Here is a 56,315-nt window from a genome sequence, read left to right on the forward strand (position 1 = left end):
TCTCTCACGCCTCGTCAACGGCTGGCCGATGCGCAAAATCGATGAACTCATGCCTTGGGCCTATGCCGCCAGCCAAAACGCTGATCCCATGGTCTGAGAACACCGCTAACGGTCTCGCTGCGTGGTGCCGCGGTTGCTTGCGTTGCCCGTTGCCTCATGGCCTGCGACGGAGCGCGCGCGCGAACTCTTCCCGCGCAACGGGCAACGGCCTGCCGCTTTCGGCAAAGACATGCGTCGCCAGAAAATGGCCGGTGAGTTGCAACCCTGCTTCCACCTCCGCGTCCGGCAGAGCGGTCGCGCTCGCTCCATTCGCAAGAAAGGCAGGCAATGGAAGAAGGCGGTCCGCATAAGGTTCGCCCGCTTCGCGACAGACGGCCTGCCCCGATTTCGGCGAAACGTAGATGAGGTCGTCCGTGCGCCCGGTCGCGGCGCACGTCGCAAGATTGAGGCCGAAGCCGAGTTCGTTCAGAAAGCGCAGTTCGAAGCGGATGAAGGCGGCCGGAAAAGCCGCCTCGGAAGCCTGCGCAAGGCATTCCTGTGCCGCGTCGTACAGAGCCGGGTGCGGATCGCGTTCCGCCAGCACCTGCAAGAGCGCGGCCAGCGCCGTCATGCCCGCGAGCGCGGACGGATTGTCGAGGGCATTCGCCGCCGTGGCCCGCGCGAGTTCGACGGTGTAGACGCCGAGCTGATCGTCGAGACGGGCGCGCCATTCGACGCCGAGCGTATTCCCCGTTTGCAGGAGCGGCCGAAGTCGGCGCGAACGGCCGCCCTTCACAAGCCCCTTGGCGCGGCCATTTGCGCGCGTGAAAATGTCGGCGATAACGCTTGTCTCGCCATGCGGGCGCCCCGCGAGAAAGATGCCGTCGTCAGCCCATCTCATGGTTATGCGCCTCGCCGCTGTCAGTCGTCAAAGCAGAGCAAGCAGCGTTCCAGAGCGGCACCATGCGTCATTTCTTCGGAAAATCGAGGCCCATCTCGCGATAGCGTTCGGGATCGTCGGCCCAATTCTCGCGCACCTTCACGAACAGAAAGAGATGGACCGGCGTCTCGATGGCCTCCTCGATTTCCTTGCGCGCTTCCATGGAGATATGCTTGATCGCCTGCCCCTTGGCGCCGAGCACGATCTTGCGTTGACTTTCCCGCTCCACGAAAATCGTCTGCTCGATGCGCACGGCGCCCTTGCGAACGGTTTTCCAGCTCGTCGTCTCGACGGTGGAAGAATACGGAATTTCCTCGTGCAGGCGGATGAACATCTTCTCGCGCGTGATTTCGGCCGCCCACTGCCGCAGCGGCGCGTCCGCAATCTGGTCCTCGGGGAAGAGCCACGGACCGTAGGGCATGCGCGCGGCGAGGAAGGCGCGCAGATCTTCCACGCCGTCGCCCGATAGCGCCGAGATCATGAACAGACTGTCGAGCTTGAGCCGGTCGGATGCCTCGCCCGCAAGCGCAAGCAACTTCTCCTTGTGGATCTTGTCCACCTTGTTCAGCGCCAGGATGAGCGGGATCTTGAGGTTTGCCGCCTCGTTCACGATGGGATCGACGGTGTCGTCGAAGCCGCGCGCCGCGTCTACCACCAGCACGGCGACATCGGCCTCGCGCGCTTCAGTCCACGCGGTCTCCACCATCGCCCGGTCGAGCCGACGCTTCGGCGCGAAGATGCCCGGCGTGTCGACGAGCACGATCTGTGCTTCGCCATTGAGCGCAATGCCGCGAACGCGCGTGCGCGTCGTCTGCGCCTTGTGCGTGACGATGGACACTTTCGCGCCGACGAGCGCATTGACGAGGGTGGATTTGCCCGCGTTCGGTGCGCCGATCACCGCAGCGAAGCCGCACCGGCTGCCCGCGCCGGGCGCATGTCGCGTTCCGCTCTCTGCCGCCAACGCAGCGGACACTGGTCCGCCATCCTCTTCGGGCAGACGCCTGCGCTCATACTCAGGGATTTGGGTGTGATGCTCTTCCGTGGCGGGTGCGTCTCCGGCCGCTTCGTCGTTCTCGGCGTCCGGGAGCGCGTCGGCCTTGTTCTTCCTTGTCTCAGGCATTTTCCTGTTCCGTTTGCCCGACGCCTTCGCGCTTGAGGAGCGCTTCCGCCGCGGCCTGCTGTGCCTTCTTGAGCGATGAGCCGGTGCCGCGCTCCGGCTTCAATCCCCGCACCTTGACCTCGACCGTAAAGCTCGGCGCGTGATCGGCCCCGGAACGCTCCACCTCCTGATAATCCGGCAAGCCACGCTTCTGGCTCTGTGCGAATTCCTGAAGCGCCGTCTTTGCATCCGGCGCCGGCGGCTCGCTCGAAGCGATGAACGGCTCCCAATGGCGATGCACGACGGTTGCCGCAGCAGCAAAACCGCCGTCGACGGAAATTGCTCCGAGCAGCGCCTCCACGGCATCGGCGAGGATCACGTCCTTCTTCCGCCCGCCGGACCGCGCCTCGCTCGGCGCCATGACGAGATAGGGACCGAGTTCAAGCTTCAGCGCGACCTCGGCGCATGTCGTCCTGCACACGAGCGCATTGAAATGCCGGGCGAGTTCGACTTCGCGCGCCTTGGGGAAGCGCTCGAACAGCAGCGCGGCGATGGAAAGGCCGAGCACGCGGTCGCCGAGAAACTCCAGCCGCTCATTGTCGCGGCCGCCCTTTTCGCTGCGCGCACTCGAATGGGTGAGGGCCTCCGCGAGAAGACCCTTTTCCGTGAATTGATAACCGAGGGAGGCTTCAAGCTCCTCGATGCATGGTTTCCTGACAGGCAATTCAGTGAATCACGGTTCCGATCCGCGACCAGCGGATCTCAAGGGGCCAGCGCCATGGGGCGAACCACGTCGCGGACTCGTCAATGGAGAAGAATAACACACGAGCGCGGCCTACGAGATTTTCCGATGGCACGTAGCCGATGCCGTTTCCGTCGAAAAAGCGGCTGTCGGCGGAATCGTCGCGATTGTCGCCGAGGAAGAAATATTGCTGCGGCGGCACGACGAACACCTCCGTATCGTCAGCCGCGCCGAAGCGGCCGAGACGGCAGGTTTCCGAAAGCTTCTGCGTCAGATAGCTGCGTCCGCTGGGCAGCGTCTCGCGATACTGATGCACCGTCTGGTTCGGCCCGCATTTCGTGTCCATCACCACATCGGGCGCGCGCTCGCGCTTCACGGCCTCGCCATTGATGTAGAGAAGGCCGCCAATCAGCTGAATGCGATCGCCCGGCAGCCCGACGAGGCGCTTGATGTAATCGGTGGAGTTATCGCGCGGCGTCTTGAAGACGATGACGTCGCCACGCTCGGGATCGGATGCAAGAACCCGCCCGCTGAACATCCCGGCGCCGAAGGGGAACGAGTATTTGCTGTAGCCGTAGCTATATTTCGAGACAAACAGATAATCGCCGACGAGCAGCGTCGGAATCATGGAGCCGGAGGGAATATTGAAGGGCTGAAAAAGGAAGATGCGGATCACGATTGCTATGGCGATTGCCTGAAGAAGGACCACCGCGAGATCGAATGCACCGCTCTCCTTCTTTTCCTTTTCCTGGGTCACGTCGGTTTTCACGCTCATCATTCCGGTCCGGTTCAAGTCTGGCGCACCCGCGGCGCATGCGCGAGAACAAAAGGGGATGAGCGCGTTTCAACGCCAGATCGCCGCTGATTATGGGTGAGCCCGCTCAGGGCCTGATATAGCCGATGTCGCGCCGAAAGCAAGAACGGCGCGATGGCTCGATACGCGGCGCGTCCGCCGTATTCGACCGCCGAGTAAACCGCATACCACCACTGGCTGCATTTACTGCCATATTCCGCAGTTACACACGTACGGATTGTTGTATGCGCGCAATGGTGGATAAACTTAACGTGCGCAATCTTGCGTTGAATCGAATTATGGACGGGCTTCTATATCGGCGGCAAAGTCGGCGGCGCCTTCCTCGACAACAACAACAAGAATCGCTGGTACGACGATGACGGTCCTTGGCATAAGGAGCGCGCGATGGCTGGACGAGCGGCTTCGGTGATAATGTGGTGAGCCACACCTACAACGTTCACCGCCGCGACGACGACAAGAACTTCGCGTTGGGTGGTCGGTGGCGGCATCGATTTCAAGCCGGGCACGTTCGGCCTCTTCAACTTCCTCGGCTCGAATGTGAGCTTCGGCGTCCTCGGCCTGTATTACAACTTCGAGAACGCGAACAACCGCACCTGGGACGTTTACAACGACGAGGGTCACTACTGGCGCTACGGCCGGAAGGACGACCTCGACTTCTGGACCGTCACGGCGCGTCTCAACTGGAACTTCGGCGGCGACTACGCTGTCGCCGCTGTGCCCCTGAAGTAGGCTCGGCGAAAAAGATGGTAGGACCGGCGCAAAACGCCGGTCTTTTTTTTAATGTGTTAAGGAAGCGTCTCTCCAAAAAATCCGGCTTGGCCCTGTTGCACGGAATCAACAGGTCGGCCTCTCCACCCGCACGCAACCCTTTGATTTCAAACATCTTCAACCCAAACCGCACCCAACAGGCGCCCGCAAAACGTGTATCACTCGCTATCGCTATCTTGAGTTTAACTGCTGTCCATGTAAACACTCAGAGAGTGTAGCGTAATCATGTCATGCAATCTAGGCGGGATAGGAGTGAGGGTTATGTCTGTTAGTGTTATGCGGGCGAGTGCGTTCGCATTAGGTACGCTTGTGATGATCGGTTCTGCGAACGCGGCGGATATCTATAGCGGCGGCTATGGCGGTTACAAGGATGCGCCCATCATTGTACCGGCGCCCACATGGACCGGGTTTTACGTCGGTGGCCATCTCGGCGCGGCATGGACGAATATCGACACCCGGCGGAATACCTACTGGGACGGCGATGCCGATCTTCCCTTTAATTATGGCACTTTCGGCGGCAACGGACTGAATACAACCGGTGCTTTTGGTGGCGGCCAGTTTGGCTACAACTGGCAGACGGGCGGCAACTTCGTGCTCGGTATCGAAGTGGATATCGGCGGTCTTCAGGGCAACAGCGAGCGCACTTTCGCGGCAACGACTTACAACGCCCTTGATCCCGCCGGCATCGACAATCTGGCGCTCGTGAATGTGAAATCGCAAGGCGGCATGTACGGCGACGTGACCGGTCGCCTCGGCTACGCCTGGGGCAACACGCTTCTGTATCTGAAGGGCGGTTTCGCCTGGCTGGCGACCGATCTCAAGGTGCGCGCCGCCATCACAACGGACGTGGACACGCCTGCCTTTACCAATACGGCGTACTATAACCGGAGCTTTGACAACACCCTCACCGGCTGGACCGCTGGCGGTGGTCTGGAGTACCAGTTCAACCCGAATTGGACGATGAAGGTTGAATACCTCCACTTCGATTTCAGCCTCGACGACAACAACTGGAACTGGAACACCGACAATAACTGGAAGGTGTTCAAGGACAACGTGACAGCCGACACCGTTAAGCTCGGTTTCAACTATCGCTTTGTGTCTTCGCCGGCCGCTTATGTTCCGTTGAAATAGCACCGCACCTGTCTTGGTCGCGGGTGAGCGCAAAGCAGGATGCATCGTCGCTCATCTTTGTTCATGACGCAAAAAAGCGGAGACCGAAGGCCTCCGCTTTTGAAATCATGTCGCCCTCCTTGCCTGAAACGCCGGAAGCGTTTCAGGCGAAGCGGGACGTCAACTGAGAAGGTTCGGCAGGAACATCGCGATCTCCGGGAAGAAGCAGATCAGCACGATGCCGACAGCCATCAGGAACACGAAAGGCAGCGTGCCCCACATCACTGTCGAGAGCGGAATATCCGGGGCGATACTCTTGATTACGAACAGGTTCAGCCCGACCGGCGGATGGATTAGCCCCATTTCCATCACGATTGTCATGATGGCGCCGAACCAGATCAGATCGAAGCCCGCCTCTCTGAGCGGCGGCAGGATGATCGGAGCCGTCATCAGAATGATGGAAACCGGCGGCAGGAAGAACCCGAGAACCACGAGGAACAGGAGGATCGCTGTCAATAGTGCCCACTTCGACAGCCCGAGGGACATCAGCCACATCGCAGCGCTCTGGGAGATGTGCAGATAGCTCATCACGTAGGAGAACAGCAGCGAGAAGCCGATGATCAGGAGCAGCATCGAGCTTTCCCGCATCGTCCCCGAAAGGATCGGCATGACCCGTTTCGGTCGCCACACGCCATACATGATCGCAATCACGAGCAGCGCCAGCACGGCGCCGACCGCCGCTGTCTCCGAGGCTGTGGCGTAGCCCGAATACAGCACGAACATGGTTCCGGAAATGATGAAGATAAAAGGCGCAACCCATCCCAGCATCGCGAACTTTTGTGCGAGGGTATAGTGATGCTCCTGCAGGATAGAGGCGTTATCGATAACTTCGCCCCGCGCCGACGCTGCCCTCGCCCTGCGCTTGTCGAAGCTGTAACGCCACGAGGCGTAGCCGGCGAAAAGCACGATCAGCAGAATGCCTGGCCCGACACCCGCGAGAAACAGCTTGCCGATCGACACTTCCGCGGCGACGGCGTAGAGCAGCATGGTCACCGAAGGCGGGATCAGGATGCCGAGCGTGCCGCCTGCGGCGATGATGCCGGACGCCAGACCGGCGGAATAGCCGCGCTTGCGCATCTCGGGGATGCCAGCCGAGCCGATGGCAGAGCATGTCGCGGGAGAAGAGCCGGACATGGCGGCGAAAATCCCGCAGGCGAGAGTGTTCGCCACGCCGAGACCGCCCGGGATCTTGTGGAGCCAGGCGTGAAGCGCAGAATAGAGATCCCTGCCCGCGTCGGATCGCCCGATCGCGGCGCCTTGAAGAATGAAGAGCGGGATTGCAAGGATGACGACGCTCGCGAGTTCCTCATAAACATTCTGCGCAATGGTGTCGACCGACGCCCTCGGCATGAAAAGGAACATGAAGATCGTCGCGACCACACCCAGCGCGAACGCGATGGGGATGCCTGTGAACATTATGATGAGCGTGGCTGCGCAATAGACGATGCCGATCGTGGCGGGGGAATAGCCCGACAGAAGCGGCATGACCGGGCGTTGCCAGAGGATGAGCGCCAGCAAGCTCGCGACCGCGATCACCAGCATGATGATCGAGCGTTCGCCGACCTGAACCGCGAGTTGCAGCGCCAACACCGCGAAGCCCAGCGTCATCACGGCGTAGGGGATCCACATGGGCGGCCCCCAGGACGAGTGCGATGTGATATCCTCAACCCACGCTTCGTGCAGGAGAATGCCCGACTTCCAGGCGATGAAACCCACGAACAGGAGGGAAACAGAGTCGATAAACACGTCGCGGCGAACCCTCCAGCGCGCCGAAAGGAGCGAGCCGAACAACTCGATGCCGATATGGCCGCGTCGGGCCTGCACCCCCGCAGCCGAGAGGAAAACAGCGCCGCCGATCAGATAGATCTCCATTTCGTCCTGCCAGACGACACTGTTGCCAAGCGCATTCGCGGCGATGATGCAACCGGCGAGCAGGAAAGCGGAAACGGCGAGGGCGATTGCAGAGAGGTTGAAAAGAACGTCGACAAAGCGACGAAAGGCGCCCTTAAGGACGCCTTCGCCGACAAGACGCAAATCCTGGTCGTCACCCAGGATCGCGTCAGAGCTGAATTCACCTGCCGACATCAGGAGATCGATCGTGCACTGGCGAGAAGTTCGGCCGCTTCGGTGGACTTGGACGCGAAGTCCTTCCAAGCCGTTTCCTCCGCAATCTTCCTCCAGGCGGCAAGATCCTCAGGCGCCAGGTCGACCACGGACTTGTTGAGGCTCTGATAAAGCTTTCCAAGCGCCTCGTCGTCCTTCTTCGCTTCGGCGGTGCCGAACCATTCCATTTCCTGACCGACGTCTACGATAATCTTCTGCTGATCGGCAGGCAGCGAGTCGAAGATGTCCTTCGACATCAGAAGCGGCTCCAACATGAACCAGATCGCGCCGGTTCTTGCTGTCGTAACCGTGTTGCACAGTTCTTCGAGGCGGAAAGACATGAGGCTGGTGGACGAGGTCAGCGCCGCATCGAGGGCGCCCGTCTGCATGCCGAGGTAGATTTCGTTCGACGGCATGGTGGAAACCTGCGCGCCCGCCGCCGTCAGCATGCGGTCGAACTCGCGGCTGCCACCACGAATCTTGAGGCCTTTCACGTCCTCCGGAACGCGGATCGGCTTCTTGAGAGCCGCTGCCCCGCCGGCCTGCCACACCCAGGTGATGAACTTGACGCCTTTGGATTCGGCGATCGTGGAAAGGGACTTGCCGATAGGGGCGTCCTTCCACTTCGCGCCCTGCTCGTAGGAGGTGACCAGCAGCGGCATCAGGCCGAGGTTCATGGCGTGAATCTCGCCGCCGGCGTAGGGGGCCGGATAGAGCGAAAAGTCGAGCGCACCTTTGCGCAGCGCAGCAAACTGCGCGAACGTCTTCATGAGAGACGAGCCGGGATAGATTTCGAACTTCAGCGCGCCGTTCGTGCGCTTTTCGACCTCGGCAGCAAAACGCCGCACAAGGCGATCACGGAAATCCCCCTGATCGATGGTTCCGCCCGGGAATTGATGTGAAATCTTGAGCGTGCGGACGCCTTGCGCCCGAAGCAGCCCAGGCGCGGCAATGGAAAGGGCGGCGCCGCCGATGAATGCCCGTCTCGAAATCATGGCGTTCTCCAATTTTTTGTCAGGGAGGGTCGTTCCGTCCGCTTTCTTATAGCATCCGGCCGCCGCGGGAAGGGAATCATTGCCAGCCTAGACTTTTGTCTAAATTGTATGCAATGAAGTTGTTCGAAAATACAAAACATACGAAGTAACGAGCTTTGTTGCTCTTTTTTGCGCGCTTTTGCTGCGTTGCGGCGGCATTGGGGAGGGGGCAGGTCAAGGGGTGTGACGTTTATGCCCAGTGTTAGTTAACCATTTATTAACCAGCAAATCCGCATGCGGGTTGATCCCGGTTTTCCTTAACAATCTAAGGGAGAAAGCGATGTTGAAAACATCGCTTTTGCGCCAGGGCGTCATAATAGCCCGGGCTACGGAAGCCTATCGAGGAGGAAGCGAGGTTGTGCTGAAGAGGCTGCCGGCCTCTCAAGCACCTGCCCATATCGCCGTGCGTCCGGTGTCGGGCGTCGCCGCGAAGGCAAATTGCAACGCTCGCGGCCGCGATATCAGGCAGGGATCAAGCGTCGGCGGCGGCTTGAGCGTTCAGAAAACTATTTTTCTTCGCGGGACGTCCGCCAAGTTCCAGCCCCTCGTCCCAGTAAGGCGCCGGCCCATAGATGGACGCGAGGAAATCCACGAACACGCGAAGGCGCGTCGGGATGTACTGTTTGTCGGGGTAAACGGCATAAACGGCGACGCCTGGCGCTTCGCGGTACTGGGGAAGGACATGAATGAGCTTCTTCGAAAGCAGCTCGTCGCGGATCTGCCACGTCGCCCTGAGAGCGATGCCGCAATTCGTCACGAGCGCCTGATGAACGATCTCGCTCGAATTCGTCTTGATTTCGCCGGAAAGCTTGAGCGAAACATCTCCCTCCGGCCCCTGCACGCGCCATGTTACGTTGTTTTCGACCAGGATCTTGTGCTTCGTCAGATCGGCGAGCGTCTTCGGGGTGCCATGCTCCCTCAGATACTCGGGCGTCGCCACGAACAGCCTGCGGCAAGGCGCCAGCTTTTTCGCCACGAGGCTCGAGTCGTCCAGTTCGGAAATGCGGATGGCCACGTCGATGCCTTCGCGGACGATGTCGAGGAAATGATCGGTGGCGATGATCTCGATGCTGAGGTCGGGATACTGCTTCAGGAACTGGCCAAGATATGGTGCGATATGCAGCCTGCTGAACCCGGTCGGCGCGGTAATCTTGAGCGAGCCGCCCGCGCGCTGATGCCCGGAAGACACGAACTCTTCGGCTTCCTGCACCGTCGCAAGGATTTGAACGACGCGCTCATAGAAACCGCGTCCTGTTTCGGTCAATTGTAGCTGGCGTGTGGTACGATGAAAAAGTCTCGTTCCAAGGCGCGTTTCGAGATGGCTGATGCGCTTGCTGACGACAGCGGGAGAAAGGTCGAGTTCTCGGCCGGCGGCTGACATGCTTCCGGCGGTCACGACTCGAGCAAAAATCTCGAGGTCTGCAATCGAAGTCACAAAACCCCTCCTCTGTCACTTTGTATACAATCTTGTCTATTTGTTACACACATGGGATCGTTATAATTGGCCAGCTTGGGCTCCTGTCAAGTCCTTCAGTGCCGTGCAACAAAAGATAATGTTCAATTGCGTAGATAATCCGGCATTGTCGGGGGAGTGTAGTTATTTTCTGCCCGCAGCGATAGGCGGGTTGGTCGTAAAGGGTTTATGTCATGTCCGTCATCATGCCAAAAGAAGATCTCCGCACCTTGAGCCGAAGGCAAGCGATCATATCGGGGCTGTCCGCGGCCGTGGGAAGCGGAACGCTTGTTAGCGACGACGCGGGGCTTCGCGCCTTCGAAACGGACGCGCTTACCGCATACAGAACCTCGCCAATGGCAGTGGTTCTGCCGAGATCGACGAGCGAGGTTGTTTCTATCGCAAGGTTTTGCTTCGAGAACTGCGTCAAATTGGTCGCACGCGGAGCGGGTACCTCGCTTTCCGGCGGTGCGATACCGACGGGAGACGCCGTGGTGATCGGACTGTCCCGCATGAACCGGGTGCTCGACGTGAATTTCCCCGACCGAACGGCAACCGTTGAAGCGGGTATAACGAACCTTGCCATATCGAATGCCGTGGCTCATGCGCGGTTCTTTTACGCGCCGGACCCGTCGAGCCAGCTTGCATGCACGATCGGCGGCAACATCGCGATGAATTCCGGCGGTGCGCACTGTCTGAAGTATGGCGTCACGACCAACAATATCCTCAAGCTGAAGATGGTCCTGATCGACGGCGAGGTGGTGGAACTGGGCGGCGATTTCCTCGACGGCCAGGGCTACGATTTTCTCGGTCTCGCGACCGGCTCCGAAGGGCAGTTCGGCATCGTGACCGAGGCGACCGTCCGCATCCTTCCACAGGCGGAAGGCGCGCGCCCCATGTTGATCGGCTTCGATTCCGCTGAGTCCGCGGGCGCTTGCGTTGCGGCCATCATCGCCGACGGCCTTATTCCGGTGGCGCTTGAATTCATGGACAAGCCGGCCATTCGCATCTGCGAAGAATTCGCGAAAGCGGGTTACCCTCTCGACGTCGAGGCCATGCTGATCGTGGAAGTGGAAGGCTCGCCCGCCGAGATCGAGGACCAGATCGGGCGCGTCGGGGAGATCGCAAGCCGCTTCAACCCGAAGACACTGCGCGTCAGCCAAGGCGAAGCCCAATCGGCGGCCATCTGGAAAGGGCGCAAGGCAGCCTTCGGAGCGGTCGGACGCGTCGCGGATTATTTGTGCATGGATGGCGTCATCCCGCTTGGAAAGCTCGCCGAGGTGCTGAAACAGGTGGAGTGCATCGGCACCGGGCATGGCCTCCGGGTCGCGAACATCTTCCATGCCGGCGACGGAAATCTCCATCCGATGATCATGTACAACGCGAACGACGAACATGAAAAAGTGATCGCGGAGCAATGCGGGGCCGAAATCCTGAAACTCTGCGTCGACGCGGGCGGCTGTCTCACCGGCGAGCATGGAGTCGGTATCGAAAAGCGGGAGTTGATGCGCTATCAGTATTCCGAAGCCGATCTTCTCCAGCAGATGCGCGTCAAGGCGGCCTTCGATCCTCAATGGCTCCTGAATTACGGCAAGGTCTTCCCTCTCGATCTTCAGGAGCGTTTCGCCGCCGAGGCCCGCTCACATGCCTGACGTCACCATGCCGACTACCGAGGCGGAACTCACCGATTTCATCAAAGCCGCGCGAGCGTCGGCGATGCCGGTCGAGGTGTGCGGCTTTCGCTCCAAGCGCGAGGCGGGCCGCCCGGCGAATTGTGCCGCCGTGGTTTCGACCGCGAAGCTCGGCGGCATCACCTTCTACGAGCCGTCGGAACTTGTCGTTCGCGCTCGGGCCGGTACGCCGCTTCACGAACTCGAAGCCACGCTCGCCCGGAAAAATCAGGAACTTGCCTTCGAACCGGCCGACCTTTCCCGCATCTACGGCCCGGATTTCATGGCGGCGAGCCTGGGCGCGGTCGCGGCCATGAACATTTCCGGACCTCGCCGCATTCTCAGAGGCGCGGCGCGCGATTATCTGCTCGGCCTGCGCGCCATCAATGGAGAGGGCGAGACCATCAACACAGGCGGGCGTGTCATGAAGAACGTGACCGGAGTAGACCTCACGCGGGGCCTGTGCTGCTCGTGGGGGACGCTCGCGGTGATCACCGAACTGACCTTCAAGGTGCTGCCGAAAGCGCCGGAAGCGCGCACGGTGTTTTTTGTCGGGCTCGCCGACGAGGCCGCCGTCGGCGTGATGAGCGCCGCCATGGGCACGCCCTACGAGCTTTCCGGCACGATCCATCTTCACGGTTCGCTGGTCGCGCGGCTCGCCGATCCCGAAATTGCGCCCGCAAAGACCGCTCTCACCGCGCTCAGGCTTGAGGGGAGCCCGCAGAGCCTCGCGCACCGCGTGGAAAGGCTGCGGCGTCTCCTGTCGCCTTTCGGCGAGTCCTACGAACTCGATCACGAGCGGTCGCGTTACTTGTGGGCGGATGTTCGCTCCCTGGCCTTTCTCTCGGCGCAGTTCGACCGGCCGCTCTGGCGGATTTCGGTCGCGCCGTCCAAGGCCGCGCCCGTCGTGCGGGCGCTGTCCGCCTTCCTGGACCTCCGCGCCGCCTATGAATGGTCGGGCGGCCTCCTCTGGCTCGAACTGCCGCCCTCCGCCGACGCGAGCGTGACCGACGTGCGCCGCGTGCTCGCCGAATACAACGCGGATTCGATGCTCATGCGCGCGCCCCGTTCGGTGCGCTCGGGCATCGAGGTTTTCCACCCCCAGCCGGTCGCGAAGATGAACCTTGTGCGCGCGCTGAAGAAGTCGTTCGATCCGGCGGGGATTCTGAACCCCGGTCGGATGTACGCCGGAGTCTGAGCGCATGGAAACGAACTTCACGCTTGCGCAGCTTCGCGACCCCCGCATGAAGGAGGCCGACGCCATCCTGCGCAAATGCGTCCATTGCGGGTTCTGCATCGCGACATGCCCGACATACCTCATGCTTGGCGACGAACGCGACAGCCCTCGCGGGCGCATCTATCTCATCAAGACCATGCTCGAAGGCAAGGCCACCCCGAAACAGATACGCCCGCATATCGATCGCTGCCTGTCCTGCTATTCCTGCATGACGACATGCCCGAGCGGCGTGGACTATCGGCACCTGTCCGACTACGCGCGCCAGATCATCGAGACATCCTCCACCCGAGCGCCGGGAGACGAGGCGATCCGCAAGCTGATCCGCGCGGTGCTGCCTTATCCGAAGCGGTTCCGCGCCGCGCTCGGCGGCGTTTTCCTCGCGCTTCCCTTCCGGCGGCTCCTGATGCGCTCGCGCTTCAAGACCCTCGGGGCGATGCTCAACCTCGCCCCACGCGGCCGCGTCAAGAGCGGCGTCTATACACGCGCCGAGACAGTGAAGACGCAGAAGCCGCGCCGTGGCCGCGTCCTCATGTTGAGGGGCTGCGTGCAGCGCGTGCTGAAACCGAACATCAACGACTCGACCGTGAGGTTCATCAATCACATCGGTTACGACGTGGTGCTTTCCGAGGGCGAGGGCTGTTGCGGCTCGCTCACGCTGCATATGGGCAAGGAAGCCGAGGCGAAGGCGCTGGCCAAGGCCAACATCGACCTGTGGCACGATGCCCGCAAGAACGGACCGATCGACGCGATCGTCATCAACGCGTCCGGCTGCGGCTCGACCGTGAAAGACTACGCGCATCTGTTCGCCGACGATCCGGCCTACGCCGACAAGGCGCGCTATGTTTCGAGCCTCGCGAAGGATGTCTCCGAGTTCGCGGCCTCGCAGAAGATCGACGCGCCCGTCGGCTGGAGCGATATCCGTGTCGCTTATCAGTCATCCTGCTCGCTGCACCATGGTCAGCGCGTGATCGAGGAGCCGCGCCAACTCTTGCGAAATGCGGGCTTCACCGTTGTCGAAATCCCGGAGGGGCACATCTGTTGCGGCTCGGCGGGCACCTACAACATGCTTCAGCCGGACCTTGCCAAGGAACTCAGGGAGCGCAAGCTTCAAGCCATCGCGAGCGTGAAGCCCGATGTCGTCGTGAGCGGCAATGTCGGCTGCATCAGCCAGCTTTCGGGACCGTTCCCCATCGTGCATACCGTAGAACTGCTGGACTGGGCCTATGGCGGGCCGTGCCCCGAGCCGCTGAAGCATCTCGAAAGCCGCGTCCGACCGCTGCCGCGCGAAGGGGAAAGCATCGAAGCGGAAGGCGAGCTTGCGTAGGGCGAACTCAAAAGGAAGCTTGGCCGTCTCGGCGTATCGCCTGCCATAAAACGCAAAACTCGCTTCGAGAGCGGGATCTCATCGCAAAACAGGCGCCTCTTCATTAAGGTCGCTTCAGGTTTTTGTTCAACCGCTTCGGATGATCAGGCATGCACGTCAAGGCGGGGCGCACCCGATGGACTGTCATTCTCGCGGGCGCCTCGGCGGTCGCGCTGCCATGCTTTCTGGCGGTCCCTGTTTCGGCTGTCCCGAGCGGCGCCTTCGAGGCGATAAAGGCGCCAACTTCGATGGTGGTGGACGTGCGCCGCAGACAGCGCATCTACAGGCACAGGCGTTCCCGACATCCGGCGAAAAAGCAGGAGCCGCAAGGAAAAACGCGGGGCGCCGGTGGCACCACTCCGCCCGTGCCGTCCGTCGCCGCGCCACGCGAGCGGCTGCCGCTTCCTGCGTTTCCGCTCGCCCCGTCCGAGGCGACTTCGAGCGCGGCCTCGGAGCCGCTGAAGCCTCCAAAGCCCCCGGCACTGCCCGAGGCCACGGCAGCGGTTACGCCGAAGAGCGCCGTGCCGGTCGTGCAGGTGCCGCCCGCGCCGTCGCTCGCGATCTCCACGCCCGAAGCGCCATCGAAACCCGCCGAAATCCATGGCCCGCCACCCCCGCCGGTCGTCTGGACGCAAGCCGAAATCGAAGCCGCGCGGCGCGATTGCGACTGGCGTCTTCCCACGCTGGGCGTCGTCCATGACCGGCTCGACCCGCTGCGCGAGGGCGCTTGCGGCACGCCGGCTCCCATTCGGCTGAAGGCGCTCGAAGACAAGATCGGCCCGGCTGCCGTCTTCGCACCCGCGCCGACGATCACCTGCAAGCTCGGCGAAGCGATGCGGCGCTGGTTTGCCGAGGTGGTGCAGCCGAAGGCGAAGGAGCATCTGAACGCAACGGTAGTGCGCGTCGGCGCGATGTCCGGCTATGATTGCCGCTCGCGCAATGGCGGCTTCTCGCAGCGGATCAGCCAGCACGCCTATGCGAACGCGCTCGACATCGGCTCATTCGTCACCGCGCGCGGCGAGAAGATCGTGCTGAAGGAGCATTGGGATTCGGGCGACGAGCGCGCAACGTTCCTGCGCGAAATCCACGCGGGCGCATGCCGCATCTTCGGCACCACGCTCGGGCCGGAGGCGAACGAGGCGCACGGCAACCACTTCCATCTGGACATGACGGAGCGACGCACGCCGCTTTGCGATTTCACCGGCGAGCAGGCGCGCGCGAGGGAGGCGCAGCGCAAGGCGGCGGCGCTGGCCGCGAAGCAGGCGGCAACGCCTGTTCCCGTCAGCGTGTCGCCGTCGAAAGAACCGCCGGTCGTATACGGGCCGCCGCTCCCACCGGTTCCGCCAGCCGCGGGCGAGGCGGTAACCCCGAAAACCATTACAGAAAAGACGGGCGAAAAGCCGCGCGCGCGAAAGGCGGTCGAAATCCGGCGCAAACCGATCAGGCGTCGTGCGAGGTTGCCTTTCGGCCTCCGCTTTTAGCGGGAAAAAGCCGCGAAAACGCGAAGTCGCGGCGCAGGCCAGATGGCGAACCTCAGCCGCGCGGCGCGGTCGCCGCGGGCTTCTTCTCGCGGGCGAGCGTTTCAAGCGCCTGCTTGGCGGTCAGCTCGGCGTTTTCCTTCTCGCGCTGAACCCTGTCGAGCGACTCGTGAGCCTGCCGCGCCTCCTGCTGGGCTGCATCGAGCGCGCTCTGAAGCTCCGCCAGCTTTGCCTGGGCGTCTTTGGCGGCGTGCTCGGCGGCGTCCCGCGAGGTCTGTTCTTCCGCGAGCTTCGCCGAGACGGCTTTCGCGTCCTTTTCCACGACCTGCCGCGCGCGTTCTTCCGTCGCGAGCTTGTCCCGCAGGGCTTGCAATTCCTTTTCGGCCTTGTCCCGTGTTTCGATCACGAGCTTCGCCTGTTGGTCGGCCGAGGCGTCAACCTGCTGATATTGATAGGCAAGGCCCGCCAGCCCGATGGCCAAGGCGGCGATGAGAACGTTTCGGACCATGGTTGTCCTCTGATGCCGAACGATAGTCTGGATTCGTGAGATAACGGCTTATACAACACCGCCCGGCACGAGTTTATGTCATTTCGGTACACATAGGATTTTTTACCCTGATGTGTTTTCGATGCACGGTTCCGGCGGATCACGGGAACAGCGGTTGCTGGCCGATGCCCGACGTTTCCTCGAAGCCGAACATGATGTTGAAGTTCTGCACCGCCTGTCCGGCCGACCCCTTGACGAGATTGTCGATGGCGGAGACGACGATGGCCCGGCCGGGAATGCGGTCGGCATAGACGCCCATCATGCAGAAATTCGATCCGCGCACGAACTGCGTGGATGGCAGCGTGCCCTTGGGCGCGAGCTTGACGAAAGGCTCGCCGGCGTAGCGCTCGGCCAGCGCGGCGGCTAGATCGGCTGCGTTATGACCGCTCGCGAGCCGCACATAGCAGGTGACGAGTTCGCCCCGGCTCATCGGCACGAGATGCGGCGTGAAATTCACGAACACGTTCGCGCCCGCCGCCTTCGAGATTTCCTGTTCGATTTCCGGCGCGTGACGGTGGCTCGCGATCGCATAGGGCGAAAGCCCTTCGCCCGCCTCCGAGAACAGGATGTTCTGCTTCAGGGAGCGGCCCGCGCCGGACACGCCCGATTTCGCGTCGACAATGATGTCGGAGGCATCGATCAGCCTCGCGGCGACGAGCGGCAGCAGCGCGAGCAGCGTTGCGGTCGGATAGCAGCCGGGGCACGCAACGAGGCGCGCGGCCCGGATCGCCTCGCGATTGTGCTCGGTCAACCCGTAGGCGGCACCTTCGAGGAGATGCGGCGCGGCGTGCTCGCGGCCGTACCATTGTGCGTAGGTGGACGTGTCCTTCAGCCGGAAGTCGGCGGACATGTCGATCACCTTCACGCTTTCAGGCAGTGTGGCGATGATGTCCTGCGCGGTGCCGTGCGGGAGGCCGCAGAAAACGGCGTCGAGGCTCGACCAGTCGACCTCCTCCGCCTTGACGAGCGGAGGCGCATCCACAAAGCCGAGATGCGGGAAGACATCCGCGAGCGGCTTTCCCGCGTGCGTGTTCGCCGCGAGCGCCGCGATTTCGATGCCCGGATGGCAGGCGGCGAGGCGAATGAGATCCGCGCCCGTGTAGCCGCTCGCGCCGATCACGCCGATTTTGATTTTCTTGCCCGTGGTATTTGGCATATCAAGCCTCTTTGCGGACTCGCTCACCTCCATCGCCCGATGAGGTGCTGCTGGCATCGCAATAAAAAACCCGCCTTTCGGTGTAACACCGGAAGGCGGGTCGATCGACAGGAAATCGATGAGAGCGCCCGAAGCGCTCCCGCCATTTTCTGGAATTGCTGTTAGCGCTTCGAGAACTGGAAGCTGCGGCGGGCCTTCGCCTTGCCGTACTTCTTGCGTTCCACCACGCGGCTGTCGCGGGTGAGGAAGCCTTCCTTCTTGAGGATCGTGCGAAGCTCCGGCTCGTAATAGGTGAGCGCCTTCGACAGGCCGTGACGCACAGCGCCCGCCTGACCCGACAGGCCGCCGCCGGCGACAGTCGCGTAGATGTCGTATTGGCTGAGGCGGTTGGCGGTCACGAGCGGCTGCTTCAGGATCATCTGAAGGACCGGGCGCGCGAAATAAGCCTCATGGTCCTTGTCGTTGACCACGATCTTGCCGACGCCGGGCTTCACCCAGACGCGGGCGACGGCGTTCTTGCGCTTGCCGGTCGCGTAGGCGCGGCCGTGAGCGTCGAGCTTCTGCACGTGAACCGGACGCGAGCGGTCGTCGGCGACGGGAGCGGCCGCGGCAGCGCCCTTGTCGAGACCGGAAAAGGTCTTTGCGCTTGTCTCAGACATCAGCGGGCCCTCGCCACGTTCTTGGAGTTCAGAGCCCGGACATCGAGCGTCTCAGGATTTTGCGCCGCGTGCGGATGCTCCGGACCCGGATAGATGCGCAGGTTCGTCATCTGCTGACGGCCGAGGGGCCCGCGCGGAACCATGCGCTCCACGGCCTTTTCGAGGACGCGGCCGGGAAACTTGCTACCGAGCACTTCGAACGGGCGCCGTTCCTTGATACCGCCGGGATGGTTCGTGTGGCGGTAGTAGATCTTGTCGTGCAGCTTGTTGCCGGTGAAGACGACCTTCGCGGCGTTGATGACGATGATGTTGTCGCCATCGTCCATATGCGGCGTGAAGGTGGGCTTGTGCTTGCCGCGCAGGCGGTTCGCGATGATCGTCGCCAGGCGGCCGACCACGAGGCCCTCGGCATCGATCAGAATCCACTTCTTCTCGATATCGGATGGTTTAGCGGAAAAGGTTGCCATGAGAGAATGTCCGGACGGGCCGGGCTCCAATAAAAAAGGGGCCGCATGGCCCGATTGATGACAACAGATAATCGACGCGACACCCCGTGTCAACAGCACAAACCCACCGCGCCACGGACAATAGTTTAGCAAAAACAGTGGATTGCGCTATTGGTATTATGATACCGCTTCATATGGTGTCATGATACCTCAATGTGGCGGCACGGAATAGGTCGCCGTCGCATGCGCGGCAAGCTCGCTCTCGCCCTCGGAATGGAGCGCGATCTCGCCGACCGCGAGCCGCTTGCCGAGCTTCAGGATGCGCGCCTCGCCGATCATGTCGCGCGGTTCGGGCTTCCGAAGAAAGTTGATCGTGAGGCTCGTCGTCACCGCGAGCGCCACCGGGCCGATTGAGGCGAGCACGGCTGCATACATTGCCACATCCGCAAGCGTGAACATCGCGGGGCCCGAAATCGTGCCGCCCGGCCGCAGCAAGTGGTCGCCGTAAACCATGCGCATGCGCGCGAAGCCGTGCCGGGTTTCCTCGACCTTGTACGAGCGCCCCATGGCGACCTGCGGGAAGACCTGCACGAGAAAGGCGTTCACATCGGCCGCCGTCATCTTCGGCGGGATCAGCTTCGCGCTATCGTGGGCGTCCAAGATGGCATCTCCGTTATTTCACCAAGATTTCGCGGGATCACAAGTGTGTGCGTCAAGCCGGGGGGCGGAAGAACATGGATCTGGGCGTGAACGGTTTTCTGAAATTCGATCTGCAGAAATTGATGGGTGTCATTCTAATGGCACTCGCGGCGACTGTCAGTCCGACAATCGGATCGGCAGCCGCGAAGGATGGCGGACTCACGCGCGAAAGCGTGTCTCGCTTCCTCGATTCCTTCACCGAGATGCGCGCCATCGCGATCGTCGAGGGCGTTCAGGCGAGCGCGGATCAGGACGCCTCGAAAAATCCCATCGGCGCCGTCGTCAAGGCGGTAAGAAAATCCAGGCTCAAGACCGAAGCGAAGGCCATCGCCGGCAGGTACGGCTTCACGGATGTGGCCGATTGGGCAGACACGGGCCGCGCCATCGCTCAGGCTTATCTGCATCTCACGGTTGGGCCATCGCGGGGCGTGGCGCGCGATACGCTCGACAAGCACAAGGAAAAAGCCCTGAAGGAGCTTGAGAAGCTAGGTCTCCTGAACGAGAAGCAGAAAGCGAAGCTCAAGGACAATCTCGACAAGGCGGGCGAGGAACTCGCGAAGGAGCCTCCTCCGCAAAACGTCGCCATCGTGCGTGAGATGAAGCCTCAGATCGAGGCGACAGTGAAGCTCGGCGTGAATTGACCCCGCCGTCGGCGTGCGCGGGGCGCCGACCTTGGTCATCACATCGGTGAGCCAGACGTGACATGCTCGTGATGGACAAGGCGCATGATGGCCGCTCGGCGGAGGACAGACGAGGTCAAGCCCGGCGCGATCCTGCTCGCCGACCGCGCCTATGGCAGCGATGGCTTGCGCCACGCCCTCGAACTTCACGAATGCAGGCTCTAGCAGAAGTTCAGCGTGCGTTCAGCGACTGGCCGACAGCGTTCGAGATGGCCGGTGCAATCTCGCGCAAGCTTTGCTGCGTGCTCGCGTTAGTGCGCGTTTCGTTGGACGGACCGAGCGTGATCTTGAGCCGGTGCGTGTCGGTTCGACCCGCGCCCGCCATGGAGCCGTTGCCTGTGTGGCCCTTGAAGTGGACCAATGTCCAGCTCGGACTGATGTTTGCGCTCTTCACGACGGTGAACTCGATCGAATGCGTGATCGACTTGAGCGGAGCTTCACAGTCCGCCGATGGCACACCTGCCCTTTGACGGCACGTGAAAGCCGGCGGCGCTGCGGGTCGCGTGCTCTGCTTCGGCTGCGGCGACAGCAGGGCACGGTTGCCGCCTTCCAGCGGACCAAGCACCGATTTGATCCATTGCCGAAGCCCGAGATCGCTGTTCAAATCGCGTCCCTTGGGAAGATTGCAGTTGTCGAACGCGTCACGTCGGTGGACCCTGCTCGCAGGGTTGAGTTGCTCGTGCAACTCCGTGAAGTTCATGGAGAAGCTTACGCTCTCGGTCCGCGAGGCGGTCGTGGTTACGCCGCCGCCGAGACCAAGTGAAAATCCCCGGGAGAAGGTGCCGAGCGTGGCGGATCTGAAGGGCGTAAACGGGTCGAGCGCGGCGACCGAAGGTGTGATTGATGACGATTCATTGGCGATCAGGTCGAGGTCGACATTCGCGCCCCAGGTCTGGAACCAGGCGTATTCTTTGGGAATGTCGCGCGTTGCGTCGTAAATTTCGCATTTGACGCGCTTCACGACTTCGTTGATCGGAATACTGCCGTCTTCGCGCGCCTCGGTGCCATTGATCGGGCTGAGAGCAGGCACCGTGGTGCAACCGCCAAGTCCGACAAGCGCGCAAGATGCGCCGATGGAAAAAATGTGCCCAATACGCATGCAGAAATGCCCCGACCCAAGCCCGGGAAAATTTACACACGGCAGCTATCGAGTAACAAGGCGCCGCCTTTGCCGCTCTTGTTGATATCGGTCAAGAGCGTGTCATGAGGAAGCGACTGTTGCTTCTGGAACACCAAATAACAATTAAAGGTAGGTGATGACTTGCCGTAAAACTGCAGATTGTATCGCCTATGGGACGCGCGATTATTTCCGGTTCAGCCGCGCGATCAGGCTCGACGTGTCCCAGCGCCTGCCGCCCATCGCCTGTATCTCGGAGTAAAACTGATCGACAAGCGCGGCAAGCGGCAGCTGCGCGTCATTCTTGCGGGCCTCGTCGAGACAGATGGCGAGATCCTTCCGCATCCAGTCGACCGCGAAGCCGAAGTCGAATTCGCCCTCGTCCATCGTCTTCCAGCGGTTTTCCATCTGCCACGACTGCGCCGCGCCCTTTGAGATCGTGTCGATCACGGCGGCCACGTCGAGCCCCGCCTTTTGTGCGAAGTGAATGCCTTCGGCGAGCCCCTGAACCACGCCCGCGATGCAGATCTGGTTGACCATCTTGGTGAGCTGGCCCGCACCCGCCGGACCCATATGCTTCACGGCGCGGGCATAGGAAGCGATGACCGGTTCCGCGCTGGCGAAGGCATCCGCGTCGCCGCCGACCATCACCGTCAGCGTGCCGTTCTCCGCGCCCGCCTGCCCGCCGGAAACCGGAGCGTCGAGGAAGTGCGCGCCGCGCGCCTTCGCAGCCGCGTAAAGCTCGCGCGCGACATCGGCTGAATCGGTCGTGTTGTCGATGAAGATGGCGCCCGGCTTCAGGGCCCCGAAAGCGCCATCCGCGGCTGTCGTCACCTCGCGCAGGTCGTCGTCGTTACCGACGCAGGAGAAGACAAAATCCGCTTCTCTGGCGGCCGATGCGGGCGTCGGCGCATGGTCGCCGCCGAACTCGGCCACCCATTTTTCCGCCTTCGCCGCCGTGCGGTTGAACACCGTTACGTCGTGGCCGCGCTTCGCGATATGCCCGGCCATGGGATAGCCCATGACGCCAAGTCCGATGAATGCAACCTTGCTCACGAGCGCACTCCTTCTTCAGTCGGTGACGCGAGCTTACACGGGACGGAACGCGAGCACCTTGTCGATTCGCCGGCCGTCGAGGTCGATGACCTCGAACACCCATGAGCGCCAGCGGAATGTCTCGCCCGTCGCCGGGATGTGCCCGAGTTGAGCGAGCACGAAGCCCGCAAGCGTCGTATATTCGGCGTCGTCCACCGCCATGCCGTTGACGTCGAGCAGGCGCTCCACCTCGAAGACGGGCATCTGCGCGTCGAGCAGCCAGGAGCCGTCTTCGCGTTGAACGGCGGAAGGCCCTATGTCGGCCTCTTCTTCCGGCAGTTCGCCCGCGATCCCCGCCAGGATGTCGGCGGGGGTCACGATCCCCTGCACGGTGCCATGTTCGTCGAGCACGATTGCCATGTGAACGAGCGTGTTCTTGAACATCTCAAGCAGCTTCAGCACGTTCGTGCTTTCGTGAACATAGAGCGGTGCCTTGATCGCCGCTTCGAGATCGATCCTGCCGCAGCTGCGACACTGTTCGAGCAGCGTTTTTGTATGGATGACCCCGAACGTCTCGTCGACGTCGCCACGACAAACGGGAAAACGCGAATGACCGCTTGCGAAGATGTCGTTGAAAATCGCGTCTTCGCTGTCGTCGACGTCCAGCCAGATGATGTCGCGCCGGGGCACCATGATCGAGCGAACCGAGCGATCGGCGACGCTCAACACGCGCTCGATGATTTCCCGCTCGGCTTTTTCGAACACACCGGCCTCGGTGCCCTCGGCGATCATGGACTTCACTTCTTCCTCGGTGACTTCCGGCTCTGCCTTCATCGGGCCGGCGAGCCGGAGCACCGCATCCGTCGAGAGGCGAAGGAAGAACGAGATCGGGGTCGAAATGGTGGCCCAGACATTCAAGGTCGGCGCGACGACGCAGGCGATGACTTCGCGGTTGGCGAGGGCGAGCCTTTTCGGCACGAGTTCGCCGATCACGAGGGAGAAGTAAGAGATCGTGACGACGACGAAGATCGAAGCGATCCACCCGGCCCATGCGCCGAACCAACCGACTTCTTCGAGCGCGGCGGTGAGGCTCGGCGCGAGTGCCTGTTCGCCGTAGGCACCGGAGATGATGGCAACGAAAGTGATGCCGATCTGGACGGCGGGGAGAAAGCGGCCGGGATCGGCGTTGAGCGAGGCTGCGGCGACCGCGCCGCGCCTTCCGTCGGAGACAAACTTCTGGAGCCGGACGGGACGGGACGACACGATTGCGAGTTCAGCCGCCACCAGAAAGGCGTTCAGCAAAACGAGGGAGGCAATAACGAGGAGTTCGGGCCAGGGCATCGATGTGTGGGGTGTCGGTTTCTCGGATTGTTATAGCGAGTGTTCGCGACAACCGTACTAAAATGTGGGGTCAGCGCCAAATTTCCGCATAGGAGCCGACGAGGGTAATAATCGGGAGGAAACCGGGCTGAACCCGGCTTCCATCATCATGGGCGGAACTGCCTTCCGCATGCATCTCGCAGGAAGCATTTTGGCTCGGAGGGCCGCCCGAAGGCCGAGACTACCTCCGCTCACTCGGAGGATAGAGATGTTGATGCATTCGGAAAATATCGCTCTCGGGAAGGATTATGCACCGCATGCGTACTCCACCACCTGAAATCTGTTGCGAACGGTACCGTAAGAGACCTGCGAGAGCTGCTTTCAGCATCGGTCCTCCGACTGTCGCCTTGGGCTCTGTTCATCGAGGAGAAAGCCCGGATCAGACGTAATGAGCCTCCTCACGCTCAAGCTTTCCGCGCTGGATGGGGCTGTGCGGGCATTGATACGCCGGAAGCGCTTCGCCGCCGACGCCTTCGCCCGCGCGAAACGGCATGCCCGCGCGGCACTCGACGACGGCTTTCGCCGTCGTGGACGCAACACACTGCGCTAACACTCACAGTGTGCCTGCGACTTGGCCGTTATAGGCTGAAATCGTGAAGCACTGATGTTCAGTATAGCGTGATTCTATCGTCATTGCGCGGGCTTAACAAAAGGTTAACGGGCGCTAACGGAGGGTTAACGCATTCGTCCAGCGCGAGATTTCGCCGTCGCTCGCCGCACGTTCGACCGGCAGATTCGGGCGAATCGAACGTCAAAGCGGGCGCTTGATCCAGCGGCTCAACCTGCCGACGATCCCCTCGCGGAACAGCATCACGCAGATGACGAAGATCGTCCCCTGCACGATCGTCACCCACGCGCCGAGATTGTTGAGATAGGTCTGGATCACGATGATGATCGTCGCGCCGACCACGGGGCCGAAAATCGTTCCCATGCCGCCGACGAGCGTCATCAGCACCACCTCGCCGGACATGGTCCAGTGGACGTCCGTAAGCGTGGCGATCTGCGAAACGATGGCCTTCATGCCGCCCGCCAGCCCGGCAAGCGCCGCTGAAAGCACGAACACCATCAGCTTGTAGCGCTGCGTGCGGTAGCCGAGAGAGATCGCGCGCGGCTCGTTATCGCGGATGGCCTTCAACACCTGCCCGAACGGCGAATGGATGATGCGGTAGATCAGCAGGAAGCCCGCAAAGAAGATCGCGGCGACCACATAATAAAGTGTCGTGTCGTTGCGAAGGTCGATGAAGCCGAGGAAATAGCCGCGCGGCACACCCTGAATGCCGTCCTCGCCGCCCGTGAACGGGGCTTGCACCGAGAAGAAGTAGATCATCTGCGCGAGCGCCAGCGTGACCATGGCGAAGTAGATGCCCTGCCGCCTGATGGCGAGCGAGCCGACGAGCAGACCGAGCACCGCCGCCACGGCCGCCCCTGTCAGGATCGCGAGTTCCGGCGCGAAGGGCGGCAGCCCCACGGGGATGTCGAAGCGCCCGACGCCCGGCAGCCAGAGAGGCAGGGCGGCAAGGCCGCTTTTTGCCGTATGGGCCGCGACATAGGACGCCATGCCGAAGAACATCGCGTGGCCGAAGGAGAGAAGGCCGACGAAGCCGAGCAGCATGTTGAAAGCGCAGGCGAACAGCGCGAAGCACAGCAGTTGCGAGAGCACGAACGGGTAAAGGCCGAGCGCAGGCAGGATCGCCAGCAGCGCCGCCAGCCCCGCGAACAGCGTCGCGTGCAGGAACGAGGGTGACGCCGTGAACGGCCGGATCGCCTGCGAGGCGATGATGCGCGGTTGGTCGAGAGTCATCTAGCGGTCCGATTCCGTAAAATTCGCTGCACTAGGCGGTCCTCCCGAACAGTCCGGCGGGCTTTATCATCAGCACGATGGCCATGATGACGAAGATCGCCACGGAGGCCGCTTCGGGGTAGAAAACCTTCGTCAGCCCCTCAACGATGCCGAGCATGAAGCCCGTCACGATGGCGCCGAGGATCGAGCCCATGCCGCCGATCACGACGACAGCGAACACCACGATGATGAGATCCGCGCCCATGTTGGGATTCACCGAGTAGATCGGCGCGGCGAGCACACCCGCGAGGCCCGCCAGTGCCACGCCGAACCCGTAGGTTAAGGTGACGAGGCGCGGGACGTTCACGCCGAAGGCCGACAGAAGCGTCGGGTTCTCCGTCGCCGCGCGCAAATAGGCGCCGAGCTTCGTCTTCTCGATGATGAGCCACGTAGAGATACAGACGAAGAGCGAGGCCACGATGACCCAGCCGCGATAGATGGGCAGGAACATGAAGCCGAGGTTCTGGCCGCCCCTGAGTTCGTCCGGGATCGTGTAGGGCAGGCCCGACGAACCATACTGGTTCACGAACAGCCCTTGTATGATGATGGCGAGGCCGAAGGTAAGCAGCAGGCCGTAAAGGTGATCGGTGTTCTGATCGGAATCCGGCGCTTTCAGCATGTTCGTTGCGGAGAGGAACGAGGTGAAGAGCAGCGCGCCGATGGCCGCAATGCCGTAGGCGGCCGCCGGGTCGAGCGTGTAACCGGCGAGCGAAACGAGGTCCGGCACCGCGCCGCTAGACAGATGCGAGGCCGCGAGCGCGAAAAAGATCGCGATGAAACTTGCGATGAAGATCAGCGGGCGCAACTTGGAGCGCACGTTCAACTGCGAGATGAGGTTTCGCTCAAGCAGAATGCCGAGGCCGCCCACGATCAGCGGCGCCAGGATCAGCGCTGGCCAGTAGCCGATGGAATAGAGCGGGTTGTTCAGCAACAGATACGCCGCGAACGCGCCCAGCATGTATTGCGCGCCATGGGCGAAATTGATGATGTTGAGAAGGCCGAAGATCACCGCGAGCCCAAGGCTCAACAGTGCATAGAACGAGCCGTTGATCAGCCCAAGGAGAAGCTGCCCGAAAAGCGCCTGAGGCGCGATGCCGAGAAGATCGAAAATCAAGGGGTGTCCTCCGGGCTGTATGACGCCTCAGAATCGATGGAGCGACAGTGCAGGGCCGATGGAGGTCCGCCCTGCACTCTGCGGACTAGTTTGTCTTTACCAGAGGGCAACCGCCGTCCTTGAGGGGGCGAAAGGCTTGTTCAGCCGGTGTCGTCGCAAGGATCTTGTAGTAATCGTAAGGGCCCTTCGACTCCTCCGGCTTCTTCACCTGCACAAGATAGGAGGGGTGGATCTTGCGGCCATCGGCGCGCAATGTGCCCTTGCCGAACACCGGATCGTCCGTCGGCATTTCCTTCATCTTTGCGACGACCTTTGCGGTGTCCTTGTCCTTCAGCTCGGCGACGGCCTTGAGGTAATGCAAAACGCTGGAGTAGACACCCGCGTGGACCATCGTAGGCATCTTGCCGCCCATGCGTTCGCCGAAACGCTTTGACCAGGCGCGCGTCTCGTCGTTGGTATCCCAGTAGAAAGATGTCGTTACGACAAGACCTTGCGCCGTATTCAGGCCGAGGGCATGCACGTCCGAAAGGAAGACAAGGAGGCCTGCCAGATTTTGGCCGGCTTGCGTAATGCCGAACTCCGAGGCCTGCTTGATCGAGTTTATGGTGTCCGAACCGGCATTAGCGAGCCCGATAACCTTGGCTCCAGAGCCCTGAGCCTGAAGCAGGAACGAGGAAAAGTCCTGGGCCGGGAAAGGATGACGAACGGAGCCAAGCACCTTGCCGTTGGCCGCCTTCACCGCGGCGCCTGTATCGCGCTCCAGCGCATGACCGAACGCATAGTCGGCGGTGAGAAAGAACCAGGTATCGCCGCCGGTCTTAACGAGAGAGCTGCCGGTTCCGTTCGCAAGCTGCCAGGTGTCGTAAGTCCAGTGCAATGTATTGGCGTTGCATTTCGGGCCGGTGAGGTCCGACGAAGCAGCGCCCGAAACCATCGCGATCTTGTTCTTCTCGCGCGTGATTTCGCTCACGGCCAAAGCGGTCGTCGACGTGACAAGGTCGGCGACCATGTCTACGCCTTCAGTGTCATACCATTGGCGCGCGATATTCGAAGCGATGTCGCCCTTGTTCTGGTGATCCGCCGAGATCACATCCGCCTTCACGCCTTGCCCGATCTTCTTGAAGTCCTCGATCGCCAGTTCAGCGGCCACAACGGACCCCTGCCCCGCCAGATCGGAATATGTGCCGGACTTGTCCGTCAACACCCCGATCTTGACGCTGATCTCCGCGTTTGCCACGGAACAAGTCGCGAGTAATGCGCTCGCCGCCACCATCAATAATTTGAGTTTCATTTTGAGACACCTCCCAGTTTGCCTCACACAAGGCTTTCTCACACGCCCAAATAGGCGTGAAGCTTGTTCATGTTCGCGTCCAGTTCGGCGTTCGGAATCATGTCCACGACCTTGCCTTGCTCGACCACGAAATGGCGGTCGGCAACGGTCGCGGCGAAGTGAAAATTTTGCTCGACCAGCACGATGTTGAACCGGTCCTTCTTCAGCTCACGGATCGTGCGGCCAATCTGCTGCACGATGACAGGGGCGAGGCCCTCGGTCGGTTCGTCGAGAAGCAGCGTGCGCGCGCCCGTACGGAGAATGCGGGCGATGGCGAGCATCTGCTGTTCGCCGCCCGAAAGTTTGGTTCCCTGGCTTTTCCGCCGCTCGCGCAGGTTCGGAAACATCTCGTAGATGCGTTCGACCGCAAGCCCGCCCGGCTTCACCACGGGAGGCAGCATGAAATTTTCTTCGACCGAGAGACTGGCGAAGATGCCGCGTTCCTCGGGCACATAGCCCATGCCGAGCCGTGCGATGCTGCGCGAAGGCAGGGCGATGGTTTCCGCGCCGTCGAATTCGACGGAACCGCGCCGCTTCGCGAGAAGGCCCATGATCGCGCGCAGCGTCGTCGTCTTGCCCGCGCCATTGCGGCCGAGAAGCGTGACCACCTCGCCCGGACGAAGGTCGAAAGTCATGCCGTGCAGCACGTGGCTTTCGCCATACCACGCTTCGAGGCCGCTCACGGAGAGCACGGGCGCGACCGCCTGCCGGATCGCCCTCGCTTCGGCCAAACCCCGTTCAGGCATGTCCCACCCCGATATAGGCTTCGATGACGCGCTCATCTTTCGACACGGTGGCGTAGTCGCCCTCCGCCAGCACGCGGCCGCGCGCAAGCACGGTAATGACGTCGGACAGGTCGGCCACGACGGAAAGATTGTGCTCCACCATGAGGATGGTTCGGCTTTCGGCCACCTTCGCGATCAGCGCCGCGATACGGCCGACATCCTCATGCGCCATCCCCGCCATCGGCTCGTCGAGGAGCATCAATTCGGGGTCGAGGGCGAGCGTTGTCGCGATTTCGAGCGAGCGCTTGCGTCCGTAGGACAGTTCGCCCGCGAGCGTCGCGGCGAAATCGCCGAGCCCCACCGCCTCAAGCAGGTCGAGCGCGCGGTCGTCGAGGTCGCGCAACGTGGCTTCGGAGCGCCAGAAATCGAAACTGTCGCCGCGTTTTCGTTGCAGTGCGATGCGCACATTTTCGAGCGCAGTAAGGTGTGGAAAAACCGCCGAGATCTGGAAGGATCGCACGAGCCCCTTGCGCGCCACGTCGGCGGGCGGCGTCTTCGTGATGTCCGCGCCCTTGTAGAGGATCGTGCCGCGCGTCGGCGTCAGGAATTTCGTGAGGAGGTTGAAGCAGGTCGTCTTGCCCGCGCCGTTGGGTCCGATGAGGGCATGAATGGTGCCGCGCCGAACCTTGAGATCGACGTCGTTCACGGCGACGAAGCCGCGAAATTCCTTCGTCAGGCCCGCTGTCTGCAAAACGATGTCGTCGGCCATCGTCCCCTCCCTTGCATGCAGGGAAGGTGCATCGGCTATGCGTTTATGTCATCCCCGACGATAGTCGCGGCGGTATGACGCGGGCTCAAGCGGCGCGGCGGGACGCGAGCGGGATCGGCGCCGTTCGTGCGCGCGAACGCTTCAGCCGCTGCGGCGGATCGAGCGCAAGGAGCAACAGCGCATAGGCGGTGCGTTCGCCCGGCCAGCGGCAGAGCGCGGCGCGGCTGGCGAGCGTCGGTCCCTCTCCGGTGGCGATCCACAGCGTATCGCTGGCGGTGCGGGTGCGGGGCGAGGCGAGGCGTTTTGACATGCGGCGCAGAATGGCGCGGTCCACATCGGCGAGGAGATCGAGAACGGGCATGGCGTGAAGCTCGGCCTTTTTCCAGCCGAACCGCGCGGCGCGGCCCGAGACGCGAACAATATCGAGGTCGCGGCCGAGGAACAGGACGAGATCGAAAACTTGCAGAAGGCTTTCGGCGGTCGGGGGAGAAGCGGGCGGTTCGGCGCGGAGGGGCGGTTCGATCGTCGGCTCTGCGGGGCGTCTCTTTTCGGCGCACAATCGCTTCATCTTGCGCCCGAGCGCAGTGAAAGCGGTCATCTCGGCTTCGGTAAGCGAAGGCGCGGGCGGCGGCGCGCCGGTCTTCGCGAGGCTTTTCTTGCGCCCCGCCCGCCTTCTTGAGGGCTTCGGCGTGGTGAGAGCCACCGGCGGGCAGAAATTCTCGTCCGTCTCGGCGACGATGAGGCCCTTCTGGCCATCGGCAAGATGAAGAACTTCAGCGAAGCAGTCGAGCGGCGGCCTGACGCCGAGCTTGAGGGTGATGCTGCCCGCTGCGTCGCCCTCGGTCAGTCGCGTGAGCTGGCGAACGAAGCGCTTGGGAAGCGCCTCGGTGAAATCCTCGGCGCGAAGTTCGAACGACGCCCGCGCGGCCGGGTTCATCCAGGCGACCGTATTCCGCGCGCCATTCCATATGAAGGCCGCTCGGGGAGAAAAGAGGAGGTCCGGCAGGGAAGGTCGACCGGTTCTTGTTGTATGCGGGCTTTTTGCCAAGGCGCGAGTTTCCTGCCGAGTTGTGCTGAAGCAGTACAACCAGACTCGGGATACGCAACATGGAACGTGTTCGCCGCAAAAAGCAAGCGCGCGGAAGACCATTCTGGCCGGCTTTCGAGGCGAACTGCCGCATTGAAACCAGGGAAGAGGCGAAAAATGGTGCGGTGCACAAAATCTGCATTGCAACGCACCAAATCTCCATCTATATAAGACACAGCGAAGATGACTCGCTGCCCGAAGCCCCGGACCCGAGCCTTCCGCCAGGAGAACCGCCATGAACCAGCCCCTCGATTTTGAAATTCCTTCTTCCGTCCGCGAGATTGCTTCCAAGAGCGTCGACCAGGCCCGCGAAGCCTATAACCGCTTCATCGAAGCCGCCCGCCAGGCGAACGATGTCGTGTTGAAGTCTTCGGACGTGTTCGCCACCGGCGCGCGCGAACTCAACGAGAAGGCTGTCAAGTATACGGAATCCAATCTTCAGGCGCAGTTCGAGCTGGCGCAGCGTCTCTTGCAGGCAAAAGACCTGAAGGAAGCGATCGAAATTCAGAATCAGTTTGCCCGCCAGCAAATGGAAGCTTATGCGCAGCAGGCTCAGGAATTGACGCGTCTCGTCGCGCAGTCGGCGCAGAAGGTCAACCCGACCAACCAGTACTAGACTATCCGAGCGATGCGGACACGGTTCCGCTTCGGGAACGCGACAAGCCGTTGTGGAGGCTCCCCGTGAAATAGGGGGGTCTCCAGTCGGTGACGATTTGCGCGTTCGGCCCGATTTCACCTGCGACGAAATTCTGGTGTCGAGACTTCTCCATGCGCACGGAGGATTTCTTCGGCAAAACTTCCCTGCGCGACAAGGGCCGCCCTTTCCCCGCCGCAATTTTTTCCATCGCTGCCGTGGTTTGAGGCGGCGCATCTTTCGCAGCGAAAACCCAAAATGACGCCTTGAATTCCGCGAAGAAACGCTGTTTATTGCTCTCTCCTTCGCCGCTGTAGCTCAGTTGGTTAGAGCACCAGATTGTGGATCTGGGGGTCGCCCGTTCGAGCCGGGCCAGCGGTACCATTCAAATCAAGGGGCCAGAGCGGCCTGAGCTTGCAAGCAACTCACCCTCTGGTCGGAACGAAACTCCCGCGTGCCGCTGGTCCGCTTGCCTTCGCCTCGAATTGATCCCGCCGCCGTGAACCAGCCGGGTTGGTCGAAGGAAAAACCGAAGCGCGGGTTGTGATAGCGCTTCAAGTCGTCGGATTGCGCCGCCCGCCGCCAAAACTCCGCCGCAGACCCGGCCAGAATCGTGCACCTGTTCATGCCGGACGCATCACCGCCCTCCGGCGTTGTCGTCACGATTGATGATGGTCACGGCGTGTTCGGCACACGACATGAACGCGCTCAGATATGAATGACCCGCCCATAGGCGTCGAACACGCTTTCGAGCATCGTCTCGGACAGCGTCGGGTGCGGGAACACCGTCTCCATCAGTTCCGCCTCGGTCGTCTCCAGCGTCTTCGCCACGCCAAAGCCCTGAATGAGTTCCGTCACCTCCGCGCCCACCATATGCGCGCCGAGAAGCTCGCCCGTCTTCGCGTCGAAGATCGTCTTGACCAGCCCCTCCGGTTCGCCGAGCGCGATGGCCTTGCCGTTGCCCTGATAGGGGAAACGGCCCACCTTGACCTCGCGGCCGTCCTTCTTCGCCATCGCCTCGGTGATGCCGATGCTCGCCACCTGCGGATGCGAATAGGTGCAACCCGGAATGTTGCGCACGTTCAGCGGATGCGGATCGCGGCCCGCGATCTTCTCGACGCAGATGATGCCTTCATGGCTCGCCTTGTGGGCAAGCCATGGCGGACCGGCCACGTCGCCGATGGCGTAGACGCCGGGCACGGTGGTGCGGCAGAACTCGTCCACCACGATGTGCGTGCGGTCCGTCTTGATGCCCAGTTCTTCCAGGCCGATGTTCTCGACATTGCCCACAATGCCCGCCGCCACGATCACGCGGTCGAACTCAGCCGCTTGCGTCTTGCCGTCCTTCAGCGCGAGCGTGGCCTTCACGCTGTCCTTGCCCTTTTCGAGCTTGTCGACCTTCGCGCCCGTGTGGATCGTCATGCCCTGCTTTTCGAAGCTCTTGCGGGCGAGGGCTGAAATTTCGTCGTCCTCGAAGGGCAGGATCTTGTCGACGATCTCGACGACCGTCACCTTCACGCCGAGCGCGTTGTAAAAGCTCGCGAATTCGATGCCGATGGCGCCGGAGCCGACGACGAGCAGCGATTTCGGCAGCGCGTCGGGCACCATCGCTTCCTTGTAGGTCCACACGAGCTTGCCGTCCGGCTCTAGCCCCGGCAGCACGCGAGCGCGCGCGCCTGTCGCGATAATGATGTGCTTCGCCTCGACTTCGGCGAGCGGCTTGCCGTCCTTGCCCGCCACCGCGACGACGCCGCGCGATTTCATCCGCGCCGTGCCGTCGATCACCGTAACCTTGTGCTTCTTCAGGAGATACGCCACGCCGGACGCCAGCTTGTTCGCGACTTGCCGCGACCGCGCGACGATCCTGCCGAGGTCGAAGCTGATCCCCTCGGCCTTGATGCCGAATTCCGCGCCGTGCTGCGCGAGCCGCAGCACCTCCGCCGTCCGCAACAGCGCCTTGGTCGGAATGCAGCCCCAGTTGAGGCAAATGCCGCCGAGGTGTTCGCGCTCGATCACCACCGTCTTGAGCCCAAGCTGCGCCGCGCGGATCGCCGCCACATAGCCGCCCGGCCCGCCGCCGATCACCGCGACATCGAATGCTTCCGCCATCTGTCCCCCGAAACCGGTCCCGTTGAGCGTTGCCGGTATGCCGATCTACGCCAGCATCGTCACCGGCTCCTCGATATAGCCCTTGAACGCCTGAAGCAGCCTTGCGCCGAGCGCGCCGTCCACAACGCGGTGATCGCACGAGAGCGTGCAGCCCATGGTCGTCGCGACGACGATCTGGCCACCCTTCACCACCGCGCGCTTCTCGCCGCGCCCGACCGCGAGGATGGTCGCGTGCGGCGGGTTGATGACCGCGTCGAAATTGTCCACGCCGAACATCCCGAGGTTCGACACCGCCGTCGTCCCGCCCTGATATTCGTGCGGCGCGAGGCGGCGCTTTCTCGCGCGCTCGGCCAGATCCTTCACCTCATTCGAGATGTCGGCGAGCGACTTCTGCTCGACGCCGCGGATCACGGGCGTGAACAGCCCGCCTTCCACCGCGACCGCCACGCCGACATCGCTCGCCTTATGCAGGAGGATGCCGCGCTCGGTGAAGGTCGCGTTCGCGTCCGGCACGCGCTGAAGCGCGAGGCCGAGCGCCTTGACGATGAAGTCATTGACCGAAACCTTGAACGCGCCGGGCTGGCCGTCCTTCGGAGAGCGCATGTTGATGCGCTGGCGCGCTTCGAGCAGCGTGTCGATCTCGCATTCGACGAACAGGCGGAAATGCGGGATCGTCTGCGTTGCCTGCGTGAGGCGCGCGGCGATGGTCTTGCGCATGTTGTCGAGCGGGCGAAGCTCGTAGGTGCCCCTCTCGTACATGGCGATGATCTGGTCGTCCGGGATCGCGGCTGCGAGGCGAGACGGCACCAGCGCGCCGCCGTTCTGTGCGGGCGCGGCGGCTGCGGCGGGCGTCGCGGTGCCGGACGCTTTCGCCTCTTCGATGTCGTGCTTCACGATGCGGCCATGCGGGCCGGTGCCCTTCACGGCGCCGAGGTCTATGCCTGCGTCCTTCGCGATGCGGCGCGCGAGCGGCGAGGCGAAGACGCGGCTCCCATTCGCGCCATTATGGCCGTTGACTTGCGAGGCGGCGGGCGCGCCATTCGCCTTCTCGACTTTCACCGGTTCGGCCTCCTGCCCGGCCTTCGCGGGCGCGGGCTGCGGCGGCTCCGCGCCGTAGCTCTTCAACGCGGCGGCGTCCTCGCCTTCGCCGAGCAACAGCGCAATCGGCGTGTTTACCGCCACGCCCTCGGTGCCTTCGGCCACCATAATCTTGCCGATGGTGCCTTCGTCCACCGCCTCGACTTCCATCGTGGCCTTGTCGGTCTCGATTTCGGCGATGGCATCGCCCGAAGCAACCTTGTCGCCCTCTTTCTTAAGCCATTTCGCGAGCTTGCCCTGCTCCATGGTGGGCGAAAGGGCGGGCATCAGGATCGGTGTCGGCATGGCATTATCCCTGAAGCGCGGGGCGGCGGATCTGCCCGCGAAGAACAAGTTCACAAACCTAAGAAGCAGCATCGCCCGCGTCGATCACGATTTGGGCCGCGCGGCGTCCCATCGGCTGGGTCGCCTCGCCGCGCGCGAGCTTCGCGTCCGCGATAGCTTCGATCTCGTCGTCGATGTCCTCGATGAGGGTCTTGCGGTCGACCGGTCGGTCGGCGGGCATGCGGTAGCGCGTGTTGAGATAGGCGTCCGTCACGATCACGAAATAGTCCGTGCCCGAGGCTTCGAAATCCGCCGCGTGGCCGTCGCCATATCGTGACCATGGGGAGCGCTTCTGCATCGCGGTGTCAGCCCTTGTAGCAGACGGCCTTCACGGCCTCGACGACGCGGTCGGCATTCGGCAGCGCGAGCTTTTCGAGGTTCGCCGCGTAGGGCATCGGCACGTCTTCGCCGGAAACCTTCGTCGGCGGCGCGTCGAGGTAATCGAACGCCTTCGCCACCACCTGCGCCACGATCTCGGAGCCGACGGAGCACACGGGCCACGCCTCTTCCACCGTCACGATCCGGTTCGTCTTGCGGACGGAGGCGAGCACGGTGTCGATGTCGAGCGGGCGAAGCGTGCGAAGGTCGATCACTTCGGCGTCGATGCCCTCGGCCTCAAGCTGCTTTGCCGCGTCGAGCGCGTAGACCATGCCGCGCGACCACGAAACGATGGTGACATCCTTGCCCGGCCGCGCGATCTTCGCCTTGCCGATGGGTACGAGCCAGTCGTCGCCCTTCGGCACGGGGCCAGCTATGCCGTAAAGGATCTCGTTTTCGAGGAACACCACCGGGTTCGGATCGCGGATCGCGGCCTTGAGCAGGCCCTTCGCGTCGGCGGCGGTTGACGGCGCGATGACCTTCAGCCCCGGCACATGCGCGTACCACGCGGAATATTCCTGGCTGTGCTGCGCGCCGACGCGCGCGGCCGCGCCGTTCGGTCCACGGAACACGATAGGGCAATCGATCTGTCCGCCGGACATGTAATGCGTCTTGGCCGCCGAATTGATGATGTGGTCGATGGCCTGCATCGCGAAGTTGAACGTCATGAACTCGACGATGGGGCGCAGGCCCGCGAAGGCCGCGCCGACGCCAAGCCCCGCGAAACCCGCTTCCGTGATCGGCGTGTCGACCACGCGGCGCGCGCCGAATTCGTCGAGCAGCCCCTGCGTGATCTTGTACGCGCCCTGATATTCGGCGACTTCCTCGCCCATGACGAACACGTCGTCGTCGCGGCGCATTTCCTCGGCCATGGCGTCGCGCAGCGCCTCGCGCATGGTGATCTGCACGAGTTCCGTGCCTTCGGGGATTTCCGACGCGGCGTCCCAGGCAGCGGGCGCGGCATCCTCGCGGGCGTCCTTTACACGCACGTCGACGGAAGCGCGCGCGGCTTCCCCGCCGCCGGTCGCGGCGTCCGCCGGGGCATGTGCCCCGTTCGTCTTGCCTGCGCGGTTGAGCGATGCGCCTGCTTCCTCGCCGTCCGCCACGATGATCGCGATGGGCGTGTTGACCCTTACGCCCTCGGTGCCGGCGGGAATGAGGATCTTGCCGATCTTGCCCTCATCCACTGCCTCCACTTCCATCGTGGCCTTGTCGGTCTCGATTTCCGCGATTACGTCGCCGGAGCGCACCTCGTCGCCCTCGGCCTTCACCCATTTCGCGAGTTTGCCTTCCTCCATCGTGGGAGAAAGAGCGGGCATCAAAACTTGTGTCGCCATCGTTCTACCGCCGCGTCTTTGCCATGAAGGAAAGGGAAGCCGCGAACCCTGCGGTCGCGCCTTTACACAACATCGTCATGTGTCTTTCGCCGTTCTGAAATTGTGCTCATCGCTCGGATTTTCCTAAGCTATCTCACAACGTTGGTATAAAGCTCGGTCACGTCCGGCTCGGGATCGGTCTGCGCGAAATCGGCGGCCTCGTTCACGATGGCACGGATTTCCTTGTCGACAGCCTTGAGGTCGTCTTCCGTCGCGCGGCGGGACGCAATGAGACGCTGACGCACCATCTCGATGGGGTCGTGCTCGTGACGCATCTTGTCGACCTCCTCTTTCGAGCGATATTTCGCCGGGTCGGACATCGAGTGGCCGCGATAGCGGTAGGTGAGCATTTCCAGGATGTACGGCCCCTTGCCGGACCGCGCCCATGCGACGGCCTCCTCGCCCGCTTCCTTCACGGCGCGCACGTCCATGCCGTCGACCTGCCGGCCGGGGATGTTGAAGCTCGCGCCGCGTTGCGACAGATTCGTGAGCGCGGACGCGCGGTTGATGCTTGTGCCCATGCCGTACTTGTTGTTCTCGACGACATAGACGACAGGCAGCTTCCACAGCTCCGCCATGTTGAAGGCTTCGTAGACCTGACCCTGATTGGCCGCGCCGTCGCCATAGTAAGTGAGCGAGACATTGCCGTTGCCGCGATACTTGTTCGCGAAGGCTAGCCCCGTTCCGAGCGGCACCTGCGCGCCGACGATACCGTGCCCGCCGTAGAAATTCTTTTCCACAGAAAACATGTGCATCGAGCCGCCCTTGCCGCGCGAGTAGCCGCCGCGCCGCCCGGTCAGCTCCGCCATCACGCCTTTCGGGTCCATGCCGCAGACGAGCATATGGCCGTGATCGCGATAGGCGGTGATGACCTGATCGCCTTCGCGGACGGTCATCTGCATGCCGACGACGACCGCTTCCTGCCCGATGTAGAGGTGGCAGAAGCCGCCGATCTGGCCCATGCCGTAGAGCTGGCCCGCCTTTTCCTCGAAGCGGCGGATGAGAAGCATCTCGCGGTAGGCGTGCAACTCCTCGTCGCGAGACAATTCCGGCGGATGGCCTTTTGGCGAGGTTCCGTTTCGAAGATCGTCGAGCATGATGCGCCTCGTCTTTGGGGGGAGAATGCGCGGTTCTGCCGGGTGCGCTGATTCGTCCCGCAGTCATCTTTTTAGATACGGGTTTTGCGAGGCGCGCGCCACCCGGTTATCTCGCACAAGCGAAGGTTATCGAGCGGCTTTTCCCCCGCTTACGATCACGATATCGGCAGGCCGCGCAAGATCGAGAAGAGTGCGGGCCTGCTCGTCGAGAAGATCGGAGTGCGTGGACGCCTTGGGGCCGAGCAGGTCGGCGTCCCGTTCGAGCCTCGCGCGCTCCCGTTTCAGCGCGGTGAGATCCCGGTTCAGATCAACAATCTTGGCGCGCAGAAGCTCGTTCGCGATCAGGCCATGCGGGCCGCGAACGGCCTCCGACGCCACATAGGCGATCGCCGACAGACAAAGGACCAGCAGGCCGAGCTGCCGCAAAAGACGCCCGTTTCGCCGCTGTGTCATGCTCCCTCCATCTTCCCGGCACTAATTATGATCGAGGGCGAATACAAAACCGTTAACGCTGCTTTCGGCGGCAGATTGCCGGTGCGTCGCCCGGCCGCAGCAGGGATGCCTAATCTTTGTTAAAATAGAAGCGGTTAGTCCACAAAGTTAGGGGAAACTTAACGCGCAAACTTTAATCGAATAATATGGGCGCTCCGCCCTCGGCGAGCCCTTCCGTAGGGAGAAATGGACATGTCTGACAGCACTTCGCGGAAATTGGCATTCCTTATTGCCGGTCTTCTGGTGTTGGGAATCTGGATCAAGGCACAGGATCAGAAGAAAGTGCACGTCGCCGCCGCGCCATCGGCAGCAACAACAATTAACGTTCCCGCCACACAGCCGCAGCTCGCCCCCGGCGTCAAGGCAGTGGCCGTGCCTGCCGAAAAATGCGCCCTCACGCTGACGAACGGCGGCACCTTCGCGCTTGCGACCCCGACCGCCTGCAACGGCGTCACGATTGCGTCGATAAAGCTCGGCGTCTCCGAAAAGCCCTGCTCCGAAAGCAAGGTGTCGGACTTCCAGAGCGTGACCAGCAGCACCTACTACAAAGGTGAATTCGGCTTCTATCTCGGGAAAAGAAACCCGCGCCGCTGCCTCGTCGTGCAGGAAATTATGGGCGCGATCTGAGCGGAAGCTCTCAACAAGCGACAGCCCGCGCGCACGAAATGTCGGCGGCTACGCTCGCGTTGTTTCGCCGGCGCGCGCTCGTCGCGAAAGCGCGGACGAGTGCTCTGATGGTTGGCGAACGTGCCAAAGCGCCCTCGTCGCGTTTCATGGAACGCGACGGAGCGGCTTTCCAGGCACAAGCCTTATGCGACCGGGATTCAGAACGCTCGACGACTCAAATTTGATGCAGGGGCGGGGGGGAAGGCGATCAGGTCTGAGCAGCTGTGCGTCGATCGAATGGGATGACCTTGCAGTCGGTGGGCCGAATCAGAGGAACGATGCCCTTCGCCATGTTGGCGCGATCCGCTCCCTCGACATGCCAGACGACTTCCGAGTTGAATCGATAGGCGTAGGCTTCGCCGTCGCTCATCGGAACGCGATGGATCCCGTGCTTCGAGCGGGCCATCCGAATCGCGGCCTCAAGCGCCTTCATCTGATCTTCATTCAGGAAATCCGTGAACACGGCTTCCGCCTCCTTGTATGACGGAGCAACCCTTAAATCCCTTTAATGGTTTTGGTCATAACCTGCCTACCAGTTCCATACAAGGATCGTCGTTGATAATTGCCACGAGACCCAACTTGGCGACTGTTGTGCACAGTCTCGTCGGGGTTTGCGAACAATTGTAACTTTCTTTCGCCCCACCACAATTTCGCCCGAATGCGACGGATTTTCGATGCGTTAACGAATGTTAACGTGTCAATCCATCAATCGACAGAGAGAGCCCATCCCGATGAAGCGTTTTGTCCTGCCCATTCTCCTCGCCGCCCTGCCGCTCGCAGCCGCCGACGCAGGTGAAGAAGCGCTTATCGGTCAGGCCCTCCATAGCGCGGTCGCTGGAAAAACCGTCTATATCAGCACGCCTATGGGTGAAGTGCCGATCCGCTATGCCGCAAACGGTCAGGTGAGCGGGCGAACCGAACTAGCCTTGCTCGACGGCGAGACCACGACGAAGGATAGCGGTCGCTGGTGGGTCGCGGAGAGCAAGCTCTGCGTTCGCTGGAACCGCTGGATGTCGGGCGAGACGCATTGCTTCACCATGAAGCGCCTCTCCCCGACCGAGGTCCAGTGGCGCCGAGACGACGGCAAAAGCGGGCGCGCGAGGCTCGGATAATCGAACGCGAGACCCTCAATGGACCCTTAAGCCGCAAACGGCGCCGGGGTCTCTTTTCGGATCGTGTCTACGCGGCGCGGCGCTCGTGCCTGCCCTCGCCCACCTCTTCGATGATCTTGGCCGAGAACGCATCGAGGTCTGACGGCTGGCGGCTCGTGATCACTCCGTTGTCCGTCACAACGGCCTCGTCCACGAACTCCGCGCCCGCATTGGCCAGATCGGTGCGGATCGTCTTGTATCCTGTCGCGCGCTTGCCTTTGACGATGCCTGTCTCGATCAGGAGCCACGGCGCGTGGCAGATTGCTGCCACCGTCTTGCCTTCCGTGTAAAAGTCCTTGATGAAGGAAAGTGCCTGCGGATTGCCGCGCAGAAGATCGGGATTGATCTGCCCGCCCGGCAGCACGATCGCGTCGTATTCGCTGGCGTGGGCTTCGGCGAGCGCACGGTCCACCTTCACCGGGTTGCCCCAATCCTTTTCGATCCAGCCCCTTATTTCGCCCGTCTCCGGCGAGACCACTTCCACGGTCGCCCCCGCCTCACGAAGCTTCCTCTGCGGGACTTCCAGTTCGGATTGCTCGAAACCGTTCGTCGCGAGGATGGCAATCTTCTTGCCCTGAATGTTGTCGGCCATCTTGTCCTCCTTGGTTCGCGGCGCGGGAGGTTGATCCATGCGCGTGCGCCGGGTCTGTGTCCGCATGGCGCGCGCACGGCGTTGTTGCGCGTCCCGCGTCGAACTGCGCGTCATGAAAAGCGAACGTTCCGGCGCACCGGCTGTTCCAGGCGGATGCTTCGCGGCAAGACGTCGAACCGGCGGTTAATCCGGCGAAAGCTCCCAGCTTCCGATAATCCTCGGCGTGAGCAGTGCAACGATGCGCTTCAGCTCGCAGCTGTTTCGGATCGCCATCCTCACGCCCTCGTCGGACGCCTTCACCGTCCCGGGCTCCGTGCAAACCGCCGGGTTGCCGATGGTCAGGCGGATGATATCGCTCGAAAGCTCGGAAAGCTTCCAGCCAAGCGGAAGCGGGAAGGCGCGATGGTCGAGCTGCACGACGATCATGCGGTCGCCCAGCGCCTTGCTCGCCTCGGTGACCGCCTTGCGCGATTGCAGGTCGCGCACGGAAAGCAGCGTCGTCAGGGGCGATATGGTGTCGTAGATCCAGCTTCGCACCGGCTCAAGCCCCGCAGGCTCGACATCCTTCGGGGTCAGCGCCTTCAGCTTGTCCGTCAGCGCGATGAGATAGACGTCGACATCGTCGCCGCCGATCCGCTTCACCTCCTCGTAAAGCTGGAGCGCGGTCGCCGTGGCCGAGGCGTCGGCATAGCCGCCGTCGACGAAGGTCAGGCGCTGACCGCCCCCGAGTTCGAAGACGAAGGGGGGCATCAAGACCGGAAAGCGCGCGCTGATCACAGCCGCGCCGATCAGCGAAGGATCGGGGGCTTTCGCATCCACGTCGCGGAAGGAATAGAGGGTGCCGCCGCCGAAGGAGTGCAGATCGAACGGAGAAAACGCCACGCGGTAGCCCGTTTCGACCCAGGTCGCGTTGAGAAGAAGCGCGGGCAGGTCCGGGTTAGCGGCGTCGGGCCAGATTGTGGAGTAAGGCGCGGCGAGTCGGGCGATGCAATCCTGTCCATCGCATGGCCCGCCCTTGCCGTCGTTGCCGGACGGATCGCTTGCCATGAAGCTCTCGACGAAGCTCCGTTCGAGGATCGCGTCTCGCCCCATGGCGACGAAGGGCAACCCGTCGCCCGGAGTGCCCGGCACCCGCATGCTCGCCATGTTCGCGGGGAATAAGCCACGAATGAAATCCGGCATCAGAAACGCCAGCACCGGGCTGATGTGGTCGGCCTGTGTGATCGTCCGCAGCCGCTTCGTCAGTTCACGCGGCTCGACGAAATCGCCGCAGCCCGGTTCCACGTCCTCCGCCGCTTTGGGCGCGCGCCCGCTTGCCTTGCTTTCGGCGAAGGCGGCCGTGAACAGGCTCGCGCCGACCGCGCCGCCCGAAACCGCGCTGATCGCGAACACGTGCCGCGCAAACGCCGGGCAATGGTCCTGCATCGTGGCGAGGAATGCCCCGGCCGATGACGCCGCGTAGATGCCGCCGCCCTGCGCCGCGACGATGAAGACGGGATAGCGGCCCGAACCAACGGGCTTGCGCTGATGCAGCCACGTCTTGAAGGATGTTTCCAGATCGGCCGTCGCGTGCTCAAGCGCCGCCGCGCGCAGCGGAGGAGTGCCGGGCCGCTCGGCGACGATCCCCCTGACGAGAAAGACGAAGGCGAGGAGCGGTAGCGCTGCCACGACAGCGTAACGGACTCCCGACGGGAGCCACCCCGTCGACAGGAGCGCCCATGACGGCAGCGCCCTCAGTAGCCAAAGAAAGCTCGTCAGCCCGATGACGACGACGCGAACGAGGACGGCAATCTCAATCAGCACCAGCGCGGTCGTGACGAGCGGTCCGACAAGGCGCGTCGCATCGAGTGTCGTTTCGGGGGCCAGCACCGGAACGATGGCAAGCGCAAGCGCAAACGCGGAGCAAAACCGCACAAGCGCGGCGTGGCTCGCGCTTCGAAGCATGAAGGCAAGGACTGCGACCCACATCAGGGCCGTCGCGCCGCCGCTCGCGATCACGAGGTCGGGCAGATCGGAGAGCGAGCCGAGCGCGTGGCCTTGCGGGAGACCGCCGCTATCGAGAAGGCGTTCCGCATCGAGGACATGCCGATAGACCTGTGCAAGCCCCAACAGGATGCCGATGAACGGAAAGCTCGCGGCGATGGCGCAGTAAATGTCGCGCAGCCGGAAAATGCGGCGGTCGAAATGAATATCGGCGTGTTCGGGATAGATACGGTCGATCCGGCGCGTCACCTCGACATGGTTCCACGCGTGGAGAAGCGCCGCGAACAGCCCCACCGCCAGAAGGCCGACGCCGCCGCGCGCGATATCCTGGCTCTCGATCAGAGCCAGATAGATTTCCTGCATCTGCGGCACGAAGGCGAACAGACAGGCCGACGCGATCCCGATCAGGATCGGCGTGACGTAAAACGTATCCGAAAGATAACGAAAGACACGATCCCAAGGCATGCCGCGCCGCATGCGCCGCGCGCGAAGCAGGCGAAGGCTCACGCGCCTCCGCGGAGTGATCGACAAGCCCATTGCTGCCCCCCCATAGCCGAGACGCTATTCCTCCGCCTCCACCTCGACGGGCGCAACCCCGGTCGCGGCGTGGATTTCGTTCTTCAGGCGGGCGAGATCGCCTTCGGAATAGGCGACGAAGTAGATTTCGCGCAAAGCCGATTTCGGATTACCGGCGAAAAATTCGCGCGCGCCCTTGACGAGAACCGGCACCACCTCGCTCACCGGGAAACCGCCCTGCCCCGTGCCGAACAGCGGTATCAGCGCCGAACGGCAGCGCCGTTTTGAGATCGCGAGCAGCACGGCCTCAATAGACCGCTCGATATTGGCGAGCGTCGTCGATATGCCGGTGCCGATGTCGCCCGCCACACTCGCAACGTGGAAGATGCGCTTCACGTTATGCGTTTTTTCGAGTTCGCCCGGCTCGGTTTCAAGCACCGTGCCGGGTGTCACGAAGTTGCGGCCGCGCATGGCCTTCGTGAGTTCCAGTCCGATCGTATCCTCGTAGATGGACTTGCCGTCCTCATGCTTCTTCGCGCCGAGCACGCGGATCGTCGCCGACACGGAGCGCCGAAAGAAGCGGTCCATCTGCATGTCGGTGTTTTCGGAGTTGACCCACGCCTCAACATCTTTGGTGGCGGAGACATTGCCGGTCTTGATGCCGATCTTCTGGCGCGGATTGAGTTCGGCGACGAAAGTCCGCGAGGTCCGGGAGTCGTATTCGGCGGCGAGGCTGCCGCGCCGCGCCATCAGCCATTGCCCGGCGATGATGAGCTTCGGATCCTGGAACTCGCCCGCGACGACCCTGTCGAAAAAATCGTCGATGTCGAACTCGACGATCTCGATGTCCTCGCCCTCGGTCTCGTTGCCGCCGCCCTTCTCCGTCTGGTCGACCTTGCGAACCTCGGCATAGAAAAGATGGATGATTTCCGTGCTGCCGCCGGGCGACGAGAAATATTTGCCGATGGGTGTCAACCGCGTGAGCTGATAGCCGGTTTCTTCCTGCGTCTCGCGCATGACGCAGTCGTAGGGCGTTTCGAGTTCGCCGCCACTTGGCGCATGGAGCATGCCGGCGACGGCCTCAACCATCCAGCCGCGGCCCGGTTCGCGCAGATGCACCGGCAGGCGGAACTGGCACACCGTGATGATCTTCCGCCGCTCGGGATCGTAAAGAAGGGCGCCCACGGCATCGCCGCGCTCGAAGACGAGCGTCGAACGCGGCTCGCTCATCTGGCCGTCGAACCGTTCGTGAGAGATGAGATAGTCGTCGACCTTGAAAAACAGATCGAGAACGCGGGCGTGCTCCGTAATTTTCACCCGCGACGGCTTCGCCTGCTCAGGCATGGGCGGCTCTCCCTGAAAATTGAAAAAGCAAACACGACAATCGCCACGGCGGCCGGGCTGGAGTGTGCCGCAATCGTGTCAGGACAGAGGCGCCGCATTCGGCGTTTCAACGCAGCGGCGTAGCGCGCCCAGCCGTTCGAGCGAGGTCACGCCCGCGTCGTCGATCCCGCAGGGCACGATGCCCGCGAAATGCGCAAGGTCCGGCCGAACGTTGATCGCCGTGCCGTGAAACGTCACCCAGCGGCGCACGCGAACGCCGATGGCCGCGATCTTGTCCGCGCGCGCGCCATCGCGCACCCAGACGCCCGGCCGGTCGTCGCGTGCTTCGCCCGCCACGCCGTAGTCCGCGAGGGCCGCGATCACCCAATCCTCAAGCCGACGCACATGGCGGCGCACGTCGCGGCCGCGTCGGTTCAGATCAAGGAGGACATAGGCGACGAGTTGGCCCGGACCGTGATAGGTGTATTGCCCGCCGCGTCCCGCCGCATAGACGGGAAAGCGCGTGGCGTCGAGCAGATCGGCGGCCCTGGCACTGGTGCCCGCCGTGTAGAGCGGCGGATGTTCGAGGAACCAGACAAGTTCCGGCGCATCGCCTGCCAGAATGGCCGCCGCACGCGCCTCCATGTCGGCGACCGAGACCTCATACGGCACGAGGTCGGCGCTTTCCCGCCACTCGACGCCGGTTACATCGCCAAGCGCGTCACGGTGCGCAATGAGCCTGTTCGCAAAAGCGGCGACGGCGTGATCCACGTAATTCTCTCTCCCGGCTATCCGCGCCTTTACTGAAGCGTAACGCCTCCACGCCATACTTCAACCTGTCTCGCGTTACTGCGGGGCTTGGGGCGTTGTCCCGCGTTCGCCCCTCCAAAGCCCCGCAGCCGACGAGAACTCACCGAACTCCGATCAAGAGCCTGGGCGCGCGGTAACATCGCGTCAACGCTTTCGAAAGTCGCCTGCCGCGCATCGGCGAAGCTATGGAGTTCGTGCCGGCCATTTAATCATTCACTCAGGGGTTGACGGTCTCATGGACGGCAATCTCCGCTCGCCGCGCGCTTTCGCATGTATACAATACGACGGGCGCGCGGCCGCTTTGTACGCAATGAACCACCCTTGTAAGACAATACAATTTGCCACTCGCTTCTCGCGTGAAATTACCGGCGACCCGCCCGCTTTCTGATTTATATCAAGTTCCAACCAAACTTGGGATGTTACGATCTTGCGATATGGGGGCGTGGGTTTTTTCGCGTCTTTTTTTTATGATACCAATGAGTTCAACTAAGGGGCATGGCAGTTTTTCATGCCCTCGACCCCCGTGCCAGCGGGCGATTTCAGCCACTCGATAACGTGACAGGGGAGCTTTTAACGTGGCACCATCGGCCCAGCCAGAACTGAAGATCGTGCCCATCGAAGCCGGGACGAGTTTGAGAACTCTTGCATACGATGCCCTCAGAGTCGCCATTACGCAGATGGACATTTACGGTCAGATCGAGCCGATTCGTCTGGATGAGAGGCAGCTTTCGCAGAAGCTCGGCGTCAGCCGGACACCGATCCGCGAAGCGCTCACCCTCCTTGAACAGGAAGGCTTCGTGCGAGCCGTGCCCCGCCGCGGGATTTACGTCGTGCGCAAATCGAAGCGCGAAATCTGCGAGATGATCGTGGTCGCCGCCGCGCTCGAAAGCCTCGCGGCCCGGCTCGGCGCGGAACGGGCCACGGAAGATCAGCTCAAGAAACTTTTCGAGCGCTTTGAGAAGATCAACCACGAAGGCTCATCCGAACTTCTGAACCCGTTTTCGCCGGCGAACCTCGACTTTCATCGTGCGATCATCGCGCTCGGCGGCTGCGAACTGATCAGGAAGACGACCGAAAACCTGTTTGCGCACATTCGCGCGATCCGGACGATCTGCATCACGCATGAAGAGCGGCCGGGCCACATCCTCGCCCTCTACAAGGAGATCGTGGAAGCGATTTGCCAGCGGGACGGCGACAAGGCAGAAAAGCTTGTGCGCGACTACACGCTGGACCTCGCCGCCTACGTGGAAAAGCACGGCTTGTTCGCGGAATAAGCGGCGCGCATCGAATGCGCATGCAGGCGGCGACCGGACGCGCTGAACGGAAAAGCGTCTGGAACGTTATGAAGAGTGGCCGAATTAAAGAAAGCGCTCCCATGACCGGACCCTACACTGTCGGCGTTTTTGTCGGAAGCTTGCGCAAGGACTCGCTTAATCGCAAGCTCGCCAAGGCGCTCGTCGAACTTGCCACCTCCGAGTTCAAGTTCGAGTTCGTCGATATCGCCGCGCTGCCGCATTACAACGAAGACGAGGAGGTTGATACTCCTGCCGCGTGGAAGGAATTTCGCGCGAAGGTCAAGCCGCTCGACGCGCTGTTGTTCGTTACGCCCGAATATAATCGCTCGGTGCCGGGTGTGTTGAAGAACGCGCTCGATGTTGGGTCGAGGCCCTATGGCGAGAGCGTGTGGGAGGGCAAGCCCGCAGCCGTCGTGAGCGCGTCGCCGGGAGGAATCGGCGGTTTCGGCGCGAACCATCACCTCAGGCAATCGCTGGTGTTTCTGAATGCCCCCGCCATGCAGCAGCCCGAAGCCTATATCGGCGGCGCCAACAAGCTGTTCGATGAAAACGGGCAGATCGCCAACGACGGCACGCGAAAATTCCTGCACGGTTTCATGGAAGCCTTTGCGCACTGGGTCGAATTGCACGCGAAGACAGTTTGATGGAACAGGCGAGCGAGGCGTTTCGGGCGTCCCAGCCCGGCCGTCGAGCTACGCGTGGCCGCCGTCCCTGAAAGCGAGGGTGACGAGGAACCCGGGCTGCCTTGCGAACATTTCCCGGCAAAACCCATGCAGAAACCTGTCGGAGACTTCATGACAACGCTTTATTACGCTCCGGGCGCATGTTCGCTTGCGCCTCACATCGTGCTGGAATGGATCGGAAAACCCTACGAAGAGCGCCGCGTCGGCTATCAGTCGCCGGAACTCCTCGCGGTCAACCCGGCGGGCGCGGTTCCGGTGCTCGAAGATGACGGCTGGGTGCTGACGCAAGCCGGCGCCATCCTTCATTACCTCGCTCACAAACACCCGGAAGCCCGTCTGGGCGGCGAGGATGGATTGCGCGCCTCCGCCGAACTCGATCGCTGGTCCTCGTACTTCACCGGCGACCTGCACCCGTCGTTCTTCCCGATCTTCATGCCCTACCGTTACACGAAGGACAAATCGGACGCGGCGCAAGAAGCCGTGCGCGAGGCGGGCCGCGACCTCGTTCGCAAGCGTCTCAGAAGCCTGAACGACCATCTCGAAGGCCGCGAATGGATCCTGGATGGCGGCCGGTCGGTGGTCGACGCCTATGCATTCCCCATGATCCGCTGGGCGAAGGGCATGCTGCCCGAGGGCACGGGCGCATACCCGAACATCGAAGCCCTGCATGACCGGATCGCTTCGGACGAGAAGGTGAAGGCGGTTCTGGCGCGCGAAGCGGCCGAAAACTGACACCACCTGTTCATCGCGTTTTGTCTTCGCGACGCGCCTCGGCTGCCGGTTCTTCGCCATAAGGCGCGTCCTCGTAAGCATTTAAAAGCCACGAACACGGTGTTATATAAGAAAGAAGACAGGTGACGCCGTAACGAGGCTAGTACGCGACAATGGATCAACCCGTAAATCAGAGGGAAAAAGCGCGCCTTCACGTGAGTCTCGCCTTGCCCAACGGCGGCCGTCTCGACGAGGAAGACATCGCGCTTATCGAGACCGTGCAGAGGTGCCGCTCGATCCTCGGGGCAAGCAAGCTGATGGGTATTTCCTATCGCAAGACCTGGCTGATGACGGACGCGTTGAACCGCACCTTCGAGACGCGCGTGTTCGACACTTTTCCCGGTCGTCGCGGCGGCGGTGCCGAGGTGACGCCGTTCGGCGAGCGCATCGTGGCGGTGTTCCGCTCCGTCGAACGCCGCTCCGCGCGCGCGGCAGCCGCGACGCTCGAAGAGCTTACTTCGTCTCTCGATTGGGCGTTTGAGACGGGAACATCGAGCGCGGCTCTGGAAGAGACGCAGGATTCACGTTCATCTGCGTGATGGCGATGGTCTTGATCATCGCCCATGCCTTGAGGCCCGGTTCGAGCGCAAGCCGTTCGACAGATTCCCACGTGACAAGCGAATGCAGATTGCAGACGCCGAGATCGAACGTGACGCGCGCGAAAGGCGCGTCGAGATATTCAACCTCGACGATCGTTCCGGGCAACCGGTTGGTGATCGACACGTCCATCGGGCGCGACAGCGCGATGGAAACGTCGCTCGCGTCGATCTCGACCGCGACCCCCGTGCCCGGCTCCGCCTCGACGCGCGGCACGCGCAATTCGAACGCACCGAGAAACAGCGTCGTCACGCCGGTCTTGACGTTATGATGATGCACACGCGCTTCGAGCGTGGTTGAAAGCTTGAACCTGTTCTTCGGCGCGCTGGCGGTCGGCAAGGGATGTTCCACGGATCGAGTGTTCCGAGCGTTGGGCTCGCAATCGAATTGCGATACAGCGGTTTGCAAAAAACATGCAAGCCCGGCTTGCCATTCAGGGCGCAGGCGGAGCCACAGACCGCGCGGATCCGCCTGATAGAGGCGCGCGACGCCCTGTTTCCGAAGTGTGCAACCTCAAGCCGGGCTGCGCACGACACGGATCTTCTGCTCGCGAACCTTTTTCCGCAGCGTGTTGCGGTTGAGGCCGAGAAGCTCCGCAGCCTTGATCTGATTGCCGCGCGTGGCCGTCAGCGCCGCCGTGATCAGCGGCGCTTCCACATCGCGCAGCACACGGTCATAGAGGCCCGGCGGCGGAAGCTGGTCGCCGAAGCCGCCGAAATAGTCCGTGAGATACGCTTCCATCCACTCGTTCAGCTTCGCCTTGCCGGATTGCACCGCATCCATCGGCGGCGGGCTCGAATGGGCGGATAGTTCGTTGTCGACGATGTCGGCGGAAATCAACTCCTGCGAGTAGAGCGCGGACAGCCGCCGCACGAGGTTTTCAAGTTCGCGCACATTGCCGGGCCAGGTGTGGCGCTTGAGGCGGTCGAACGCCTCCTGCGTCAAGGTCTTCGACGGCAGGCCGCTTTTCTCGGCGAGCTTGAGGAAGTGGCGCACGAGGTCGGGCACGTCTTCGAGGCGCTCGCGCAAGGGCGGCATGCGCAGCGGCACAACGTTGAGGCGGTAGTAGAGGTCTTCGCGGAACAGGCCCAGCGCGATCTGGTTTTCGAGGCTCTTGTTCGTGGCGGCGATGATGCGCACGTCGGTCTTGATCGGCACGCGACCGCCGACCGTCATATATTCGCCCTCCTGAAGCACGCGGAGAAGCCGCGTCTGCGCCTCCATCGGCATGTCGCCGATTTCGTCGAGGAACAGCGTGCCGCCATCCGCCTGCTCGAAGCGGCCGACCGAGCGTTGCGCCGCCCCCGTGAACGCGCCCTTCTCATGTCCGAACAACTCGCTTTCGATCAGTTCGCGCGGGATGGCGGCCATGTTGATGGCGATGAACGGTCCCTTGCGCCGCTGCCCGTAATCGTGGAGCGCGCGGGCGACGAGTTCCTTGCCGGTGCCGCTCTCGCCCGTGATGAGCACGGTGAGGTCAGTGTGCATGAGCCGCGCCATGACGCGGTAGACGTCCTGCATCGAGGGCGAGCGGCCGATCAGCGGCAGATTCTCGCTCTCTGCGTCGGCCTGCATGGACGACTTCGCCACCTTCGGCTCGCGCAGCGCGCGCCCCACCACGGCCACGAGTTCCTTCAGGTCGAAAGGCTTCGGAAGATATTCGTAGGCGCCGCGCTCTGCCGCCGTGATCGCAGTCATGAACGTGTTCTGCGCGCTCATCACGATGATCGGCAGTTCGGGGCGGATCCGCTTGATGCGCGGGATAAGGTCGAACGCGTTTTCGTCCGGCATGATCACGTCGGTGATTACGACGTCGCCGTCGCCCTGCGCGATCCAGTTCCACAGCGTGGCGGCGTTGCTCGTCGCGCGCGCGCTGTAGCCGGCGCGGGCAAGCGCCTGGTTGACGACCGTGCGGATGGCAGCGTCGTCATCGGCAATGAGTACGTTTCCGCGGCCCATCAGATCGCCCCCGTCTTTCGCGCGGATGGCTGATACATCGGCAGAAGCATACGGAAGGTGGTCAGCCGGCTTCTCGATTCGCATTCGATCACTCCGCCATGGTCGCCGACGATTTTCGCGACGAGTGCAAGGCCCAATCCCGCGCCCTTCGCCTTCGTCGTCACGAAAGGCTCGAACAGGTGCGGCTTCACGTCTTCGGGTACGCCCGACCCATTGTCGGACACGCAGATTTCAAGCGGCAGCTTCACGCTCGAATCGGAATTCGGCAGGCGCAGCGACAGCCCCGGACGGAACGCCGTCGACAGCGTGATGACGCCGTCGTTCTTGTCGCCGATGGCTTCCGCGCTGTTCTTCACGAGGTTGAGCAGCGCCTGAATGAGCTTGTCGCGATTGCCGGGCACGGACGGCAGGCTCGGGTCGAAACTCTGCTGGATGGTGATATGCCGCGCGAAGCCCGCGCGTGCGATGCGCTTCACATGGTCCAGCACGGAATGGATGTTGACGGCGTCCTTGCTCACCGGGCGCTCGTCGCCGAACACTTCCATGCGGTCGACGAGATCGCGGATGCGGTCCGTCTCATCGGTGATGAGCTGGGCGAGCGGCTGGTCTTCCTCGGACGCGCCCGCTTCGAGGAGTTGCGCCGCGCCGCGAATGCCGGACAGCGGGTTCTTGATCTCGTGCGCGAGTACGGCGGCCATGGCGGACACGGAGCGCGCGGCACCGCGATGGGTCAGTTGCCGCTCGATCATCGCGGCCATGTTGCGCTGCTGAAGCATCAGCAACACGTAATCCTCGCGCTCATTTAGCAGGGAAGCGAACACGTCGACCGAGCGGGGGGCCCTATCCGGCATCGCAAGGTCGAGTTCGTATTCGTTCACCGCGCCGCGCGTGTTTCGGACCTGATCGGCGAGCGCGGTCAAGGGGTTGGCGAATGCCACGAGCGCAGGCAATGAGCGCTTTTTCAGCAGCGCTTCGCCAAGGCCGAAGAAATTCTCGGCGGCGAAATTCGCGAATACGATGCGATTTGTGCCATCGACAACGACGACGACATGGGGCAGACCCTGCACCAGCGCCTTGAAATCGAGCGGTTTGGCAGCGTCCGACGTCTTCTTCGTCTTGTCGCGAGGAGCCATGGATTTCAGCAAGCGAGCCTTGTCCGATGAATGTGGCAGGCTAGCCGAGGCTGCACCTTGTCCTGCCCAAATGCTGGGCAGATATGCAGATCGACTAAGTTCTAGGCATTGTAGCAAATTCGGCCCCCGTGTCAGCAGGCAAATCTCAAGGCTCGCGAAAGCTCTTGGCGGTTTTAGAGGCAGCTTATAAGGTTTCCGCGCGTTTCCTCCTTTTCGGTTCGTTCAAATATGCAAGAAGAAGACCAACATCCGCCGGTCAATGCGGCGCTGATCGTGGCGGCGGGAAGCGGCGTACGCGCCGGGCAGAAACAAGGACGGCCGAAGCAATATTGCTTCGCGGGCGGCAAGCCTATCCTGCGGCGGACGCTTGAAGCCTTTCTTTTCCATCCGGAAATCGCCGCTGTCGTCGTCGTTATCCGCGCGGGCGACGAAGCGCTTTATGCAGAGGCGGTGGCGGGGCTCGATACGGACAAGCTTCTCCGGCCCGTCCCCGGCGGCGCGACGCGCCAGCTTTCCGTGAAGGCGGGGCTCGACGCGCTCGAAGCCGTCAAGCCGCACGCGGTCTTGATCCACGACGCCGCGCGGCCGTTTATTTCAGCGCGTTGCATCTCCGACACGATTTCGGCACTGTCATGCGCCGACGGCGCGATCGCGGCTGCGCCCGTCACCGACACGCTGAAGCGGGGCGAGGATGGCCGAAGCGCAGGCACCGTGGACAGGGTTGCGCTCTGGCGCGCGCAGACGCCCCAGACATTCATCTACGAGAAGATCATGGCGGCTCATCGCGCAGCGGGCGAGCGCACCGATTTCACCGACGACGCCTCTATTGCGGAGTGGCACGGCCTCTCCGTGGCGCTCGTCTCGAACACGTCTGAAAACATGAAAATCACGACTGCGGAGGATCTGGCGATGGCGGACATGATCGCGAATGGCGGAGTGGCGCTCCCGGATGTGCGCGTCGGCTCGGGCTTCGACGTGCATGCCTTCGAGGAAGGCGACCACGTCACGCTGTGCGGCGTCAAGATCCCGCACGACAAGGGGCTGAAGGCGCATTCGGACGGCGACGCCGGTTTGCATGCGCTCACCGACGCGCTTTACGGCACCATCGGCGCGGGCGACATCGGCGATCACTTCCCGCCGTCCGACCCGCAATGGCGGGCGATGGATTCGACCGTGTTCCTGAAGCACGCCGTGGCAATGGTGGTGGAAAAGGGCGGGCGCATCACGAACGCCGACGTGACGCTCATCTGCGAGCGGCCCAAGGTCGGTCCGCATCGCGACGCCATGCGCGCGCGGATGGCGGAAATCCTCGGCATCGAGATGGAGCGCGTGAGCGTGAAAGCGACCACGAGCGAGCAACTCGGCTTCACCGGCCGCCGCGAGGGCATCGCCGCGCTTGCTTCCGCGACCGTGGTGTTCGCCGCGCGCTGAGGGCGATGCATGCTTGCCGGGTCTGATATCCGCCGCCGAACGACTCCATCCGGCGGCGGAATTCTTAGCGCATGCCGAACGCATCGTAATGGAAGTTGCGTTCAGCGAAACCGCGCGCCTTCAGGCCGTCGAGGATGTTGCCGGCGAAGCCTTGCGGGCCGCAGAACAGCACGCTGACGTCATCCACCGTGCCTGTCGTTTCCGCGACGGTGCGGGCATTCAGAAACTCTTGTCGCTCGGCGACCATGACTTGAAGCGTCACACCGGTTTCCTCGCATAGCGATCGGAGGTCGGCGGGCCACTTGGCGTTTTCGGCGGTAGCGGCGCAATACCACAGATCGACTGGCCTGTCGGTGCCACCATTCGCCGCCAAATGTTCGAGCCGCGCGAGGAACGGCGTGATGCCGATCCCGCCCGCGATCCACACCTGCTGTGTCGTGGCGTGGTCGAAATGGAAGCCGCCATACGGGCCTTCCAACTTCACCGTCTGTCCCACGCTGATCTTTTCGGCCAGCTTCGTCGTGTAGTCGCCTAGTGCCTTGATACCAAAACGGAAATTTGTTGCGTCTTTCCCTGAAGACGCAAAGGAAAAGGGATGTGGCTCTGGGTCGTGGTCGAAGCGTAGAAACGCGAACTGCCCCGGATTGTGCGCCATGGCATAGCCGCTCGTCGCCCCAAGTCGGATGTCGAGGACGCCGCCATGGTCGCGGAATGCTGTCACCACTGCTTCGGCCCGCCGTGACAGGCCGATGAACCCCAACAGGCCCTGCAACACCGCGATGGACCCGGCGAGGGCAAGCGCTAGGACGATGTATCCGGACGGCGTCGCGAACCAGTCGGTTTTCAGCATGATGGTCGCCGAGTGCCAGGCGAAAACGAGATAGGCAACTGCAAACGCCTTGTGTGTGAAGCGGAAGTAGCGATAGGGGATCCGGTTGCTGAGCGCGACGATGGCTAGAATGATTGCTGCGTAGATCATATATTCGGCCGCCACGTTGCCCGACTTCCAGAGCGTAACCTGCCAGTCGGGCTGTGCCGCATGCCCGCCTTTCACCTTTTCCGGCCAGATGCCAAGGCTATAGGTCCATTTCGGCGTCTTCTCCACGAGCCAATGGAGCGTGCCCGTGCTGACCGCCCAGATGCCCGCCCATTTATGGATGATATAGCCCTTGTCTAGGCCGCCCGTGAGGCGTTCCAGCATCGGATTTCGCGTCGAGATGAGAACCACGAGCGTCATCAAAACGAAGGAAATGGTGCCCGACAGCAGCACGATATCGTGCCGCCAGCTCCAGAAACCGGAATCGCTGAACGCGCCGAAAGCATTTGGTGCTATGGCGTAAATGAAAATGCCAAGAAGAATGGAGCCGCTAATCCAGCGGTTGGTTCGCGACATGAAGTTTCCTTTGTGTGCTAGTCTCAACGGATTGGACACGCGCGAAGCAGCAATCCTCCCGCAGCGTGTGTGTTGGCTTTACCCGTTATGGACGAAGGGGCGTGACTTCCTGCTGTTGCCGCGTGTCAGCGAACGGTCAGGAGCCATCGCGAACGGCAATCCGCGCCGATGTTCGCGCAGAGCTGACACTCGCGCGCGCGGGATAGCGGCACGCCAGCTATTAAAGGAGGCTCCAATGGGTGAGTTGAACGAGCGTATACAAACGCTGGCAGAGGAAGCGCTGGCGAAGGCGCGGGAGAACCAGCTTTTCATCGCGACGGCGGAATCCTGCACCGGCGGGCTCGTGGCGGCGGCGCTGACCGCTGTGCCCGGCTCGTCGAGCGCATTCGAGCGGGGTTTCGTCACCTATTCAAACGAGGCGAAGGCCGACATGCTGGGCGTCGATCCGGCGCTGATCGCGGCGCACGGCGCGGTGTCGCGTGAGGTCGCGCTCGCGATGGCGAAAGGCGCGCTCGCTCGCTCGCATGCGGGGATTGCCGTTTCCATCACAGGGGTCGCGGGACCGGACGGCGGCAGCGTCGAGAAGCCCGTGGGGCTTGTGCATTTCGCGGCGGCGCGGTTGACGGGGGACGGCGTGCGCCTCTTTCACCGCGAGGAGCGCTTCGGCGATATCGGCCGCGAGGGGGTTCGGTCGCGCTCCGTGGAAACGGCGTTGGCGCTTCTCATCGAAGCCGCCGCGCTTGGCTGATCCGCCTGCCGGGCGTTCCTGCGGGCTTCCCACGCGATCCAGATTGCAAACGCCGCGCCATCCCTTATCTTCGCCTGTGAACCAAAGGCGCATCCATGGTAACTCTGATCGACAAGCGCGACGGCGAGGCCGAGCGAACCGGCGAAGCTCCGCGCCATCCCGAAAAGGCGCATCGGCCCGATACGCCCGTGCTTCGCAAGCCCGCATGGATCCGCGTGAAGGCGCCCGGCTCGGCAGGCTATGCCGGAACGGCCTTCATCGTGCGCGGCAACGGCCTCCACACCGTCTGCGAAGAGGCGGGCTGCCCCAACATCGGCGAGTGCTGGGAAAAGAAGCACGCGACCATGATGATCATGGGCGACACCTGCACGCGAGCCTGCGCCTTCTGTAACGTCAAGACCGGCATTCCGGGCGCTCTCGACGCGGTGGAACCGGAGAACGTGGCGCGCGCGGTGGCGACGCTCGGCCTCAATCATGTGGTGGTGACTTCGGTCGACCGCGACGACCTCGACGACGGCGGCGCGGCTCATTTCGCCGCCACGATCCTCGCCATCCGGTCGGCGGCGCCCGCCACGACGATCGAGGTTCTGACGCCGGACTTCCTGAAGAAAGGACCGCGCCCGCTCGAAACCGTCATCGCGGCGAGGCCCGACGTTTTCAACCACAATCTCGAAACCGTGCCCGGCCTCTACCTCGGCATTCGCCCCGGCGCGCGTTACTTCCATTCGCTGCGCCTCCTTCAGCGCGCGAAGGAACTCGATCCCACCGTGTTCACGAAGTCCGGCATCATGGTCGGCCTCGGCGAGAAGCGGAACGAGGTGCTTCAACTGATGGACGATTTGCGCTCGGCCGACGTCGACTTCCTCACCATCGGCCAGTATCTCCAGCCGACGCGCAAGCACGCCGCCGTCGACCGATTCGTGGAGCCCGCCGAGTTCGACAGCTACAAGGCGCACGCCTACGCGAAGGGCTTCCTCATGGTGGCTTCGTCGCCGCTCACGCGCTCGTCCTATCTGGCGGGCGACGACTTTGCGAAGCTGAAAACCGCGCGGCTTGCAAAAACGACCCATGACGCCGTAAACACCGTGTAAGGCACGCGGGCCGCTCATGCGGCGAAATACCCTCTCGCCATGAAGGCGCGCTCGCCTCATCCCTTGTCATACTGGTTGCAGGTCGCGTGGAACGCCCCGGCCTTTACTCAAGCTTGAGCCGCTGATGCCCAATTTCGAAACGACCCGTCGCGTCCAGCATTCCGCCGACGATATGTTTGCCCTCGTCGCGGACGTGGAAAGCTATCCGAAGTTTCTGCCGCTCTGTTCGGC

General features: G+C 62.5%; 55 protein-coding genes, 1 tRNA gene and 1 pseudogene (1 of these 57 running past the window's edge). 20 read left to right on the plus strand and 37 right to left on the minus strand.

Annotation, left to right across the window (positions count from 1 at the left end):
- Nucleotides 1–154 precede the first annotated feature (154 nt).
- The 4 genes from recO to lepB all read right to left on the minus strand — a co-directional run bounded on the left by recO (nt 155) and on the right by lepB (nt 3,538).
- A complete protein-coding gene (gene recO, locus KKP04_RS09375; protein WP_215029907.1) occupies nt 155–880 on the minus strand; it encodes a DNA repair protein RecO in 726 nt (241 codons plus the stop codon).
- Nucleotides 881–947: 67 nt separating this feature from the next.
- A complete protein-coding gene (gene era, locus KKP04_RS09380) occupies nt 948–1,940 on the minus strand; it encodes a GTPase Era (protein ID WP_371818756.1) in 993 nt (330 codons plus the stop codon).
- Between the two features lie 91 nt (nt 1,941–2,031).
- Nucleotides 2,032–2,742, minus strand: coding sequence for a ribonuclease III (rnc, locus tag KKP04_RS09385; protein ID WP_215029910.1), 711 nt, complete (start codon nt 2,740–2,742; stop codon nt 2,032–2,034).
- Nucleotide 2,743: 1 nt separating this feature from the next.
- The gene (lepB, locus tag KKP04_RS09390) at nt 2,744–3,538 is read right to left on the minus strand and encodes a signal peptidase I (protein WP_215030268.1); all 795 of its coding nucleotides are present in this window, start codon (nt 3,536–3,538) and stop codon (nt 2,744–2,746) included.
- Nucleotides 3,539–4,045: 507 nt separating this feature from the next.
- Here lepB and KKP04_RS09395 point away from each other — a divergent pair.
- Both KKP04_RS09395 and KKP04_RS09400 read left to right on the plus strand, forming a co-directional pair.
- Nucleotides 4,046–4,303 (plus strand): hypothetical protein, encoded by a 258-nt coding sequence (locus KKP04_RS09395; RefSeq protein ID WP_215029913.1) that lies wholly within the window; start codon nt 4,046–4,048, stop codon nt 4,301–4,303.
- Nucleotides 4,304–4,603: 300 nt separating this feature from the next.
- On the plus strand, nt 4,604–5,473 hold the full coding sequence (locus tag KKP04_RS09400) for an outer membrane protein (RefSeq protein WP_215029916.1): 870 nt from the start codon (nt 4,604–4,606) through the stop codon (nt 5,471–5,473).
- A 159-nt stretch (nt 5,474–5,632) separates the two neighbouring features.
- Here the strand turns inward: KKP04_RS09400 and KKP04_RS09405 are convergent, their stop codons facing one another.
- The 4 genes and pseudogenes from KKP04_RS09405 to KKP04_RS09415 form a co-directional block, all read right to left on the minus strand.
- Nucleotides 5,633–6,997: a TRAP transporter large permease gene (locus KKP04_RS09405; protein WP_251134020.1), complete on the minus strand. Its 1,365-nt coding sequence runs from the start codon at nt 6,995–6,997 to the stop codon at nt 5,633–5,635.
- Nucleotides 6,998–7,081: 84 nt separating this feature from the next.
- Nucleotides 7,082–7,597 (minus strand): annotated as a pseudogene (locus tag KKP04_RS15740) (TRAP transporter small permease); the annotation flags it as partial.
- Complete coding sequence (gene dctP, locus KKP04_RS09410) at nt 7,597–8,610, minus strand: TRAP transporter substrate-binding protein DctP (RefSeq protein ID WP_215029922.1); 1,014 nt, start codon at nt 8,608–8,610, stop codon at nt 7,597–7,599. The gene dctP and the pseudogene KKP04_RS15740, both read right to left, overlap by 1 nt.
- 511 nt (nt 8,611–9,121) lie before the next feature.
- Entirely contained in the window at nt 9,122–10,084 is a 963-nt protein-coding gene (locus tag KKP04_RS09415; RefSeq protein ID WP_215029925.1) for a LysR family transcriptional regulator, read from the minus strand.
- Nucleotides 10,085–10,296: 212 nt separating this feature from the next.
- On the opposite strand from KKP04_RS09415, the gene KKP04_RS09420 reads away from it, so the two are divergent.
- The 4 genes from KKP04_RS09420 (at nt 10,297) to KKP04_RS09435 (ending at nt 15,853) form a co-directional block, all read left to right on the plus strand.
- Nucleotides 10,297–11,754: an FAD-linked oxidase C-terminal domain-containing protein gene (locus KKP04_RS09420; protein ID WP_215029929.1), complete on the plus strand. Its 1,458-nt coding sequence runs from the start codon at nt 10,297–10,299 to the stop codon at nt 11,752–11,754.
- Nucleotides 11,747–12,970, plus strand: a complete 1,224-nt coding sequence (locus KKP04_RS09425; protein ID WP_215029932.1) for an FAD-binding protein — start codon at nt 11,747–11,749, stop codon at nt 12,968–12,970. The genes KKP04_RS09420 and KKP04_RS09425 overlap by 8 nt, the downstream gene beginning before the upstream one ends.
- Nucleotides 12,971–12,974: 4 nt before the next feature.
- Nucleotides 12,975–14,333, plus strand: coding sequence for a glycolate oxidase subunit GlcF (glcF, locus tag KKP04_RS09430; RefSeq protein WP_215029935.1), 1,359 nt, complete (start codon nt 12,975–12,977; stop codon nt 14,331–14,333).
- Between the two features lie 149 nt (nt 14,334–14,482).
- Nucleotides 14,483–15,853 carry an extensin family protein gene (locus KKP04_RS09435; protein ID WP_215029938.1) on the plus strand — a complete coding sequence of 457 codons (1,371 nt, stop codon included), beginning with the start codon at nt 14,483–14,485 and terminating at the stop codon, nt 15,851–15,853.
- A gap of 52 nt (nt 15,854–15,905) precedes the next feature.
- Here KKP04_RS09435 and KKP04_RS09440 read toward each other — a convergent pair whose 3' ends face one another.
- The 5 genes from KKP04_RS09440 to KKP04_RS09460 form a co-directional block, all read right to left on the minus strand.
- The gene (locus KKP04_RS09440; protein ID WP_215029941.1) at nt 15,906–16,358 is read right to left on the minus strand and encodes a hypothetical protein; all 453 of its coding nucleotides are present in this window, start codon (nt 16,356–16,358) and stop codon (nt 15,906–15,908) included.
- Nucleotides 16,359–16,497: 139 nt separating this feature from the next.
- The gene (gene argC / locus KKP04_RS09445; RefSeq protein WP_215029944.1) at nt 16,498–17,553 is read right to left on the minus strand and encodes an N-acetyl-gamma-glutamyl-phosphate reductase; all 1,056 of its coding nucleotides are present in this window, start codon (nt 17,551–17,553) and stop codon (nt 16,498–16,500) included.
- A gap of 161 nt (nt 17,554–17,714) precedes the next feature.
- A complete protein-coding gene (gene rpsI, locus KKP04_RS09450) occupies nt 17,715–18,212 on the minus strand; it encodes a 30S ribosomal protein S9 (protein ID WP_251134015.1) in 498 nt (165 codons plus the stop codon).
- On the minus strand, nt 18,212–18,679 hold the full coding sequence (rplM, locus tag KKP04_RS09455) for a 50S ribosomal protein L13 (RefSeq protein WP_215029947.1): 468 nt from the start codon (nt 18,677–18,679) through the stop codon (nt 18,212–18,214). The genes rpsI and rplM overlap by 1 nt, the downstream gene beginning before the upstream one ends.
- 189 nt (nt 18,680–18,868) lie before the next feature.
- A complete protein-coding gene (locus KKP04_RS09460) occupies nt 18,869–19,279 on the minus strand; it encodes a PaaI family thioesterase (RefSeq protein ID WP_215030274.1) in 411 nt (136 codons plus the stop codon).
- A gap of 113 nt (nt 19,280–19,392) precedes the next feature.
- Here KKP04_RS09460 and KKP04_RS09465 point away from each other — a divergent pair, with 113 nt between their 5' ends.
- On the plus strand, nt 19,393–19,998 hold the full coding sequence (locus KKP04_RS09465; RefSeq protein WP_215029950.1) for a hypothetical protein: 606 nt from the start codon (nt 19,393–19,395) through the stop codon (nt 19,996–19,998).
- A gap of 211 nt (nt 19,999–20,209) precedes the next feature.
- On the opposite strand, the gene KKP04_RS09470 is transcribed toward KKP04_RS09465, so the two are convergent.
- The 3 genes from KKP04_RS09470 to KKP04_RS09480 all read right to left on the minus strand — a co-directional run bounded on the left by KKP04_RS09470 (nt 20,210) and on the right by KKP04_RS09480 (nt 23,530).
- Nucleotides 20,210–21,136: a hypothetical protein gene (locus KKP04_RS09470; protein ID WP_215029953.1), complete on the minus strand. Its 927-nt coding sequence runs from the start codon at nt 21,134–21,136 to the stop codon at nt 20,210–20,212.
- Nucleotides 21,137–21,340: 204 nt separating this feature from the next.
- Nucleotides 21,341–22,210 (minus strand): NAD(P)-dependent oxidoreductase, encoded by an 870-nt coding sequence (locus tag KKP04_RS09475; protein ID WP_215029956.1) that lies wholly within the window; start codon nt 22,208–22,210, stop codon nt 21,341–21,343.
- A gap of 33 nt (nt 22,211–22,243) precedes the next feature.
- The gene (locus KKP04_RS09480) at nt 22,244–23,530 is read right to left on the minus strand and encodes a hemolysin family protein (RefSeq protein ID WP_215029959.1); all 1,287 of its coding nucleotides are present in this window, start codon (nt 23,528–23,530) and stop codon (nt 22,244–22,246) included.
- A 427-nt stretch (nt 23,531–23,957) separates the two neighbouring features.
- Here KKP04_RS09480 and KKP04_RS09485 point away from each other — a divergent pair, with 427 nt between their 5' ends.
- Nucleotides 23,958–24,119 carry a hypothetical protein gene (locus KKP04_RS09485; protein ID WP_215029963.1) on the plus strand — a complete coding sequence of 54 codons (162 nt, stop codon included), beginning with the start codon at nt 23,958–23,960 and terminating at the stop codon, nt 24,117–24,119.
- A gap of 201 nt (nt 24,120–24,320) precedes the next feature.
- Here the strand turns inward: KKP04_RS09485 and KKP04_RS09490 are convergent, their stop codons facing one another.
- The 6 genes from KKP04_RS09490 to KKP04_RS09515 form a co-directional block, all read right to left on the minus strand.
- Nucleotides 24,321–25,370 carry a branched-chain amino acid ABC transporter permease gene (locus tag KKP04_RS09490; protein WP_215029968.1) on the minus strand — a complete coding sequence of 350 codons (1,050 nt, stop codon included), beginning with the start codon at nt 25,368–25,370 and terminating at the stop codon, nt 24,321–24,323.
- 31 nt (nt 25,371–25,401) lie between these two features.
- Entirely contained in the window at nt 25,402–26,520 is a 1,119-nt protein-coding gene (locus KKP04_RS09495; RefSeq protein ID WP_371818759.1) for a branched-chain amino acid ABC transporter permease, read from the minus strand.
- An 88-nt stretch (nt 26,521–26,608) separates the two neighbouring features.
- On the minus strand, nt 26,609–27,814 hold the full coding sequence (locus KKP04_RS09500; protein ID WP_215029974.1) for an ABC transporter substrate-binding protein: 1,206 nt from the start codon (nt 27,812–27,814) through the stop codon (nt 26,609–26,611).
- Between the two features lie 38 nt (nt 27,815–27,852).
- Nucleotides 27,853–28,599, minus strand: coding sequence for an ABC transporter ATP-binding protein (locus KKP04_RS09505; protein WP_215029977.1), 747 nt, complete (start codon nt 28,597–28,599; stop codon nt 27,853–27,855).
- Entirely contained in the window at nt 28,592–29,347 is a 756-nt protein-coding gene (locus tag KKP04_RS09510) for an ABC transporter ATP-binding protein (protein ID WP_215029980.1), read from the minus strand. The genes KKP04_RS09505 and KKP04_RS09510 overlap by 8 nt, the downstream gene beginning before the upstream one ends.
- A gap of 85 nt (nt 29,348–29,432) precedes the next feature.
- On the minus strand, nt 29,433–30,284 hold the full coding sequence (locus tag KKP04_RS09515; RefSeq protein WP_215029982.1) for a hypothetical protein: 852 nt from the start codon (nt 30,282–30,284) through the stop codon (nt 29,433–29,435).
- A 385-nt stretch (nt 30,285–30,669) separates the two neighbouring features.
- Here KKP04_RS09515 and KKP04_RS09520 point away from each other — a divergent pair, with 385 nt between their 5' ends.
- Nucleotides 30,670–31,050, plus strand: coding sequence for a phasin family protein (locus KKP04_RS09520; RefSeq protein WP_215029984.1), 381 nt, complete (start codon nt 30,670–30,672; stop codon nt 31,048–31,050).
- A gap of 325 nt (nt 31,051–31,375) precedes the next feature.
- A tRNA-His gene (locus KKP04_RS09525) sits at nt 31,376–31,452 on the plus strand.
- 324 nt (nt 31,453–31,776) lie between these two features.
- On the opposite strand, the gene lpdA is transcribed toward KKP04_RS09525, so the two are convergent.
- The 6 genes from lpdA to KKP04_RS09555 form a co-directional block, all read right to left on the minus strand.
- The gene (lpdA, locus tag KKP04_RS09530; RefSeq protein ID WP_215029986.1) at nt 31,777–33,177 is read right to left on the minus strand and encodes a dihydrolipoyl dehydrogenase; all 1,401 of its coding nucleotides are present in this window, start codon (nt 33,175–33,177) and stop codon (nt 31,777–31,779) included.
- A gap of 45 nt (nt 33,178–33,222) precedes the next feature.
- On the minus strand, nt 33,223–34,560 hold the full coding sequence (locus tag KKP04_RS09535) for a pyruvate dehydrogenase complex dihydrolipoamide acetyltransferase (protein WP_215029994.1): 1,338 nt from the start codon (nt 34,558–34,560) through the stop codon (nt 33,223–33,225).
- 58 nt (nt 34,561–34,618) lie between these two features.
- On the minus strand, nt 34,619–34,897 hold the full coding sequence (locus tag KKP04_RS09540; RefSeq protein ID WP_215029996.1) for a hypothetical protein: 279 nt from the start codon (nt 34,895–34,897) through the stop codon (nt 34,619–34,621).
- A gap of 7 nt (nt 34,898–34,904) precedes the next feature.
- A complete protein-coding gene (locus KKP04_RS09545; RefSeq protein ID WP_215029998.1) occupies nt 34,905–36,314 on the minus strand; it encodes a pyruvate dehydrogenase complex E1 component subunit beta in 1,410 nt (469 codons plus the stop codon).
- Nucleotides 36,315–36,442: 128 nt separating this feature from the next.
- Nucleotides 36,443–37,450, minus strand: coding sequence for a pyruvate dehydrogenase (acetyl-transferring) E1 component subunit alpha (gene pdhA, locus KKP04_RS09550; protein ID WP_215030000.1), 1,008 nt, complete (start codon nt 37,448–37,450; stop codon nt 36,443–36,445).
- 126 nt (nt 37,451–37,576) lie between these two features.
- Nucleotides 37,577–37,903, minus strand: coding sequence for a septum formation initiator family protein (locus KKP04_RS09555; RefSeq protein ID WP_215030002.1), 327 nt, complete (start codon nt 37,901–37,903; stop codon nt 37,577–37,579).
- Nucleotides 37,904–38,134: 231 nt separating this feature from the next.
- Here KKP04_RS09555 and KKP04_RS09560 point away from each other — a divergent pair, with 231 nt between their 5' ends.
- Entirely contained in the window at nt 38,135–38,569 is a 435-nt protein-coding gene (locus KKP04_RS09560; RefSeq protein WP_215030004.1) for a hypothetical protein, read from the plus strand.
- A 247-nt stretch (nt 38,570–38,816) separates the two neighbouring features.
- On the opposite strand, the gene KKP04_RS09565 is transcribed toward KKP04_RS09560, so the two are convergent.
- Nucleotides 38,817–39,071, minus strand: a complete 255-nt coding sequence (locus KKP04_RS09565; RefSeq protein WP_215030006.1) for a hypothetical protein — start codon at nt 39,069–39,071, stop codon at nt 38,817–38,819.
- Between the two features lie 268 nt (nt 39,072–39,339).
- Between KKP04_RS09565 and KKP04_RS09570 the strand changes: the two genes are divergently transcribed.
- The gene (locus KKP04_RS09570) at nt 39,340–39,720 is read left to right on the plus strand and encodes a hypothetical protein (RefSeq protein ID WP_215030009.1); all 381 of its coding nucleotides are present in this window, start codon (nt 39,340–39,342) and stop codon (nt 39,718–39,720) included.
- Nucleotides 39,721–39,787: 67 nt separating this feature from the next.
- On the opposite strand, the gene KKP04_RS09575 is transcribed toward KKP04_RS09570, so the two are convergent.
- The 4 genes from KKP04_RS09575 to lipB form a co-directional block, all read right to left on the minus strand.
- Nucleotides 39,788–40,351: a type 1 glutamine amidotransferase domain-containing protein gene (locus tag KKP04_RS09575; protein WP_215030012.1), complete on the minus strand. Its 564-nt coding sequence runs from the start codon at nt 40,349–40,351 to the stop codon at nt 39,788–39,790.
- Nucleotides 40,352–40,534: 183 nt separating this feature from the next.
- Nucleotides 40,535–42,841, minus strand: coding sequence for a hypothetical protein (locus tag KKP04_RS09580; protein ID WP_215030016.1), 2,307 nt, complete (start codon nt 42,839–42,841; stop codon nt 40,535–40,537).
- Between the two features lie 54 nt (nt 42,842–42,895).
- On the minus strand, nt 42,896–44,194 hold the full coding sequence (locus tag KKP04_RS09585) for an NUDIX domain-containing protein (protein ID WP_215030019.1): 1,299 nt from the start codon (nt 44,192–44,194) through the stop codon (nt 42,896–42,898).
- Nucleotides 44,195–44,272: 78 nt separating this feature from the next.
- On the minus strand, nt 44,273–44,944 hold the full coding sequence (gene lipB, locus KKP04_RS09590) for a lipoyl(octanoyl) transferase LipB (protein ID WP_371818750.1): 672 nt from the start codon (nt 44,942–44,944) through the stop codon (nt 44,273–44,275).
- Nucleotides 44,945–45,558: 614 nt separating this feature from the next.
- Here lipB and KKP04_RS09595 point away from each other — a divergent pair.
- The 4 genes from KKP04_RS09595 (at nt 45,559) to KKP04_RS09610 (ending at nt 48,271) form a co-directional block, all read left to right on the plus strand.
- The gene (locus tag KKP04_RS09595; RefSeq protein WP_215030025.1) at nt 45,559–46,257 is read left to right on the plus strand and encodes a GntR family transcriptional regulator; all 699 of its coding nucleotides are present in this window, start codon (nt 45,559–45,561) and stop codon (nt 46,255–46,257) included.
- 101 nt (nt 46,258–46,358) lie between these two features.
- Nucleotides 46,359–46,922, plus strand: coding sequence for an NADPH-dependent FMN reductase (locus KKP04_RS09600; protein ID WP_215030028.1), 564 nt, complete (start codon nt 46,359–46,361; stop codon nt 46,920–46,922).
- A 150-nt stretch (nt 46,923–47,072) separates the two neighbouring features.
- Nucleotides 47,073–47,693, plus strand: a complete 621-nt coding sequence (locus tag KKP04_RS09605; protein ID WP_215030030.1) for a glutathione S-transferase family protein — start codon at nt 47,073–47,075, stop codon at nt 47,691–47,693.
- 152 nt (nt 47,694–47,845) lie between these two features.
- Entirely contained in the window at nt 47,846–48,271 is a 426-nt protein-coding gene (locus KKP04_RS09610; RefSeq protein ID WP_215030032.1) for a winged helix-turn-helix domain-containing protein, read from the plus strand.
- Here KKP04_RS09610 and KKP04_RS09615 read toward each other — a convergent pair.
- The 3 genes from KKP04_RS09615 to KKP04_RS09625 form a co-directional block, all read right to left on the minus strand.
- On the minus strand, nt 48,186–48,668 hold the full coding sequence (locus KKP04_RS09615; RefSeq protein WP_215030034.1) for a TOBE domain-containing protein: 483 nt from the start codon (nt 48,666–48,668) through the stop codon (nt 48,186–48,188). The two genes, KKP04_RS09610 and KKP04_RS09615, sit on opposite strands and share 86 nt — an antisense overlap.
- A 174-nt stretch (nt 48,669–48,842) precedes the next feature.
- Entirely contained in the window at nt 48,843–50,288 is a 1,446-nt protein-coding gene (ntrC, locus tag KKP04_RS09620) for a nitrogen regulation protein NR(I) (RefSeq protein ID WP_215030036.1), read from the minus strand.
- Nucleotides 50,288–51,421, minus strand: coding sequence for a nitrogen regulation protein NR(II) (locus tag KKP04_RS09625; RefSeq protein WP_215030277.1), 1,134 nt, complete (start codon nt 51,419–51,421; stop codon nt 50,288–50,290). Before KKP04_RS09625 ends, ntrC begins: the two co-directional genes overlap by 1 nt.
- Before the next feature lie 228 nt (nt 51,422–51,649).
- Between KKP04_RS09625 and KKP04_RS09630 the strand changes: the two genes are divergently transcribed.
- Nucleotides 51,650–52,852, plus strand: coding sequence for a bifunctional 2-C-methyl-D-erythritol 4-phosphate cytidylyltransferase/2-C-methyl-D-erythritol 2,4-cyclodiphosphate synthase (locus tag KKP04_RS09630; RefSeq protein WP_215030038.1), 1,203 nt, complete (start codon nt 51,650–51,652; stop codon nt 52,850–52,852).
- Between the two features lie 64 nt (nt 52,853–52,916).
- Here the strand turns inward: KKP04_RS09630 and KKP04_RS09635 are convergent, their stop codons facing one another.
- A complete protein-coding gene (locus KKP04_RS09635) occupies nt 52,917–54,245 on the minus strand; it encodes a ferric reductase-like transmembrane domain-containing protein (protein WP_215030040.1) in 1,329 nt (442 codons plus the stop codon).
- A gap of 235 nt (nt 54,246–54,480) precedes the next feature.
- Between KKP04_RS09635 and KKP04_RS09640 the strand changes: the two genes are divergently transcribed.
- The 3 genes from KKP04_RS09640 to KKP04_RS09650 all read left to right on the plus strand — a co-directional run.
- A complete protein-coding gene (locus KKP04_RS09640; RefSeq protein ID WP_215030049.1) occupies nt 54,481–54,993 on the plus strand; it encodes a CinA family protein in 513 nt (170 codons plus the stop codon).
- Nucleotides 54,994–55,088: 95 nt separating this feature from the next.
- On the plus strand, nt 55,089–56,084 hold the full coding sequence (lipA, locus tag KKP04_RS09645) for a lipoyl synthase (protein ID WP_215030052.1): 996 nt from the start codon (nt 55,089–55,091) through the stop codon (nt 56,082–56,084).
- Nucleotides 56,085–56,208: 124 nt separating this feature from the next.
- A protein-coding gene (locus tag KKP04_RS09650; RefSeq protein ID WP_215030055.1) for a type II toxin-antitoxin system RatA family toxin crosses the window boundary here: on the plus strand, nt 56,209–56,315 show its beginning. Its footprint extends 379 nt past the window's final position; only the first 107 of its 486 coding nucleotides appear in the window; it begins with the start codon at nt 56,209–56,211; its stop codon lies off the right edge, out of view.

The sequence above is a fragment of the Rhodomicrobium sp. Az07 genome, from assembly GCF_018619475.1.
GTDB lineage: Bacteria > Pseudomonadota > Alphaproteobacteria > Rhizobiales > Rhodomicrobiaceae > Rhodomicrobium.

Coding starts and splice junctions, on each gene's coding strand:
- recO (WP_215029907.1), bottom strand. CDS start 880: ATGAGATGGGCTGACGACGGCATCTTTCTCGCGGGGCGCCCGCATGGC.
- lepB (WP_215030268.1), bottom strand. CDS start 3,538: ATGATGAGCGTGAAAACCGACGTGACCCAGGAAAAGGAAAAGAAGGAG.
- KKP04_RS09400 (WP_215029916.1), top strand. CDS start 4,604: ATGTCTGTTAGTGTTATGCGGGCGAGTGCGTTCGCATTAGGTACGCTT.
- KKP04_RS09405 (WP_251134020.1), bottom strand. CDS start 6,997: ATGCCGCTTCTGTCGGGCTATTCCCCCGCCACGATCGGCATCGTCTAT.
- dctP (WP_215029922.1), bottom strand. CDS start 8,610: ATGATTTCGAGACGGGCATTCATCGGCGGCGCCGCCCTTTCCATTGCC.
- KKP04_RS09420 (WP_215029929.1), top strand. CDS start 10,297: ATGTCCGTCATCATGCCAAAAGAAGATCTCCGCACCTTGAGCCGAAGG.
- KKP04_RS09425 (WP_215029932.1), top strand. CDS start 11,747: ATGCCTGACGTCACCATGCCGACTACCGAGGCGGAACTCACCGATTTC.
- glcF (WP_215029935.1), top strand. CDS start 12,975: ATGGAAACGAACTTCACGCTTGCGCAGCTTCGCGACCCCCGCATGAAG.
- KKP04_RS09435 (WP_215029938.1), top strand. CDS start 14,483: ATGCACGTCAAGGCGGGGCGCACCCGATGGACTGTCATTCTCGCGGGC.
- KKP04_RS09440 (WP_215029941.1), bottom strand. CDS start 16,358: ATGGTCCGAAACGTTCTCATCGCCGCCTTGGCCATCGGGCTGGCGGGC.
- argC (WP_215029944.1), bottom strand. CDS start 17,553: ATGCCAAATACCACGGGCAAGAAAATCAAAATCGGCGTGATCGGCGCG.
- rpsI (WP_251134015.1), bottom strand. CDS start 18,212: ATGTCTGAGACAAGCGCAAAGACCTTTTCCGGTCTCGACAAGGGCGCT.
- rplM (WP_215029947.1), bottom strand. CDS start 18,679: ATGGCAACCTTTTCCGCTAAACCATCCGATATCGAGAAGAAGTGGATT.
- KKP04_RS09460 (WP_215030274.1), bottom strand. CDS start 19,279: ATGACGGCGGCCGATGTGAACGCCTTTCTCGTGCAGGTCTTCCCGCAG.
- KKP04_RS09465 (WP_215029950.1), top strand. CDS start 19,393: ATGGATCTGGGCGTGAACGGTTTTCTGAAATTCGATCTGCAGAAATTG.
- KKP04_RS09470 (WP_215029953.1), bottom strand. CDS start 21,136: ATGCGTATTGGGCACATTTTTTCCATCGGCGCATCTTGCGCGCTTGTC.
- KKP04_RS09480 (WP_215029959.1), bottom strand. CDS start 23,530: ATGCCCTGGCCCGAACTCCTCGTTATTGCCTCCCTCGTTTTGCTGAAC.
- KKP04_RS09485 (WP_215029963.1), top strand. CDS start 23,958: ATGAGCCTCCTCACGCTCAAGCTTTCCGCGCTGGATGGGGCTGTGCGG.
- KKP04_RS09490 (WP_215029968.1), bottom strand. CDS start 25,370: ATGACTCTCGACCAACCGCGCATCATCGCCTCGCAGGCGATCCGGCCG.
- KKP04_RS09500 (WP_215029974.1), bottom strand. CDS start 27,814: ATGAAACTCAAATTATTGATGGTGGCGGCGAGCGCATTACTCGCGACT.
- KKP04_RS09505 (WP_215029977.1), bottom strand. CDS start 28,599: ATGCCTGAACGGGGTTTGGCCGAAGCGAGGGCGATCCGGCAGGCGGTC.
- KKP04_RS09510 (WP_215029980.1), bottom strand. CDS start 29,347: ATGGCCGACGACATCGTTTTGCAGACAGCGGGCCTGACGAAGGAATTT.
- KKP04_RS09515 (WP_215029982.1), bottom strand. CDS start 30,284: ATGAACCCGGCCGCGCGGGCGTCGTTCGAACTTCGCGCCGAGGATTTC.
- KKP04_RS09520 (WP_215029984.1), top strand. CDS start 30,670: ATGAACCAGCCCCTCGATTTTGAAATTCCTTCTTCCGTCCGCGAGATT.
- lpdA (WP_215029986.1), bottom strand. CDS start 33,177: ATGGCGGAAGCATTCGATGTCGCGGTGATCGGCGGCGGGCCGGGCGGC.
- KKP04_RS09535 (WP_215029994.1), bottom strand. CDS start 34,560: ATGCCGACACCGATCCTGATGCCCGCCCTTTCGCCCACCATGGAGCAG.
- KKP04_RS09540 (WP_215029996.1), bottom strand. CDS start 34,897: ATGCAGAAGCGCTCCCCATGGTCACGATATGGCGACGGCCACGCGGCG.
- KKP04_RS09545 (WP_215029998.1), bottom strand. CDS start 36,314: ATGGCGACACAAGTTTTGATGCCCGCTCTTTCTCCCACGATGGAGGAA.
- pdhA (WP_215030000.1), bottom strand. CDS start 37,450: ATGCTCGACGATCTTCGAAACGGAACCTCGCCAAAAGGCCATCCGCCG.
- KKP04_RS09555 (WP_215030002.1), bottom strand. CDS start 37,903: ATGACACAGCGGCGAAACGGGCGTCTTTTGCGGCAGCTCGGCCTGCTG.
- KKP04_RS09560 (WP_215030004.1), top strand. CDS start 38,135: ATGTCTGACAGCACTTCGCGGAAATTGGCATTCCTTATTGCCGGTCTT.
- KKP04_RS09570 (WP_215030009.1), top strand. CDS start 39,340: ATGAAGCGTTTTGTCCTGCCCATTCTCCTCGCCGCCCTGCCGCTCGCA.
- KKP04_RS09575 (WP_215030012.1), bottom strand. CDS start 40,351: ATGGCCGACAACATTCAGGGCAAGAAGATTGCCATCCTCGCGACGAAC.
- KKP04_RS09585 (WP_215030019.1), bottom strand. CDS start 44,194: ATGCCTGAGCAGGCGAAGCCGTCGCGGGTGAAAATTACGGAGCACGCC.
- KKP04_RS09600 (WP_215030028.1), top strand. CDS start 46,359: ATGACCGGACCCTACACTGTCGGCGTTTTTGTCGGAAGCTTGCGCAAG.
- KKP04_RS09605 (WP_215030030.1), top strand. CDS start 47,073: ATGACAACGCTTTATTACGCTCCGGGCGCATGTTCGCTTGCGCCTCAC.
- KKP04_RS09610 (WP_215030032.1), top strand. CDS start 47,846: ATGGATCAACCCGTAAATCAGAGGGAAAAAGCGCGCCTTCACGTGAGT.
- ntrC (WP_215030036.1), bottom strand. CDS start 50,288: ATGGGCCGCGGAAACGTACTCATTGCCGATGACGACGCTGCCATCCGC.
- KKP04_RS09625 (WP_215030277.1), bottom strand. CDS start 51,421: ATGGCTCCTCGCGACAAGACGAAGAAGACGTCGGACGCTGCCAAACCG.
- KKP04_RS09630 (WP_215030038.1), top strand. CDS start 51,650: ATGCAAGAAGAAGACCAACATCCGCCGGTCAATGCGGCGCTGATCGTG.
- KKP04_RS09635 (WP_215030040.1), bottom strand. CDS start 54,245: ATGTCGCGAACCAACCGCTGGATTAGCGGCTCCATTCTTCTTGGCATT.
- KKP04_RS09640 (WP_215030049.1), top strand. CDS start 54,481: ATGGGTGAGTTGAACGAGCGTATACAAACGCTGGCAGAGGAAGCGCTG.
- lipA (WP_215030052.1), top strand. CDS start 55,089: ATGGTAACTCTGATCGACAAGCGCGACGGCGAGGCCGAGCGAACCGGC.